General features: G+C 34.4%; 47 protein-coding genes, 3 tRNA genes and 6 pseudogenes (1 of these 56 only partly in view). 32 read left to right on the forward strand and 24 right to left on the reverse strand.

The genetic code is table 11. The annotated features are described in order from the left end of the window. Together BBB02_RS05690 and BBB02_RS05695 are read right to left on the reverse strand one after the other, a co-directional pair. On the reverse strand, positions 1-651 hold a 651-nt coding region (locus tag BBB02_RS05690; RefSeq protein WP_127464318.1), incomplete at its 3' end, for an Rpn family recombination-promoting nuclease/putative transposase. Beyond that, positions 648-1,382 (reverse strand): group II intron maturase-specific domain-containing protein, encoded by a 735-nt coding sequence (locus BBB02_RS05695; RefSeq protein WP_245970066.1) that lies wholly within the window; start codon positions 1,380-1,382, stop codon positions 648-650. The genes BBB02_RS05695 and BBB02_RS05690, both read right to left, overlap by 4 nt. Positions 1,383-1,524: 142 nt before the next feature. Here BBB02_RS05695 and BBB02_RS05700 point away from each other — a divergent pair. Continuing rightward, positions 1,525-2,190: pseudogene (locus tag BBB02_RS05700) on the forward strand (potassium transporter TrkG); the annotation flags it as partial. A 71-nt stretch (positions 2,191-2,261) separates the two neighbouring features. Then, positions 2,262-2,819 (forward strand): dCTP deaminase, encoded by a 558-nt coding sequence (dcd, locus tag BBB02_RS05705; protein WP_006012513.1) that lies wholly within the window; start codon positions 2,262-2,264, stop codon positions 2,817-2,819. Between the two features lie 155 nt (positions 2,820-2,974). On the opposite strand, the pseudogene BBB02_RS06580 reads toward dcd, so the two are convergent. Both BBB02_RS06580 and BBB02_RS05710 read right to left on the reverse strand, forming a co-directional pair. Next, positions 2,975-3,315, reverse strand: a pseudogene (locus BBB02_RS06580) (transposase); the annotation flags it as partial. Between the two features lie 15 nt (positions 3,316-3,330). Further along, complete coding sequence (locus BBB02_RS05710) at positions 3,331-4,566, reverse strand: metallophosphoesterase family protein (RefSeq protein ID WP_017532543.1); 1,236 nt, start codon at positions 4,564-4,566, stop codon at positions 3,331-3,333. Positions 4,567-4,756: 190 nt separating this feature from the next. Here BBB02_RS05710 and BBB02_RS05715 point away from each other — a divergent pair. The 8 genes and pseudogenes from BBB02_RS05715 to BBB02_RS05750 all read left to right on the forward strand — a co-directional run bounded on the left by BBB02_RS05715 (position 4,757) and on the right by BBB02_RS05750 (position 13,021). After that, positions 4,757-4,844, forward strand: a tRNA-Leu gene (locus tag BBB02_RS05715). A gap of 20 nt (positions 4,845-4,864) precedes the next feature. Further along, positions 4,865-5,950, forward strand: a complete 1,086-nt coding sequence (locus BBB02_RS05720; protein WP_127464237.1) for a GTP cyclohydrolase II — start codon at positions 4,865-4,867, stop codon at positions 5,948-5,950. Between the two features lie 72 nt (positions 5,951-6,022). Next, the gene (locus BBB02_RS05725; protein WP_007302609.1) at positions 6,023-6,703 is read left to right on the forward strand and encodes a VirB8 family type IV secretion system protein; all 681 of its coding nucleotides are present in this window, start codon (positions 6,023-6,025) and stop codon (positions 6,701-6,703) included. After that, a pseudogene (virB9, locus tag BBB02_RS05730) lies at positions 6,690-7,480 on the forward strand (P-type conjugative transfer protein VirB9). The gene BBB02_RS05725 and the pseudogene virB9 overlap by 14 nt, the downstream one beginning before the upstream one ends. A 16-nt stretch (positions 7,481-7,496) precedes the next feature. Next, on the forward strand, positions 7,497-9,008 hold the full coding sequence (locus BBB02_RS05735; protein ID WP_127464238.1) for a TrbI/VirB10 family protein: 1,512 nt from the start codon (positions 7,497-7,499) through the stop codon (positions 9,006-9,008). Between the two features lies 1 nt (position 9,009). Next, positions 9,010-10,005: a P-type DNA transfer ATPase VirB11 gene (gene virB11, locus BBB02_RS05740; protein WP_127464239.1), complete on the forward strand. Its 996-nt coding sequence runs from the start codon at positions 9,010-9,012 to the stop codon at positions 10,003-10,005. A gap of 30 nt (positions 10,006-10,035) precedes the next feature. Continuing rightward, complete coding sequence (locus BBB02_RS05745; protein WP_127464240.1) at positions 10,036-12,108, forward strand: type IV secretory system conjugative DNA transfer family protein; 2,073 nt, start codon at positions 10,036-10,038, stop codon at positions 12,106-12,108. Positions 12,109-12,208: 100 nt separating this feature from the next. Beyond that, positions 12,209-13,021 carry a P44/Msp2 family outer membrane protein gene (locus BBB02_RS05750; protein ID WP_127464241.1) on the forward strand — a complete coding sequence of 271 codons (813 nt, stop codon included), beginning with the start codon at positions 12,209-12,211 and terminating at the stop codon, positions 13,019-13,021. 37 nt (positions 13,022-13,058) lie between these two features. Here the strand turns inward: BBB02_RS05750 and BBB02_RS06660 are convergent, their stop codons facing one another. Continuing rightward, positions 13,059-13,181, reverse strand: a complete 123-nt coding sequence (locus BBB02_RS06660) for a hypothetical protein (protein ID WP_006012551.1) — start codon at positions 13,179-13,181, stop codon at positions 13,059-13,061. A gap of 24 nt (positions 13,182-13,205) precedes the next feature. Continuing rightward, complete coding sequence (gene topA / locus BBB02_RS05755; protein ID WP_127464242.1) at positions 13,206-15,656, reverse strand: type I DNA topoisomerase; 2,451 nt, start codon at positions 15,654-15,656, stop codon at positions 13,206-13,208. A gap of 739 nt (positions 15,657-16,395) precedes the next feature. Here topA and BBB02_RS05765 point away from each other — a divergent pair. Both BBB02_RS05765 and radA read left to right on the forward strand, forming a co-directional pair. Beyond that, a complete protein-coding gene (locus BBB02_RS05765; protein ID WP_127464244.1) occupies positions 16,396-17,667 on the forward strand; it encodes an MFS transporter in 1,272 nt (423 codons plus the stop codon). Positions 17,668-17,733: 66 nt separating this feature from the next. Beyond that, a complete protein-coding gene (gene radA / locus BBB02_RS05770; protein ID WP_010404970.1) occupies positions 17,734-19,077 on the forward strand; it encodes a DNA repair protein RadA in 1,344 nt (447 codons plus the stop codon). A 1,027-nt stretch (positions 19,078-20,104) separates the two neighbouring features. Here radA and ftsY read toward each other — a convergent pair. After that, the gene (gene ftsY / locus BBB02_RS05775) at positions 20,105-21,016 is read right to left on the reverse strand and encodes a signal recognition particle-docking protein FtsY (protein ID WP_127464245.1); all 912 of its coding nucleotides are present in this window, start codon (positions 21,014-21,016) and stop codon (positions 20,105-20,107) included. A gap of 177 nt (positions 21,017-21,193) precedes the next feature. On the opposite strand from ftsY, the gene iscU reads away from it, so the two are divergent. Genes iscU through BBB02_RS05795 form a run of 4 tightly spaced genes read left to right on the forward strand, consistent with a single transcriptional unit; the run spans position 21,194 to position 24,332 of the window. Then, positions 21,194-21,577 carry a Fe-S cluster assembly scaffold IscU gene (gene iscU, locus BBB02_RS05780; protein ID WP_007302620.1) on the forward strand — a complete coding sequence of 128 codons (384 nt, stop codon included), beginning with the start codon at positions 21,194-21,196 and terminating at the stop codon, positions 21,575-21,577. Positions 21,578-21,582: 5 nt separating this feature from the next. Beyond that, positions 21,583-21,969 carry a HesB/IscA family protein gene (locus tag BBB02_RS05785; protein WP_006012614.1) on the forward strand — a complete coding sequence of 129 codons (387 nt, stop codon included), beginning with the start codon at positions 21,583-21,585 and terminating at the stop codon, positions 21,967-21,969. Further along, entirely contained in the window at positions 21,962-22,420 is a 459-nt protein-coding gene (gene hscB, locus BBB02_RS05790; RefSeq protein WP_127464246.1) for a Fe-S protein assembly co-chaperone HscB, read from the forward strand. The genes BBB02_RS05785 and hscB overlap by 8 nt, the downstream gene beginning before the upstream one ends. Further along, a complete protein-coding gene (locus BBB02_RS05795) occupies positions 22,398-24,332 on the forward strand; it encodes an Hsp70 family protein (protein WP_127464247.1) in 1,935 nt (644 codons plus the stop codon). The genes hscB and BBB02_RS05795 overlap by 23 nt, the downstream gene beginning before the upstream one ends. Positions 24,333-24,335: 3 nt before the next feature. Here BBB02_RS05795 and lepB read toward each other — a convergent pair whose 3' ends face one another. Beyond that, positions 24,336-25,121 (reverse strand): signal peptidase I, encoded by a 786-nt coding sequence (gene lepB, locus BBB02_RS05800; protein ID WP_127464248.1) that lies wholly within the window; start codon positions 25,119-25,121, stop codon positions 24,336-24,338. 199 nt (positions 25,122-25,320) lie between these two features. Here lepB and BBB02_RS05805 point away from each other — a divergent pair, with 199 nt between their 5' ends. Then, positions 25,321-25,677, forward strand: coding sequence for a TrbC/VirB2 family protein (locus BBB02_RS05805; protein WP_127464249.1), 357 nt, complete (start codon positions 25,321-25,323; stop codon positions 25,675-25,677). Positions 25,678-25,679: 2 nt separating this feature from the next. On the opposite strand, the gene BBB02_RS05810 is transcribed toward BBB02_RS05805, so the two are convergent. Next, positions 25,680-26,678, reverse strand: coding sequence for a pyruvate dehydrogenase complex E1 component subunit beta (locus BBB02_RS05810; protein WP_127464250.1), 999 nt, complete (start codon positions 26,676-26,678; stop codon positions 25,680-25,682). A 61-nt stretch (positions 26,679-26,739) separates the two neighbouring features. After that, complete coding sequence (locus BBB02_RS05815; RefSeq protein ID WP_127464251.1) at positions 26,740-28,224, reverse strand: ankyrin repeat domain-containing protein; 1,485 nt, start codon at positions 28,222-28,224, stop codon at positions 26,740-26,742. 325 nt (positions 28,225-28,549) lie between these two features. On the opposite strand from BBB02_RS05815, the pseudogene uvrA reads away from it, so the two are divergent. Together uvrA and BBB02_RS05825 are read left to right on the forward strand one after the other, a co-directional pair. Next, a pseudogene (gene uvrA, locus BBB02_RS05820) lies at positions 28,550-31,369 on the forward strand (excinuclease ABC subunit UvrA). A gap of 47 nt (positions 31,370-31,416) precedes the next feature. Then, entirely contained in the window at positions 31,417-32,121 is a 705-nt protein-coding gene (locus tag BBB02_RS05825; RefSeq protein WP_127464252.1) for a ComF family protein, read from the forward strand. A 115-nt stretch (positions 32,122-32,236) separates the two neighbouring features. On the opposite strand, the pseudogene BBB02_RS06585 reads toward BBB02_RS05825, so the two are convergent. Next, positions 32,237-32,518, reverse strand: a pseudogene (locus BBB02_RS06585) (transposase); the annotation flags it as partial. Positions 32,519-33,001: 483 nt separating this feature from the next. Between BBB02_RS06585 and BBB02_RS05835 the strand changes: the two are divergent. From BBB02_RS05835 to BBB02_RS05865, 10 genes and pseudogenes are all read left to right on the forward strand, one after another. Next, on the forward strand, positions 33,002-33,961 hold the full coding sequence (locus BBB02_RS05835; RefSeq protein WP_127464253.1) for an ankyrin repeat domain-containing protein: 960 nt from the start codon (positions 33,002-33,004) through the stop codon (positions 33,959-33,961). A 305-nt stretch (positions 33,962-34,266) separates the two neighbouring features. Further along, positions 34,267-35,605, forward strand: a pseudogene (locus BBB02_RS06805) (AAA family ATPase). 481 nt (positions 35,606-36,086) lie between these two features. Further along, positions 36,087-38,135, forward strand: a complete 2,049-nt coding sequence (locus BBB02_RS06600; protein ID WP_245970109.1) for a baseplate megatron protein TIM-barrel domain-containing protein — start codon at positions 36,087-36,089, stop codon at positions 38,133-38,135. Positions 38,136-38,266: 131 nt separating this feature from the next. Beyond that, the gene (locus BBB02_RS06605; protein ID WP_245970110.1) at positions 38,267-38,800 is read left to right on the forward strand and encodes a phage tail protein; all 534 of its coding nucleotides are present in this window, start codon (positions 38,267-38,269) and stop codon (positions 38,798-38,800) included. A 13-nt stretch (positions 38,801-38,813) separates the two neighbouring features. After that, positions 38,814-39,302: a GTA baseplate fiber-binding domain-containing protein gene (locus BBB02_RS06610; protein ID WP_245970111.1), complete on the forward strand. Its 489-nt coding sequence runs from the start codon at positions 38,814-38,816 to the stop codon at positions 39,300-39,302. A gap of 50 nt (positions 39,303-39,352) precedes the next feature. Continuing rightward, a complete protein-coding gene (locus BBB02_RS05850; RefSeq protein ID WP_245970112.1) occupies positions 39,353-40,351 on the forward strand; it encodes a hypothetical protein in 999 nt (332 codons plus the stop codon). Between the two features lie 302 nt (positions 40,352-40,653). After that, positions 40,654-41,010 carry a hypothetical protein gene (locus BBB02_RS06615; RefSeq protein WP_245970113.1) on the forward strand — a complete coding sequence of 119 codons (357 nt, stop codon included), beginning with the start codon at positions 40,654-40,656 and terminating at the stop codon, positions 41,008-41,010. Between the two features lie 9 nt (positions 41,011-41,019). Beyond that, positions 41,020-41,802 carry a hypothetical protein gene (locus BBB02_RS05855; RefSeq protein WP_245970114.1) on the forward strand — a complete coding sequence of 261 codons (783 nt, stop codon included), beginning with the start codon at positions 41,020-41,022 and terminating at the stop codon, positions 41,800-41,802. Between the two features lie 105 nt (positions 41,803-41,907). After that, positions 41,908-42,732, forward strand: a complete 825-nt coding sequence (locus BBB02_RS05860) for a hypothetical protein (protein WP_127464254.1) — start codon at positions 41,908-41,910, stop codon at positions 42,730-42,732. Positions 42,733-42,853: 121 nt separating this feature from the next. Next, on the forward strand, positions 42,854-43,681 hold the full coding sequence (locus BBB02_RS05865; protein WP_127464255.1) for a hypothetical protein: 828 nt from the start codon (positions 42,854-42,856) through the stop codon (positions 43,679-43,681). An 80-nt stretch (positions 43,682-43,761) separates the two neighbouring features. Here BBB02_RS05865 and dnaQ read toward each other — a convergent pair whose 3' ends face one another. From dnaQ to rpsD, 7 genes are all read right to left on the reverse strand, one after another. Beyond that, positions 43,762-44,412, reverse strand: a complete 651-nt coding sequence (gene dnaQ / locus BBB02_RS05870) for a DNA polymerase III subunit epsilon (protein WP_410543505.1) — start codon at positions 44,410-44,412, stop codon at positions 43,762-43,764. A gap of 1,349 nt (positions 44,413-45,761) precedes the next feature. Beyond that, positions 45,762-46,613: a lipoyl synthase gene (gene lipA, locus BBB02_RS05880; RefSeq protein ID WP_127464256.1), complete on the reverse strand. Its 852-nt coding sequence runs from the start codon at positions 46,611-46,613 to the stop codon at positions 45,762-45,764. Further along, complete coding sequence (rpmB, locus tag BBB02_RS05885; RefSeq protein WP_015588578.1) at positions 46,606-46,920, reverse strand: 50S ribosomal protein L28; 315 nt, start codon at positions 46,918-46,920, stop codon at positions 46,606-46,608. The genes lipA and rpmB overlap by 8 nt, the downstream gene beginning before the upstream one ends. 54 nt (positions 46,921-46,974) lie before the next feature. Then, positions 46,975-47,298 (reverse strand): DUF721 domain-containing protein, encoded by a 324-nt coding sequence (locus BBB02_RS05890; RefSeq protein WP_006012687.1) that lies wholly within the window; start codon positions 47,296-47,298, stop codon positions 46,975-46,977. 246 nt (positions 47,299-47,544) lie between these two features. Then, a complete protein-coding gene (iscX, locus tag BBB02_RS05895; RefSeq protein ID WP_127464257.1) occupies positions 47,545-47,739 on the reverse strand; it encodes a Fe-S cluster assembly protein IscX in 195 nt (64 codons plus the stop codon). A 20-nt stretch (positions 47,740-47,759) separates the two neighbouring features. After that, positions 47,760-47,846, reverse strand: a tRNA-Leu gene (locus BBB02_RS05900). 10 nt (positions 47,847-47,856) lie between these two features. Then, positions 47,857-48,471: a 30S ribosomal protein S4 gene (rpsD, locus tag BBB02_RS05905; RefSeq protein ID WP_006012690.1), complete on the reverse strand. Its 615-nt coding sequence runs from the start codon at positions 48,469-48,471 to the stop codon at positions 47,857-47,859. 113 nt (positions 48,472-48,584) lie between these two features. On the opposite strand from rpsD, the gene tkt reads away from it, so the two are divergent. The 3 genes from tkt to gatC all read left to right on the forward strand — a co-directional run bounded on the left by tkt (position 48,585) and on the right by gatC (position 51,962). Further along, positions 48,585-50,513, forward strand: a complete 1,929-nt coding sequence (gene tkt / locus BBB02_RS05910) for a transketolase (RefSeq protein WP_127464258.1) — start codon at positions 48,585-48,587, stop codon at positions 50,511-50,513. 185 nt (positions 50,514-50,698) lie between these two features. Continuing rightward, positions 50,699-51,619: a ribose-phosphate diphosphokinase gene (locus tag BBB02_RS05915; protein WP_127464259.1), complete on the forward strand. Its 921-nt coding sequence runs from the start codon at positions 50,699-50,701 to the stop codon at positions 51,617-51,619. After that, positions 51,609-51,962, forward strand: coding sequence for an Asp-tRNA(Asn)/Glu-tRNA(Gln) amidotransferase subunit GatC (gene gatC, locus BBB02_RS05920; protein ID WP_127464260.1), 354 nt, complete (start codon positions 51,609-51,611; stop codon positions 51,960-51,962). The genes BBB02_RS05915 and gatC overlap by 11 nt, the downstream gene beginning before the upstream one ends. Before the next feature lie 38 nt (positions 51,963-52,000). Here the strand turns inward: gatC and BBB02_RS05925 are convergent, their stop codons facing one another. From BBB02_RS05925 to BBB02_RS05955, 6 genes are all read right to left on the reverse strand, one after another. Continuing rightward, on the reverse strand, positions 52,001-53,257 hold the full coding sequence (locus tag BBB02_RS05925; RefSeq protein WP_127464321.1) for a Tol-Pal system protein TolB: 1,257 nt from the start codon (positions 53,255-53,257) through the stop codon (positions 52,001-52,003). Positions 53,258-53,718: 461 nt separating this feature from the next. Continuing rightward, positions 53,719-55,353, reverse strand: coding sequence for a ribonuclease J (locus tag BBB02_RS05935; RefSeq protein ID WP_127464262.1), 1,635 nt, complete (start codon positions 55,351-55,353; stop codon positions 53,719-53,721). 169 nt (positions 55,354-55,522) lie between these two features. Continuing rightward, positions 55,523-56,641: a molecular chaperone DnaJ gene (gene dnaJ, locus BBB02_RS05940; protein WP_127464263.1), complete on the reverse strand. Its 1,119-nt coding sequence runs from the start codon at positions 56,639-56,641 to the stop codon at positions 55,523-55,525. An 82-nt stretch (positions 56,642-56,723) separates the two neighbouring features. After that, positions 56,724-56,801 (reverse strand) — tRNA-Arg (locus BBB02_RS05945). A gap of 262 nt (positions 56,802-57,063) precedes the next feature. Next, positions 57,064-57,576: a hypothetical protein gene (locus BBB02_RS05950; RefSeq protein WP_127464264.1), complete on the reverse strand. Its 513-nt coding sequence runs from the start codon at positions 57,574-57,576 to the stop codon at positions 57,064-57,066. A 77-nt stretch (positions 57,577-57,653) separates the two neighbouring features. After that, positions 57,654-57,671, reverse strand: partial view of a phosphoribosylformylglycinamidine synthase subunit PurL gene (locus tag BBB02_RS05955; RefSeq protein ID WP_127464265.1) — the 3' portion only. Its footprint extends 3,045 nt past the window's final position; 18 of the gene's 3,063 nt are visible here — the last part of the coding sequence; its start codon lies beyond the right edge, outside the window; its stop codon occupies positions 57,654-57,656.

Consider the following 57,671-nt stretch of genomic DNA (forward strand, 5'->3'; position numbering starts at 1 on the left):
ATGGCCGATTAGGATGCCTTCTTGTCTACCTTTATGAGTAGCATTATCGAGTTTTTGAGCAAGGACAGCCTGTTCATCACGAATACGTTTGATCTCTTGTTCGTAGGCTATAAATTCTTTTTCTGACCAGTTGAACCTATTTAGTTCTTCATATGCTCTTTCAATTATTAGATCACTTCCTATTATTCTCTCTAGCTCTTCTTCACTAGTTTCATCTGCATATCTAAAGAAGTAGACCCATTTTTCAACTATACTTGAAAGCTGATCTTCTTTGGTTTTTGGAAATTTAGGTAACTCAATAAATATAAAGTAAAAATCTTTTAGATCATGCTCATTAGTATCTTCATCGCGAATAGTATGCTTTGATTTGTACTCAGACTTATCAGGAAATAAAATACAGTCTGCTATAGCAATAAAGATAATTTCCTTAAGGTCATGATATTGATCGCCTTTATCAGCCTGTCTTGAATAGGCTTTAGCAGCATAGTATTGAGCACGTTTTTCAAAGCCCTTAGTTTTAGCGACCTGGTCAGGTAAGGAAGCAGTATTACTACTACCCCCTCCCTTAGAAACGCAGCATGCAGGTTTCCCCACACTACGCTTGAGCCCCTTATCTAAGTTCTTCTTTTCTAGAACCGGCTTGTCCTTCATGATTCCTCAGGAAACATCATTCTTAATGGTGACACCAACAGTAGAGAACCTTCTCTTGAGAAAGAGCTTGCTAACATTCTTGTTCGTTTCACTCTCTCATCAAAATACTTTTTCCATTTTAAGTCAAGGGGATTTGCATCCGCTCTGATTTTAACATGTCGTCTGATAGGTATATCAATCAGCTTAAGCAGTCTTAAATACCGTATCTCTTTTGGTTTGTTCTTGCATATGGGTGCAGCAAAGACCCATTGGCGTTGACCCATTACTTTGAAGTAACGATTCTTTATCCAACGTAATCCTTTACGAGGATGTCTTTTCTTTGCCCATTTCCATAAACTATGCCAAATTTCATTGTCGATTTTTCTAAACGCTTTTTTAGCACACACATGGTGATAGTAATTTCCCCATCCTCTCAGTAGAGAGTTAAGTGACTTAATTACTATAGCCTGAGTGTTTGCTATATTTGCTTTTATCAATGTACGTGCTTTATTAAGAAGTTTTTTAATACTTTCTTTAGAAGGTTTAATAATTAACTTCTTATTATATCTACGTACATTACAACCAAGAAAGTCAAACCCTGTTGTAATAAATGTAATCTTTGTCTTCTCTTCTGACAGAGCTAAACCTCTCTCATGAAGGAAAGATGATACTAATGGCTTAACTTCATTTTCCAGTAGTTCACATGTAAAACCTGAAATAATAAGGAGAGTAGACCAGCGGAACTTCCCCACCAGTCTCTCGCAGAACTGTACGGAAACCTCTCGGTTTATACAGCTCCCATTATTTAGCCCTTTGATCCTAACCCAAGTGTCCAATGATAGAAAATATTTGGAGACCTCTTTCTCACTTTTCCTAGAAATTGCTTTGCTAGTCTTCCATGATCTCGTCTCTTACTTTATTAAGATAGTTGTTATCTCATCTTTGCTTGCTTGTTTTTGGTTATATAAAAATTTTGACTTAGGAGTATTTTTATCATTTAGGTACAGCACATTCACCATTACCTCCTTTATCACATCAACTGGCTATGTAATGTGCAACTACTTGAATTGGAGCTTTATTTCAGTCTTAGCTTTCTTTTTAGCCTTTATTGGTGGATGTGGTGGTTCTGCTAGTGGTGGAATCAAAATCTTCCGTTTAGTCATTTTTCTAAAATCTATAAGGAATTACTTTAGCTCTTTATTAAATCCAAGTGAAAGCGATAGAGTAAAACTCAATGGTAAAATACTGGAAAATGATGAAGTTCAATCCGTCTTTACGTTTTTTGCGATTTACATGTTAACGTTCACTATATCATCAATAATGATGTCTTACTTGAGCAATGCGGACTTTATAACTAGCATCAGCTCTGTTTCTGCAATGCTTACAAATTCTGGCCCAGGATTTAGTAACCTAATAGGTCCTTCAGGTAATTATTCCTCCTTTAGTGGTGGAGTAAAGCTATTTCTATCGTTTTTGATGCTGCTTGGCAGGCTTGAAATATTGCCAATTTATTTTTGTATAGGTAGTTTATACTGGAAACTTTGCCATTCCAGAGTGTAACGCTAATTCAGGTTTACATTTAAATTCTATTACATATTATTATAAGTATTACAAAACTTTAAAGGACAATTATGGCAGTTATGCCAGATAAATGGATAAGGGAAAAGGCTGAAAACTCTAGAATGATAGAGCCTTTTGTGAATCATAAAAGCAGTAAGGGTGTTGTATCTTTCGGATTATCATCTTATGGCTATGATGCAAGAGTTAGTAATAAGTTTAAGATTTTTACTAATGTTAATTCAGCTATTGTAGACCCCAAGAATTTTTCTGAGAATAGTTTCATAGATAAGGAAACAGATGTATGTATAATTCCACCAAATAGTTTTGTACTTGCCAGCACAGTGGAGTATTTTCGTATACCAAGGAATGTACTGGTAATTTGTGTTGGTAAGTCAACTTATGCAAGGTGTGGTATTATAGTAAACGTTACTCCCTTAGAACCTGGATGGGAAGGTCACGTCACACTTGAATTCTCGAACACCACTCCACTTCCTGCAAAAATTTACGCTAATGAAGGCGCATGCCAATTTGTGTTTTTAAGCGGCGAAAGTGAATGCGAGAAATCATATGATGATATGAAAGGAAAATATATGAACCAACATGGTATCACTTTGCCGTTAGTTAAGTGATTACTTTAGATGCATTTCTTTATTAATTGATAGCCTTTCAAGCCGCTAATACTGATTGCATTTGCCTAGTTACAAAAATAATGTCTGTGCTAAAACATGCTCATATATAGCTCTTTTTCTAATAGTTCGAATAGCTGGATATTCTTTCTGGCTCAATTTTTTATAACAAACCAATGGTTTGATTAAAATCAGGAGAATGTGTAGGCAGATATATAACTTCAGCACCGACACTTTTAACAAATTCACTTTTTTTCTATGAAAAGTTGCATTATCCAAAATCACCCAGCAAAAAGTTTGAACTAGCTATTAAAAACGTCTGTATCGCAGTAGCCTTCAAAAATCATAGGCGCCATAATTTTTCCCTTATTCAAAGCTGCAATCATACTAATACGCTGACTTTTGTGTTATCAATTCCAGATTAGTCGATATATACAAGAATTTCAGTGTTTTTTGTTGCTATGAGTTTTTTAAGCTCAGCACGTTTTTTCTGCGTCCTTAAATAGTCCTAATTTTAATTTGTTTTAAGTTTAAAGTCTTTCGTTAGGTTTGCAGAATACATTTCCTTATTATCTTGGTTATAGAAAGTAAATTTGTGATCGTCTAAACCTAATATTGCAAAGCCAAAGCCGAAAAAGTTTCTAACTTCGTGTGCTAAGTAATTTCTACTATTTGGATAGTTAAATTCTACGTTTTGATAAACAGGTTCTTGATCTTGAGCGTGTAATAATGCACCGCCGTTTCCAACTATAATCTGATCTGGAACATTATCCATTAATAAAATCTGGGCTATATGAATGTGGCCAGAAACTATGGTAGTAACATTGCTTGGAAATTTATCTCCAAAAGCTTCAATTTGTGTAAGATTACCATGGCTTTTTAATGTCAAAAATTCTTTTTTTGGAGATCTCCAAAGTGGTTTATGAGTCAAAAACCACGTGGGCTTATCTTGTATCAATTTATCAAACTGCCTCTCAAAAGCATCAACTGTGCTTTGGGTTGTAAAAATTTCCTCACCGGATGAAGAGTCGAAGATAAAAAACTTCATCGGCCCAGCATCTAAGAACCAACTGGAAATAAGATCTTCACATTTTTGAGGGGAAAAGGGGTATGAATCTAAATATCTGAACCATCCTTCATAAGCTCTATTACAACTCTCATGATTTCCACGAACAAAAAGAAAAGGAGATTGTATTAAAATATCTTTTGCAGGCTCAAACCAATCAGCGTACCAAGCTTCTTTGCTATATCCATAAATATCGCCGCACTTTTTTGTGTTTCTACATTTTGTTTGTCTATAATGATAATCACCAACATGGATAATTAAATCTGGTTTATGAAAAGCGATTGAATCTAAATTTTTTTTCAAAGGCCAGCTATCTACAGAATTACATTCTTGCTGAAATAACATATTTATTCTACATCCTGTATCGCCAATGAAGGCAATTTTGCTGATCTTTTCCGCTAATACGGGAACTTTTATATTGTCAATACTAATGTTTTGAGCATTTGTTTCTACTATCAGTTCACAAACTGTTTCGGTATTGTTAATTGAGCTGCGACTTAGCATTTCTACTTCCTTATTATCGACGTAAGCAATGGGACACATGTTATTGTCTATAATCGCACGTATGCTTAATTTATTTTCTGGAATGATTTGAGACCATGTGTACAATATTTGTGCATGAGTGGAGTGAAAGCTAATTGTAAGAGATAGAATTAAAAAAATGAAGATATTAGCTACTTTCATTTGTATAAAGACCTAAATTAAGAATTAGTATTAAGATTATCTTAAATGATTAAAGTTTGTAACCATAAAATTCATAGTTAAATTATACAGGCATTTCCTAAATTATCCTAGTATCAGATTGACACTTTAGATGAAAAACCCTAAAATGATTAAGTAATTTAAAGTAATTATATATAAACTAGAATAAAGTGCGGTCGTGGTGGAATTGGTAGACACGCAGCGTTGAGGTCGCTGTGGCTCACAAAGCCTTGGAAGTTCAAGTCTTCTCGACCGCACCAAGTTGTTTGGTGTAGGTGAAATGTTTATAGGAAATCAAAGTAGAAATAAAGTAGAAAGGGCCATCAGTGAAGTCAGGCGTGGTCTTCCAATTTTAATATATGATGATGAAAATAACTATCTATTGCTTGCTGCTGCTGAAACTTTAGAAAAAAATTTATTTAGTCAATATAAGCTTATATCAGGTAATGTGTATGTTACTTTGACTGCAAGTAAGGTAAAATACATATGTCAGAGTAAAGAACATAGTAGCAAACGTCTGTTGATAAGCAATTTTGATGAACTGCTCCATTTAATAAACTGTTCAAAGGAAGGTAGCATAAAAGAGTTGCAATGCTCAAAGACAATAGATGCGTATGCTGTTGCCTTGCTTAAGTTCTCAGAATTATTGCCATACGCGTTAGTGGCTGATATGACGTTTGAGAATAAACATGAAATGCGAAATTGGTGTGAAGAAAATGACATTATTGTACTAAATACGTTACTTGTGAATGATTTTCAACAAAATCATAGTGTGTATGAAGTGTGCAAAACATCATTATTTTTAAAACAGACTCAAGAAGTAGATATCATATCTTATAGAACCAAAAGTGGCGGAAGAGAACATTATGCAATTATCATTGGCAATCCAGATAAAGATAATGAGCCATTAGTGAGAATTCATTCTGCATGCTATACAGGAGACTTATTAGACAGCTTATCATGTGATTGCAGAAGCCAGTTACATCAAGCGATTCAAATAATGACCGACTTTGGGAATGGCATTATATTATACTTGATGCAAGATGGGAGAGGCATTGGTTTAACTAATAAGTTAAGAGCATACAGTATGCAAAGAAAATATAATCTTGATACTGTTGATGCAAATAGAGTATTGGGTTTTGAAGATGATGAAAGGAGCTTTGCTGTTGCAGCTAAAATACTTAAGAAATTGAACATTAACAAAATACAATTACTTACAAACAATGGTAGAAAGTTATCAGAGTTGAAAAATAACGGTATAGAAGTTACAAAGTGTGTACCACTTATTATGGAACGCAATGAATATAATGATTCATATATGGAAACAAAATTTGGCAAGTTAGGCCATGGATTAAGGGTTTATTAGCTTTTTTGTTATAACTACTTTGTTAGCTTGCTATGTTAATTAATATAAGTTAAGATTTTTAAGAATATTGAGATGCTGAAATTTTTAAAACAAGAAAAAAGTAATGAGTCATTGGATAAGGATATAAATTGGAATTCAAGTCGCTATAGCACAGTTGTTGCTCAGAGAAATACTTTACTTTTATTTACATTAATATTACTAGTTGCAATTTCTATAAGCATATTAGCTATATTTAAAATTAGCACAAGTAGCACTATTGAGCCATTCGTTATAGAAATTGATAAAAAGTCAGGCATAGTGCAATTGGTTGATCCTGTTACAGTAAAACAATATTCTGCAAATGAAACGCTGAACGATTATTTTATTTCAGAGTATATAAAAGCAAGGGAGGTTTTTGACCCATATAATTATAATTATAATTATTATACAAAAGTAAGGTTGTTTTCTTCGCCTAGTGTATATAGTGAATTTAGCAATTATATAAAATCGCAGAATATGAATGACCTTTTTAATTTATATTCAGATGCTAAAGGTGAGTTGAAAATTCGTTCAATTCAAAAATTAGGTAATGATGCTCTTCAAGTGAGATTTTCTATAGAATTTACACGAAAAGATGGAAATTCCTCAAGGAAAAATAAGATAGTTGTGATGTCGTATAAATATGCATCGCTTGAAATGAATGATCAGCAAAGATATATTAACCCGTTAGGGTTTCAAGTTATTTCATATAGAGTAGATGATGAATATGTGTAGGATATTGTTAGTTTTAGCTTTACTAATAAGTGGCAACTTAAATGCATCTATTAATAATAAACCTATTTCTGTAGATAGTAGAATAAAGACTTTTGTATATAGCCCTAATGAGGTGTTTACAGTAATTTTTAGTCAAGGTTACTATTCTTATATTGAGTTTGCAGAAGGGGAAAAAGTCAAAAATATTGCTGTTGGTGATGCATCAAGTTGGAAAATTAATCCTTATGATAATAAACTGCTTGTCATGCCATTTGAAGTCAGTAGTCGCACTAACATGATTATTACGACAACTAAAAAGAGAAATTACATTTTTGATCTAATTTCAAGACCAAATTACGATAAATACCCAGATACTGATGCTAAAAAAGTGGATCATGATTATTCCGTTGAAAAGGATATATCTTACGTAATACGTTTTTATTATCCTCAAGAAGAAGATGAATTTGATGTTGATTTAGATGAGGTTTCTTTACCTACTCAAATGCAATACATTACAGAAAATCCAGAAAAAATAATACAAGAAAATAATACGAGGTACAACTATACATATATTGATGAAGGTGGTAACGTAGATATAGTTCCAATTGAGTTATTCGATGATGGTTATTTAACCTATTTAAAGTTTAGAAATAGTAATAAAATTCCTCAGATTTTTATAGAAGAGAATCCTGTAAAAGGCTGTTATTTGATGATTATGTTGTAATAAAAGGAGTACATAAAAAGCTATTAATGCGTTATGAAGGTAGTGAAGTTGAAGTTATAAATAGGTCACTTTAGTTGTGGTACATATAATATGAGTAAAGAAAGGCATAATAGTGTAGAAGATGAATCAGAGATAGAAAGCAAGGTAGTAACAGTTGGCTCTAATCAAGGTTATAAGGCATTGATGATAGTTATGGTGGCGCTCTTAGTTGGTGGAGTGTACTATCTTTATTTTAGTCCTTCTAATAAAGAGGGTCCAGAGATTGTTAAAAAAGAGGAAACAAAGCAAAACATTCAAGAATTGAAAGGAAAGTTAGAACAAGTTCCAGATAATGTAGTAGTTTCCGAGAGGATAGCAACTGATCTCTTGCCACCCTTACCTCCTCTTCCTATTCCACAAGTCATACCAGAAGTAAAACAAATCAAAAAAGAGGAAGTGACAAAAAAAGAAGAGCAACTAAAAGAAATTCCCTTGTCAAATATACCTGTTTTACCAAAGCAAAATTTTCCTTCTGGTAATGTTATTAGCAATTTGCCTACTTCATTTCCTACAATAGGGGGTGGCGGTTATCCTAGAGAAAGACGTAGTGCACAAATGTTAGCAATTTCAGGTAGTAGCGGGAAAGATAAAGCTACAGATGCTGTTTTATCCAATACCTCAGCACAATCGAGCAAAGCTACCAAAGCTGGAAAGCTTGGTTTAATGATTATTCAAGGTAAAGTTATTGACGCTATTCTTGAAACTGCAATAAGTTCTGACTTACAAGGAATGCTCCGTGCTGTTGTTAGTAGAGACGTTTATGCAGAAACTGGTGATACAATTTTAATACCAAAAGGTTCAAGGTTAATAGGTGGTTATTCATTCGACTCAAATGTTGCAAAAGCCCGCGTGAACATAAATTGGAATAGGATCATTCTTCCTCATGGTATAGATGTTGCTATTGCATCATCTGGTACCGATGAGCTTGGAAGGGCAGGGATAGCTGGAATAGTTGATAATAAAATAGCAAGTGCATTATTCTCTTCAGTGGCACTTGCTGGTGTTTCGATTGGTTCAGCTGTTGTAGGACAAAAAGCCTCTAATCTTATCGATGCGCTAACTGCCATGGATGCAGTGAAGTCTATTACTGCAACTGAAATAGATATTTCTTCTCTCAAAGGGGCTATTGTTGAGAGATTGGAGAATTCTATCAAAACTGAAGTTGGGAAGGTAGGAGACGAAAAATGGAAATTGGGTATTAGGGCTATTGAAAAAATTCGAAATGCTAAAAGTGATCAGGATTTGCTGAGAATAATAAAGGAAGAAATAGTAAGTGTGATAAAAAGTTCTGGAGCTAGTGGAGTTGATACAATTACTAGTGATAATATCGGTATAACTTTAGGCGATGTACGTCAACTGTTGAGGCAAACTCAGGAAAAAAGCAAATCTGTTTATGATGAAGCAATTGGGAAGTCAATCAATGATTTTTCCAAAGACATGCGAGATATAGTTGATAGGAGTGTAGATAAAAAACCAACTATTTATGTTAATCAAGGAACTGCATTGAAAGTATTTGTTAACCAAGATATAGTATTTCCTCCACAGTCAATATTAAATAACTGAAATGAACTATGCTGCACTTGATACATACTTGGAGCCATTACAAGGGATATTTCAAGAGGAAGGTGTAAATGAAATATCAATAAATAAACCGAAGGAAGTATGGATTGAAAATCGCGGTGAAATAAGATGCGAAAAGTTAGAAATATTTGATCTTAATCATTTAAAATCTCTTAGCAGGTTGATTGCTCAAGCTACAGAACAAAAACTGAGCGAAGAGACACCGCTGCTTTCAGCTACATTACCAAATGGTTATCGTATACAGATAGTGTTTCCTCCAGCATGTGAGCCTGATAAAGTAGTCATTTCAATTCGTAAACCTTCTTCTATGCAATTGGCATTGGATGATTATGAAAAAATGGGGGCTTTTTCTAACACTGTTATAGGAGTGACCGATAATCCAGTAGATCGTCACCTAGATTTGCTACTGAAACAAAAAAAAATAAAAGAGTTTTTAGAATATGCTGTAATAAGTAAGAAAAATATCATAATTAGTGGTGGAACTTCCACTGGTAAAACCACTTTTACTAATGCTACTTTGCGTGCTATTCCATCTGAAGAAAGAATTATTACTGTTGAAGATGCAAGAGAGATAGTTTTGAATGATCATCCGAATAAAGTCCATTTAATTGCTTCTAAAGGAGGAGGTCAGGGTAGGGCAAAAGTGACCACTCAGGATCTGATAGAGGCATGTTTACGTTTAAGACCAGATAGAATAATAGTTGGTGAGCTGCGTGGAGCAGAAGCTTTTAGTTTTCTTAGAGCAATAAACACTGGCCACCCAGGGTCAATATCAACTCTTCATGCGGATAGTCCGGCAATGGCTCTTGAGCAAATAAAACTTATGGTTATGCAAGCAAATCTTGGCATTCCCCCAGATCAGATCATACCATACATTAGAAATGTAATTGACATTGTTATTCAACTCAAAAGGACCATTGGTGGAAAAAGAAGCATTTCTGAAATATTATTTACTAGATCTTCAAATGAAAATACTTAAATTTATACGTAAGTTAAGAAAAAGTAGTTTATGAGTAATGGAAATCACCTACGCAATATTCTCATAGGAGGTGTAGTATCTTTTAGCATACTTGAATTTTGCTTCTATTTGTCTGGTATATTATTCTACCTGTTTGTTGACGGTCCAGATGGTGTAGATTTTAGAGCAATTAATCCTAGCTTGACACCTTTTCCTCAAGCTCTCTGGCCGACAATTTTTGATCATATACAATATTGTTGGCATCATCCAGAGTTATATAGCTTTGAGCTCAAAATTAAATTAGTTGTATCTTCTGTACTGCCTCAAATTGTTTTGATGATTATTTTGTGGAATGTGAGAGAAAGACTAATTGAGTGGCGGCCATTTAAAAAGAAAGAATCACTTCATGGAGATTCACAGTGGGCATCAGAGAAAGACATACGAAAAGCGGGATTAAGAAGCAAAAAAGGTCTATTGCTTGGTAAAGATAAAAGAGGATATTTTATTGCTGATGGGTTTCAGCATGCATTGCTCTTTGCACCTACAGGCTCTGGTAAAGGTGTTGGTTTTGTAATTCCTAATTTGTTATTTTGGAATGATTCGGTAATTGTGCATGATATAAAATTAGAAAACTATGAAATAACAAGTGGTTGGCGAGAGCGACAAGGACAAAAAGTATATGTATGGAACCCAGCTCAGCCAGATGGGGTAAGCCATTGTTATAATCCACTGGAATGGATTAGTGAAAAACCTGGACAGATGGTTGACGATGTGCAAAAAATAGCTAACCTAATCATGCCTGAACAAGATTTTTGGCAAAACGAAGCAAGAAGCTTATTTGTTGGGGTGGTACTATATTTACTTGCTGCACCAGAGAAAGTTAAATCTTTTGGTGAGGTTGTGCGTACGATGCGTAGCGATGACGTAGTTTACAATCTTGCTGTAGTTTTGGACACAATGGGTAAAATAATACATCCGGTAGCGTATATGAACATTGCAGCTTTTTTGCAAAAGGCTGACAAAGAAAGATCAGGTGTTGTGTCAACTATGAACTCATCGCTTGAATTGTGGGCAAACCCATTGATCGATACTGCAACTACATCAAGTGATTTTAATATTTTGGATTTTAAAAAGAAGAAAACTACAGTTTATGTTGGTTTAACTCCTGATAACTTAACTAGGCTCAGGCCTTTAATGCAGGTTTTTTACCAACAGGCAACTGAGTTTTTATGTAGAAAATTGCCATCAGATGATGAGCCTTACGGCGTATTATTTTTAATGGATGAGTTTCCAACACTTGGAAAAATGGAGCAATTTCAAACGGGCATAGCATACTTTCGTGGCTATCGAGTAAGGTTATTTTTAATTGTTCAAGATACTGAACAGCTTAAAGGAATATATGAAGAAGCAGGAATGAACTCCTTTTTATCAAACTCAACCTATAGAATAACTTTTGCAGCCAATAATATTGAAACGGCTAATTTGATATCTCAGCTTATAGGAAACAAAACTGTACAACAAGAATCATTAAACAAACCTAAATTTTTAGACTTGAATCCTGCATCAAGATCATTGCATATCTCTGAAACACAGAGAGCATTGCTCTTACCTCAAGAAATTATTATGCTGCCACGTGATGATCAGATAATTTTGATAGAATCGACTTATCCAATTAAGTCAAAGAAAATTTTGTACTATAGTGATAGCACATTCACAAGAAGGCTGATTAAACCAACACGTGTGCCTACACAAGAGCCATATGATCCAAACAAGGTCTTTTCTGCTGCTAACAAAGATAAGATTAGTAATGAAGAAGAGAGTAATGCTATTGAAGCTGCTGATTATCCTGTTGAAGCTAAAACTGAAGATGCAATATACGATGAGCCAGAGATTGAAGATGGATTTGAAGACGAGGATATTGATGATAAGTTTGAAGGTGGTGATGGGTTTGATGATGAGGAAGACGATGATGGGTTTGATGATGAAGACAGTAAGGATGAATTTTACGATGATGATGAATGTGACGATGATGATGAATTTGAAGATGATGATGAATTTGAAGAGGATGATGAATTTGAAGATGCGGACAAACTAGACGGCAATAAAATCGAGGATAGAGGTTAATTTTACCTATTTTTTAGCTTAGAAAATAATTAGTTTTTTCATATTAAATCATTTTTAATTAATTAGTACTAGATTAGCTATTTTAACTAGAGGAATAGTCATGATGAGTAAAAAAACATTAGCAGTTACAGCACTTGCTTTATTGTTGTCACAACAATCTTTTGCAAGTGAAACAGAAGGATTTTACTTTGGTGGTGGATATTACGGTCAATATTTGAACTTGGGTAAGTTGAAAGCAAAAATTGGAGATAAAGATGCTAAAGATGATAACCGTGTATCTATAAATGACATAGACGCTCAGAGAACAGAAGGTCAGTTAATAAGTAAGTATAAAGGAGATTATAACCCACCTTTTGCTGCAAATGTAGCACTTGGTTATACAGGAGAACTAGGCAATAATAGCTATAGAGCTGAATTAGAAGGAATGTATTCTTCTGTGAAAGTAGATAATGTTGGTTTAACAAGCGGCCAGATGACAATATCGTACACAGAAGGTGGCAATCGATATGGATCAATTATTAACCATGACAAAATTGAGAACATATCTGTAATGGCAAATGTTTATCATCATTGGAAAAGTGAGAGTTTCTCTTTTTCTCCTTATGTTGGTATTGGAGTTGGTGCAACAAGAACGACAATGTTTGAAGAATCGTCAATAAGACCTGCAGGTCAATTAAAGGCTGGCTTTGATTATCATATAAATGAAGATGTAAATATGCATATTGGATATAGAGGTTTTGGTGTTATTGGTAGCAGTGAATACAAACCGGAAACTTTAAAGTTGGATGCTAAAACAAACAAAATGGCTCAACAAACAGGTGATAATAAAATGACTACTACCATACAGAACAGCTTTTTTCACACACATGGTATAGAAGCTGGACTCACTTTTCATTTTGCCAGCAAAGCTTAACTCTGATAGAGACTATTTTCCTGGTAGCACGTCTGCGTTACACGACTGTAGCTGCTAACCAGGTGACAACTTTCTCGTTATCTGAATATTTTCTTTCTTGTAATTCAGGCTCTTTTTTTTCAGTTCCAGCGTGTAGCGCTGGAACAACAATAAAGAACATATAAAGAATGGTTATGCAAGAAGTCTACTTTTTATTCTTAATTAACTCTAAAACCTTCTTCAGATCTATACTTTCAATATCTGCATTCTTGCCCAACGCAACGTTTGTTTTACCGCATTTTATATAGAATCCGTACCTACCGTTGCAGATAAAAACTTCTTTTCCCTCTTCATTAAAACCAAGAGATTTTAGCTCTTTGCGTGGGCTGCTCTCAATAATTTGTATAGCTTCGTTTAATGGTGTGTCTAATACCTCCTTAGAGCTTTTTTTAAGAGAAAAGTATCGACCATCATAGAGAATATAGTACCCAAATCGTCCAAGACCTATTTTTACTTCTTTTCCAGTTTCAGGGTGCTCTCCGATTATTTTCGGCAGGGAAAGTAATCGAGTGGCGGTATTTAGATCAATATCATTAACATTTATATCTTTTGGTACAGAAATCTTTTTTTTCTTTTCTGACTCACTATTAAACTCCAGATAAAGTCCAAAAGGACCTTTTTTGATCATTACCTCTTGGCCTGTCACATCATCTATACCCAAACTTTTTGGATATTCTGAATTGTCATTACTGCCCGTAATTTCTTTTGTATGATTGCATGCAGGATAGTTAGAACATCCAAGAAACACACCGGCTTTTCCAAAATTTAATTTCAATATACCACCAGAGCAATTAGGACATTTTTTACCTATTTCTTCCTTTCCTTCCTCTGAGCAAAACCAATTGACTACCAAATCATGAATACCACTAAAAATCTCATCATGTGTCATTTGCTTAACAGAATTTACATGATTAAAAAATGGCACCCAAAAATAGCCTAGTTCTTTTTTCCAATCTGCATGTCCATTTGAGATTGAATCAAGCCTTTCTTCCATTTGTGCTGTAAAGTCATACTCTACACAACGCTGAAAAAAAGTTTCTAAAAATATAGTAACGATTTTACCTCGGCTGCTTGGAATAAATCTTTTGTTATCCAATGAAACATACTCACGATCTTGTAATACCGAAATAATTGTTGCATAAGTTGACGGGCGACCTATACCGACTTCTTCCATTTTTTTTACTATACTCGCTTCACTATAACGAGGTGGCGGTTGAGTAAAATGCTGTTTTGGCTCAACTGAAATCAGCTTACATGCTTCCCCTTCCTTCATGGCAGGTAGCAGGCCTTCATTTTCGGCTTCCATGTTATCTTGATAGACTTTATAAAAACCATCAAAGAATATACTTGATCCACTTGCCCGCAGAATCACTTTCTGGTCAATAGAACTAATTTCAACTACCACTTGATCAAGAATCGCCGATTCCATTTGACTTGCAATGGTTCTTTTCCAGATTAAATCGTACAATTTAAATTGCTCTGGCGTTAAGTAATCCTTAATACTACCCGGCGTTCTATTAATATCAGTTGGCCGGATTGCTTCATGTGCTTCTTGAGCATTTTTGACCTTTTTTACATATTTACGAGGAGACTGCGGTAAATATTTATCACCATATAACGACTTAATTGACCCTCTAATTGAGTTTATAGCCTCATCTGCAATATGAAACCCATCTGTACGCATGTAAGTTATCAACCCTACGATTTCACCACCAATATTGATACCTTCATATAAATTTTGCGCTACTCGCATAACATTTTTCACATTAAAATACAGTTTATTCACTGCATCTTGCTGAAGACTTGAGGTGATAAATGGAGGAAGCGGGTTTCTCTTAACTTGCTTGCGTTCTACTGTGCTTACAGCATACTGCCTTGACTCGATCTCCCTGACTAAGTTCTTTGCCTCTTCTTCATTTTTAATATCAAATTTTTCTAGCTTCTTATTGTCATAGTGACTCAGCATAGCAAAAAAAGCCTCATATTTGCTATTTTGCATTTCTGCCTTTATGCTCCAATACTCCTGTGTTATAAACTTACTGATTTCATCCTCTCGTTCGCATATAAGCTTTAATGCAACAGACTGCACTCGCCCTGCAGATTTGCTTCCCGACAATTTTATCCACAGCAGCGGTGACAAGCTAAATCCAACTAGATAATCCAAAGCTCTGCGTGCTTGCTGTGCACGCACTAAGTCCATATTAATTTCACGTGGATTTTTTATAGCTTCTTGCACTGCTCTTTTTGTTATTTCGTTAAAGACTACTCTATGAATGTTGCTTTCATCATTGATTGCTTTTCTTTCCTTTAGTGCCTCTATCACATTCCAAGCTATTGCTTCCCCTTCTCTGTCTGGATCTGTTGCAAGGTATATATCTGATGTTTTACTAGCTTCCTTGACTAACTCTTTTACATACTTTTCTGCTTTTTCAATAATCTCATACTTCATGGCAAAGTCATTATCAGGATCAACAGAACCATTCTTCGCTGGCAGATCTCTGACGTGGCCAAAGGATGCAGCCACTTTAAATTCTTTACTCAAATATTTACCTATCGTCTTTGCCTTTGCTGGCGACTCAACTATTAATAATGCCATAATTATTAGTACTTAAAGGTAATATGTTGAAATATATAGAATAAAAAGTAAAAAAATATTTTAATGGTCTTCTCAGTTTTTCTAAGTAATTGTTTTAATGTTAGCAAAAAACCTAATGAAAGAGCCTACTTTACAAATTTTTTCAACTTCTTTACTATGAAAGCAAGGGTATTTATCCTTATTTTTCTCTTTATTGTTATCCACGTGTTGTAATATGTAGTACTCTGCTATTTTTATGTTCTATAGTTCAGGAAAGGACATTGTTTGGTATTCTATTCTTTAATATATTAAAAATTATCTTGAATATATTAAAAATTATTTTGACTAAATAACTATATTAATATATTATTTAACTAAATATTAATGGTAATTTTTTTCTATTTAGTAAATTTCTTGATATTTGTAGCTAAAGTAATTTAAGAGAGGTGTCATCCCAGTGCTCCGACACTGGGATCCATTTTTCCATCATCAGAAACGTTGATTACTTTTATACTCGTAAATTTAACTGGATCCCAGTGTCGGAGCACTGGGATGACAAGAAAAGGAGTACTGGAATGACAAGAAGGACATTCCACCATGTCATTCCAGCGGATGACCAGATTTTTTTATTTGATCCCAGACTGGCTGGTTATGCAAGTTCCAATTTTAATAATATTTACATATAAGCCATACGCTTGAGTTGCAAAGTTCTAAAAAGCAGCCAAAATAAAAATAAGTAGACATTTACAAATTAAACTAAGTGTACAATCAACAAACAAGAGTATTGATTGCAACAATACTCTGTAGAATCGCAATATGGTATGACCATATGCTCTTTATTGATCTGGTTAATATAATTAGTAGAGAATTTTGTTATGCAAAAGATATCTACTATAGCATCCTTCAATTGTTTGGAATTGCAGGACTGGGCGCTATGGTAAGACCACTTGGTGCATCTGTATTTGGTCACATTGGTGATAGGTATGGAAGGAGAATGGCGTTAACGATTGCTATCTTGCTAATATCGATTCCTTCTAGTCTCGTTGCGTTTATTCCAAGTTATAGCAAAATAGGAATAACCTCTACTATGTTGCTTCTTACAATCCATCTGATACAAGGGGTTGCACTTGGCGCTGAGCAAGGAGGTAGCTCTGTTTATCTCATAGAGCATTTACCTAATAAGAAAAAACTAGGAATGTTTTTTGGAATAATAAGTTTTGGTCGCTCCATTGGCATATTGCTCTCTGTGGTTGCAGTGATCATCTGTAAAAAAACCACTGATTTTAACGCTTGGGGTTGGAGGCTACCGTTTATTTTTTCAGCCATTTTAGGATTAATAAGCGCATATAGTATATATACACTAGGAGAAACTCCAGCGTATGAAAAAAATCGAGAACAAAGAAATTTACCTAATGTACCAATAATAGAGCTTACAAAACGCTATAAAAGAGCCCTGATACTTGCCATTTTAATATCTGTACCTGTTAATGTTGCTGTTGGATTTACCATATTTCTTAGAACAATTGCAAAAGAAATAGTGTCTGTTGAAACTTATGTCACAACGTATGTCAACGAAGTTGTACTCATTATAACCAGTATATTAATGCCGATATCTTCAATAGTGCTTGGAATTTTAGCTGATAAAACAGGAAGAGAACGCACTGCAATCTTATTTATAGTGATAACAATAGTAATATGTTGTCCTATGTTATCTATTGCATATTACTATAAAAGCTACCTAATAATTATGTTGAGTGTGATGGCTCTTTCTATAATCGAGAGGGGTATTAATCCTATAGGGATAGTTACTGCTGAGCTTTTTCCTACTAATGTTAGATTTAGTGGTGTGAGTTTATCACGTAACATTTCTTATGCCCTGCATGGTGGATTTACTCCTATGATATGCACTTGGTTTACTATAATGTTTCCTAAAATAGACTTTGCTGCTGGGCTTTATGTAATTTTTTGCTTATTAGTCAGCTTAGTAGCAATATTGCAAATAAAACCACAAGATAAAAAGTGTGATTGGTAATTTTCTCTATTTAAATTTATTTCACTTATTTAGCTAATTTTTATTATAATTATAATTTTGGCTTTTATGAAAACTGCATACGTATGTCAATTCTGCGGTCATAGCACTGGAAGGTGGGTAGGAAGGTGTATTGCATGTGACAGTTGGGATACGGTTGTCGAAGAAATAGTACTAAAAACAGAAACGAGAAGTACATCTGCACCAATTTCAATAAAAGCGTTATCAGATAGTGAAATTATTACCCCCGATCGTTTTTTAACAGGAATAGAAGAGTTAGATAGAGTTTTTGGTGGAGGTATCGTTCAAGGTGCTAGCATTTTAATTGGTGGTGAACCTGGAATTGGAAAATCTACTCTTTTGCTTAGGATTGCAGCTAATGTTGTACAACTTTCCTCTTTTGAATGTCTTTATGTATCTGGCGAGGAATCTTTAGAGCAAGTGAGCCTCAGAGCAAAGCGTCTTAAAATAAATGAACCTAAAATTAAGCTTTTATCTACAGTATCTTTAACTGATGTAGTAGCAACAATAAGAAAAAATAAGAGTATTAAGTTCTTGATAATTGATTCTATACAAACAATGTATGATAGCAAAGTCACATCAGCACCAGGAACTGTAACTCAAGTCCGTACCTGCGCTCATGAATTGACTGTTCTTGCAAAGCAATATGGTGTTTCTCTCTTAATAGTTGGCCATATAACGAAAGATGGACAAATAGCGGGACCTAAAACCCTGGAGCATATGGTAGATACAGTACTATATTTTGAGGGTGAAAATAGTAATCAATATCGCATTTTACGTACTATTAAAAATAGATTTGGCCCTGCAAATGAAATTGGTGTTTTTGAGATGTCTAAAGCAGGACTCATGCCTGTTGATAATCCATCATCATTATTCTTGACCGTACATGATAGAGAAGTAGTTGGCAGCGCCGTATTTGCAGGAGTTGAAGGCTCAAGACCAATCTTAATGGAAGTGCAAGCATTAATAGCAAGGACTAATATGGCAACTCCAAGAAGAGCAGTAGTTGGTTGGGATATTAATAGATTAGCTATGATAATCGCGGTTCTAAGTGCTCGTTGTAAAATGTTTTTGCATGATAAAGAAGTATACCTAAACATTGCAGGAGGACTCAAAATACAGGAACCATCAGCTGATCTTGCTGTTGCTGCTTCTCTTATTTCAAGTTTAGTAAATTTACCGCTACCAACTTCTTCAATAATCTGCGGTGAAGTTGCACTTTCAGGAGAAATTAGGAATGTTTCACATGCTGATCTCAGACTAAGGGAAGCACAAAAATTAGGATTTAAAAAAGCGATTATGCCTAAAAATGGCAATTATTCTTCTCATGATATTGAGATAATTAAGCTTGGTCATATAAAAGAGTTAAAAGAGATCTTCAATCACAATTAAATATTATCTGCATGAACATTTTGCTTGTGAGAAGGATGTTATCCCAGCTTCCATAATGTCATTCAAGTAGCTGACACTGGCTTCTTTTTTTCTGGATTCCAGGCTTGGTCATATAAAAGAGTTAAAAGAGATCTTCAATCACAATTAAATATTATCTGCATGAACATTTTGCTTGTGAGAAGGATGTTATCCCAGCTTCCATAATGTCATTCAAGTAGCTGACACTGGCTTCTTTTTTTTCTGGATTCCAGACTGGAATGACACTATCTGCTATTTTTCCTTGCCTGAACGAATACGAAAACTTAGTTTTAAGTATAGAGGTAATCGTATAAAAAAAAGAAGATGTAGAATATCTTCTTTTTTGTGATTAAAGATACATTAAATCTTGATTGTGTATTTCCTCTGCTATAAGCAATAATTTTTCGCTCTCATCAAAGAGACTTTTTGCGCTAGCTGCTAATTTCTCACTAATTTGTGGTAGACATTGTCATAATATACTCCTTAAATTTTTAAAATATATTTATGTTGGTATACAAGTATCAATATTACATTAATATAGTAACTTTTTAGGCATGAGTGACAAGCTGAAGTGGTTTTTAATTACTCAAAAAACAGAAACGTTTCTATTTCCTACACTTTCTAAAACCATAGGTACCAGTTGGTTTTTAGCTAAAGTAAAGGTCAAGTATCTGGAATTCTGGACATAAAATCCTCCTGTGTAAAAAAGAGTTAGAAAAAAAATGCAGTGCACATACGACAGATATACACTGAAGAATACATTTTTTAATAAGTTTGATTAAAAAGTCTGCAGACAAAGATAGATTTTGAGCTCTTAAAATATCTCTAATTGTAATTATAATGAGGTTAGAAATATGCGGAAGTGATTTTTATATGTTAGCTATCTATAATCACATTTAAACAGCGCTTCAGCAAACTCTTTGCCAGTAAATTCCCTCAGGTCTTCTATACTTTCACCAATTCCTATAGCGTGTAATTTCACCTTATAAGCTTCTGCAAGCCCAAATCTTCAATCACATTTAAACAGCGCTTCAGCAAACTCTTTGCCAGTAAATTCCCTCAGGTCTTCTATACTTTCACCAATTCCTATAGCGTGTAATTTCACCTTATAAGCTTCTGCAAGCCCAATCACTACTCCACCTTTGGCAGTACCATCTAGCTTTGTTACAATTAACCCGGTAACACCAACCATTTTACTAAACGCCTCTAACTGGCTATAAGCATTTTGACCGGTAGTTCCATCAAGAACTAAAATAACATCATGAGGAGCAGTATCATCCAATTTCTTTATCGTTCTATGTATTTTTGACAGCTCTTGCATGAGATTTACATTGTTTTGTAGCCTTCCTGCTGTATCAATTAAAACAACATCAACGCTATCTTTTATCGCTTGACTTACAGCTCTATATGCCACACTTGCAGAATCGCTACCGTGCTCTCCAGTAACAATAGAGCAATCAGAACGTTCTGCCCAAATATTTAATTGCTCACTCGCAGCAGCTCTGAATGTATCGCATGCAACAAGCATAACGGATTTCCCTTTTTCCTTATATTTATAGGCAAGTTTACCTATAGTTGTGGTTTTTCCATTACCATTCACTCCGCACACCATTATTATGTGTGGTTTTTTATTCAAAATGAGCGGCTGCACAACAGGGTTTAATATCGACTCTATTTCGCTCATTAACTGCTGTGTGATAACGCTATGCTCAACTTCTGATTCAAATTTGATACTTGCGAGCTTATCAATAAGCAATCTAGAAGTTTTATGACCTATATCCATGCTAATCAGCAGCTCTTCCAGATCATCTAAAAGCGACTGATCTAATTTTTTTTTGCCAGAAAAAATATTTTTTACTCCATCACTAAAACGGGAGGAGGTTTTTAATAGTCCTTGATAAAGATTACTGAATAAACTCAAGAAATACTCCTTTCAAAATTACCATATAAAGAATGACATGCACTATATGTATTTGTAAAGTAAATACACTCGTAACCTATATATTTTGTGAGTAAAATGTACTGCTTGCTAGTGTATTTTACTTTAGTTTTTAACCTAAATATGTTATAATGTAAGTAATGGTTTACGGGTAGATCTATGAGTTATAATGAGAAAATTTTAGATCATTACGAAAATCCAAGGAATGTTGGCTCTCTGGATAAAAATGATCCAAATGTTGGTACTGGTTTAGTTGGTGCACCATCATGCGGAGATGTAATGAAACTGCAAATAAAGGTCAACGATAAAGGTGTTATTGAAGACGCAAAATTTAAAACTTTTGGTTGTGGTTCTGCTATAGCTTCAAGTTCTTTGCTTACAGAAATGATCAAAGGAAAAACTATTGAGAATGTAACAAAGATAAAGAATACTCAAATAGTGGAAGAATTGTCTTTGCCGCCAGTAAAGATACACTGTTCAGTACTTGCTGAGGATGCTATAAAAGCTGCTATTCATGATTATCAAAATAAACAAAAACATTGAGGAATATGAGTGAATTTCAAGGAGTAAATTCTGTTAAAAAACCTATCACTCTAACTGCAAATGCAGTAGAGAGGGTAAGGTTTTTATTGGACAAAAAGAAGCATGCTAACCTTGAAGAAGCAATAGGAATAAGAGTTCTAATTAAGCAAAAAGGATGCTCTGGTTTAAAATATGATATTGAGTATGCATATGATGTTCGTCCTTTGGAGTCGGTAATTGAAGAAAGCTGCAGTGATGATCAAAAAGTCAAGGTGCTGATCGATCCAAAATCTATCATGTTTATCCTTGGCTCTGAAATGGATTATGTAGAGGAAAAATTCTCATCAGGTTTTATTTTCAAAAATCCTAATGAGAAAGGAAAATGTGGTTGTGGAGAGAGTTTTCATGTCTAGCAACCATTTCACATTGTTTGGAATTGAAACGGCTTTTAACATCAGCTTTGATGAGCTGGAGAAAAAATATATTGAGCTAAGCAAAACTGATATAAATGAAAGAGAGTCCAAAAATATGGAAAATATCAACAAAGCTTATCAGGTACTGAAGTCACCGCTAAAGCGTGCCGAACATTTGTTGGATCTTTTTGACGTAAAAAGCAAAAAAGAGCATCTTGATCCTGAAATATTAAATGAATCAATGGAAATAAGAGAATACTTTCTAGACTGCGATGATTTACAATTTGCAAGTAGGATGATTGATGAAAAGGTAAAAGATTGTACTAAAAACCTAATTAATGCTTTTGCTACAAAAAATTTTGATGAAGCTGCTACGCAAGTTTTTAGATTGAGATATTTATATAAGTTATTTGAGGAGATGAAGGAAAATGCGGCCAGTTCAAATTTCTGAACCAGGTTCAAATGAGGTAGTTTTTGGTATAGATCTTGGAACTACTAACTCTTTAATTGCCATGGTAAATAAAGCTGGCAACGTAGAAATATTTAAAGATGAGCAAGGTCGTGAACTATTACCTTCTGTCATTTCATATGAAAAGGATGTACTAAAAGTAGGCTACGATGTTAGCAAAAATGCTATCTGCTCTATAAAACGCTTAATGGGTAAAAGTGTTAAAGACTTGCATAAAGAAGGTATCAATTGTGAAATAGATAACGAAAGTGAAAAAGTTATTAGGGTAAAATGCTCAGAAGAAAAGTATCTCACTCCTATTGAGATCTCTGCTGAGATACTAAAAACTCTATGCAAGAGGGTAAAAAAATTCACAGGGATGAAAGTTAACAAAGCAGTGATTACTGTACCAGCTTATTTTGATGATTCAGCACGTAACGCAACCAAATATGCAGCAAAATTAGCTGGCATAGATGTTCTTCGCCTCATTAATGAACCAACCGCTGCAGCACTTTCTTACTCCATTGAAAAGAACAATAACAGTGGCATATATGCAGTTTATGACCTCGGTGGTGGAACATTTGACATTTCAATATTAAAATTACATCAAGGAGTGTTTCAAGTTCTTGCAGTTGGTGGTGATACTAAACTTGGTGGTGATGATTTTGATCATCTACTTAGTTTAATCGTGCTTGAAAAGTATAGAAAACAGGTAGGTTTAAATAAAAAATGCTCTAGTGTCATCCCAGTGCTCCGACACTGGGATCCAGAAAGTGTCATCCCAGTGCCCCGACACTGGGATCCAGAAAGTTTAATTGCAAGTGAGCACACCTTGCAACCGCGTAATAAGAACTGGATTCCAGTGTCAAGCACTGCACCATCTGATACAACTACCTACAAATTACAACATTCATACACTAAAACTGGTATCTGCAATATACGTGCTATAAAAGAGTACCTAAGTGAAGATACCTCTGGCACTTTTGAATTCAGCATCAATGGTGAATTATTTGAATGTGAAATTACCAAAGAAGAATTCGAGCAAGCAATCAGTCCTTTGGTTAATAAGACTATAAATATAGTTACTCGTACTATAAGCAACATAGATCTTAAAATCGATGATATAAAAGGGGTAATTTTAGTTGGTGGCGCAACTAGAGTGCCATTAGTGCAAAATTCACTAATCAAACTCTTTGGCAATAAAGTGCTGAATGATGTGGATCCGGACAAAGCAGTTGCCAATGGGGCAGCTTTGCAGGCTCATTATTTAACTTCAAACTCAAAAGATAGGAATATTCTCCTTGATGTGCTGCCTTTATCACTTGGCATAGAAACTATGGGGGGAATAGTTGAAAAAATTATACCAAGAAATACACCACTACCAGTTTCAGAAATAAAAGAGTTTACAACTTACGCTAACGGGCAAACAGCAATGAAAATTCACGTTTGTCAAGGAGAACGTGAAATGATAAAAGATAATAAATCTCTAGCGCGATTTGAACTCAAAGGTATACCACAATTGCCTGCAGGTTCTGCAAAAGTTGAAATAGGATTTACAGTTAGCATTGATGGAATATTGACTGTCACTGCAAGAGAAAAAACTACTGGAGTCGAACAGACAGTTGAAATAAATTCAAGCTCTGGCTTAAATGAAGAAGATATTCAAGATATGGTCAATCAGTCAGTAACCAACTTTGACGAAGATATGAAGGAGGCTCGTTCCCTTGCAGAGGCTAAAATTAACGGTAACAAGCTCATACATCTAGTTGAAAATGTTTCCACTGAGCAAAAGTTAAAAATTTTACTACAGAACGCAAAGGAAGCTTTACAGGGAAATGACTTAGACAACATTAATAATGCTATCGCTGAGTTAGAAAATTCTGCTTTAGAATTATGCGAATCATCAGACAGATAGAATTTACACAACTTTGTGCAGTATCCTGTCAAATCTCAGGGCAATAGGTAATCTAAAGTTAAATGGTAACCAATCAACTTTGCCTAATTTAAATGATAAACCAACCATGTTCACGCGTCCAATTATATTTTCCGCTGGTATGAACCCAATTTCAGGAAATCTACTATCAAAAGAATTATTTCTATTGTCTCCCATCACAAAAAATTGATCATCAGGTACATAATAAACTGGAGTATTGTATGATAACTTATTAGAAAGATTATCTATTAGAATTTCATGCTCCTTGCCGCTCGGGAGTGTTTCGATGTATCTTGCTATATTACGCTTTGACTCATAATCAAAAAAATTTTCAATTTGTCTTCGCTTTACTTTCTGATCATTTAAATATAACTCCCCCTCTATCATTTGCACTTTATCGCCCGGTATTCCTATTACCCGCTTAACAAATCTAATGCTGTCATTTCTTGTAGGCTTGAAAACTATTATATCACCACGCTCCGGAGGGGTATAAAAGATTCTACCGCTAAAGATGTTTGGAGAAAATGGAAAAGAGTGTTTACTATAACCATATGAATATTTACTAGTAAAAATATAATCTCCCTCAAGTAGAGTGCTTTTCATTGAACCAGAAGGAATATGAAATGGCTCAAATAAAAAACTACGTATTGATAGCGCAATTAGTAGCAAAAAAAACAGTGAAGATAAAAACTTTCTCGTTCTTGCTATCCGGTTCTCTCTCAATTCTTTCAATTTTATTTTCTTTGTAAATTTAAGCTTATCATAACACATAAAAGTGGTAATGTGAAATTTTACTCATGGGTGTTATTGCTCTTTTTCGAAAGTCGAAATAAGCTCTCAAGTAATTGACAGTGATTGATAACCAATAGACATCATTTGCTATGCAATATTGTATAAATCACAATGCTAGTTTTACTGAAAATTATACTATTTTGGATATAATTATAATATTTAAACTTAAGGTATAGGGATGAACCCTACAATTAGAAAGGTTTTTTGCATTCTACTTATAGTATTATTTATTTCTTTTTCTCACACTGGAAGTGCTGCTAACTCTAATGACGATATAACTGCTCAAGTAATATGTAATATTATTGACTACGTTTGGGGAATAGGTGGACCGCTTATGACCATAGTGATAATAGGAGCAGCTTTACTTGCAATATTTGGTAGAATGCCGTGGCCTGCTCTTTTCGCCCTCGGTGTATTTTGCGCTGTGTTTTTTGGCGCTAAAACTATTGTCATAAAAGTAATGGGTGGTATAAACTCTACAAATGCCTCTTTTATGGAAGAATGTGGAACGAGAGATAAAAAAAAGAGTCAATAGTACTATTTATTTCTAAAGCAGACTTGGAGCACAGCTTCAACTATATCTTCCACTTGTGGTAATGCTTTCTTTTCTAGGTTTGCAGCATAAGGTAAGGGGACATCCTTGCCGGTTACACGTGCAACCGGAGCGTCAAGGTAGTCAAATCCTTGTTCCATAACCATGGCTGAGAGTTCTGCTCCTATTCCTGCAAATGGCCAACCCTCTTCTATGCTTACTAATCTATTGGTCTTCTTAATAGAGTTAATAACTGTTTCAGTGTCAAGTGGTCTTAAGGTTCTGAGGTCGATAACTTCAGCTTCTATTCCTTCACTAGAGAGTAAATCTGCTGCATTTAATGCATCCATTAATTTCAATGAGAAAGCAGTGATAGTTACATCTTTTCCTTCCCGTATAATAGCGGCTTTGCCTATCTCAAGTAGATAATCTTTATTTGATAGCTCAGAATCAGGAATCTCATGCTCATGTCCGTAAGCAATCTCATTTTCTAGAAATATTACTGGATTTGGATCACGAATTGCAGCTTTAAGCAGACCTCTGCAATCAGAGGCAAAGTAAGGTGCTATTACTTTCAAACCTGGAACATGCGAATACCAAGATGCAAAGCACTGAGAATGTTGTGCGGCAACTCTTGCCGCAGCTCCATTTGGTCCACGAAACACTATAGGGCATCCAAGTTGTCCACCTGACATATAATTTGTTTTTGTTGCGGAATTCACAATTTGGTCAATAGCTTGCATAGAAAAATTAAAAGTCATAAACTCAACAATAGGTTTGAGCCCAGCAAACGCTGCTCCAACAGCAAGACCAGCAAATCCATGTTCGGTAATAGGTGTATCAACTACCCTATTTTCTCCGAACTCTTTCAGTAATCCTTTTGTTACTTTATAAGCACCATCATACTCTGCAACTTCTTCACCCATGATAAATATATCATGGTCATTTTGCATTTCTTCTCTGATTGCCGTGCATAACGCTTCTCTTACACTTAAGCTTGCCATTTGTAAATCTGTAAATTTCAACTGAAGTAACTATATCAAAATTACCAGGAAGTGCACAAGTTTAAGTTTTACAAACATCATGTTGCATCAAGCCTTGAATACTTACTTCTTTTAATTCACTAGGTTTCGTTGATATTACATATGTAACTCCACTGACTATTAATGAAGACATCATAGAAGTTGCAATCATCAATAGAATTGGTAATTGGAAAGCTATACTAAAGGCAACACCTACTGTCAACATAGTTACAAAATTTACAGAAGCAATTTTTAAGAAAGACAGTTGTCCTTTTTCTGTTTTTTTTAGTAATACTTTATTTGCTTTGGTTTTACTTAATTCACTATTAAGTGTTGTATTCTCGTTTTCCATATCTTTTATTTTTTGCTTTAGTGATTGATTCTCTTTGTTGAGCTTGCTAAGTTCTTTCAACTTAATCTTATGTTCATTTAAATCATTAGAGTGCTGACCTTTTACTTTTTCTAATTCACTATTAAGAATTGTATTTTTACTTTTTAGATCTTGTATTTGTTGTTTTAGTGATTGATTCTCTTCACTGAGCTTATCAAGTATTTCTAACCGAGTCTCATGTTCAGCTACGTCACTCTTTAATTTTTCTGATTCTTTCTCAACATGTTTTAATTCTTTACATGACTTTTCTAACTTCCGAATTTGGCTATCTTCTAACTGAACTTGAGTTTGCAGACTTTCTAAAATTTGGTCATCAACTTCATTAGCTGCTCCGTCTTGATTTATTTCGGAGTAGGAAGAAGTATCAAATGTAGCCTCAGACTCTAGAGCGCTGTCGTCACTACTAACACTTTCACCAGTAATAGAATGGGAAGCGATTTGCTCACTCTGAATATTATCATTATTCTCTTTCCTTCTTTCATTCCACATTTGTATTTCCACTGCTATTGATTTTTCTCTATCATTTCCTAATTCAGTAATTCCATTCACAAATGAACTGACTCGAGTTATATTATCATTCTGAGATGAGTGGTCACAACTTCCTTCTCCAACTTGGATGTGAAAGCCTTTTATCTTCTTTCGCGAATGATTTTCTTCTGCTTCCTCTAACATTTGTACTATCGCTTCCTTATTTTCTGTATTACCTACCACCTCCCTTGGAGTCTTGTTTTTACTTTTTAATGAAGGATTCACTCGATCATCACTTAGTAGTTGTTTTACCATGCTTTCATGTCCACAAGAAGTAGCAATATGCAAAGCAGTTAGCCCATCATTTTTAGAACCATCTTTTACTCGAGCGCTAACACTTACTTTCTTTTTTAGTAAAAGTTCCACTATTAACATATTGTTGCATGCTGTAGCAAGATGTAACAACGTCCAATCTTCTGCAGCTTCTTCTGAAATTTTTATACTAAATTGATGTTCTTTACTAAAATTTCTACTAAACTTGTTGTACTCTCCTGCATCTTTTCCTTTTAACTCATTCTTTATTTTTTCAAGTAAATTATCTTCATCCAAATCGCTACTTTCACCTACCTCATTTATTATTTCAAAAAACTTCTCCTTCTCTATTGCCATAACCTTTCCCTCTAAATTTATTTTTATCGCTGCATGATCTCACAAAAAAGTTAAATTTATCAAAATTCTATATTTTATATAAAATAAAATTTGCTGTTTCCAAGAATTGGTAAGCATGTTTTTGATGAGATTGTAGAAAACATACTTTTATGACACCATTTGTTGTACGAACTAACTTGGCGAAAACAGATGTTTATATAGTTGTGTGGCAAAATGTTTTGCACTAGTTGTGCTATCTCGTTTTCCGTAATAGTTGAAAAAATTAGTAGAAAGTTGTTGTAAGTTTATGTATTTTGAGGCTGTAATGGTCAAAGGTACATGAAGTATGATCAGAGTTAAAGGTGCAAGAGAGCATAATTTGCAGGGTATTGATGTCGATATACCAAAAAATAAGTTAGTTGTTATAACTGGACTAAGTGGTTCTGGTAAGTCTAGCCTCGCATTCGATACGATTTATGCAGAAGGCCAACGCCGATACGTCGAAAGTCTATCGGCTTATGCACGTCAATTTCTTAATATTCAAGATAAACCAGATGTTGAGTCAATCACAGGCCTCTCTCCTGCAATATCAATTAATCAAAAGTCGATCTCAAAAAATCCAAGATCAACTGTTGGAACCGTTACTGAAATTTACGATTATGTACGTTTGATATATGCACGAGTGGGAATACCTTATTCGCCTGTAACTGGGTTGCCAATAACGAAACAGGCTGTATCTCAAATTGTAGATACTATTATAGCATTACCTTTAGAAACTAAAATATATATACTTGCTCCTATTGTGCGTGGCAGAAAAGGAGAGCACTTCAAAGAGATATTGGAAATTAAAAAGCAGGGTTACGTGAGACTAAAAATAGATGGTGAAACATACAATATAGATGACTTGCCTAAACTCGATAAAAACAAGAAACATGATATTTTTGTTATTGCAGATAGAATCTCCATATCAGATGATATAGGAAATCGACTACCAAGCAGTGTAGAATCAGCATTGAGGCTAGGCCATGGCTTAATGTATGCAGAAATAGTGAACTTACCTGATAACCACAATTCCGAGTATAAAAATGGTCAAACTTTAACTTTCTCAGAGAATTTTGCATGTCCTGAGTCTGGCTTTACTCTTGAAGAAATAGAGCCAAGATTGTTTTCTTTTAACAGCCCCTACGGTGCATGCAGTTCATGCAATGGGCTCGGTAAAAAACTAAGTGTTGATGCAAAGCTAATAGTGCCAGACGAAACGCTCTCGATATCTGAAGGTGCTTTAAAGCCAATTGGATCAATATTCCGTCAAGTGCATACAAACTATGGATTGCTAAAAAATGCAATTCTATCACTGGCTGAAAATTGCAAATTTAGCCTTGATGTTCCGTGGAAGGATATAGACCAAAAAGTGAAGGATTTAATACTTTTTGGCTCTAGAGAAATGAAATTTCAAGGTTTGGTCAGTATCCTAGAACGCCAGATGGATTACGATTCATCACTTATTGATAGGTATTGTTCTGTTACTGACTGCAAAGAATGTGCTGGCTATAGATTGAGAAAAGAAGCACTTACAGTGAAAATTGACGAAAAACATATAGGTGAAATATCAAGGCTCAGCATCGATGAATCCCTTGATTGGTTTGGAAATTTATCAGACAAACTTACAGAACAACAAAGGCAAATTTCAAATAAAATATTAAACGAAATAATCAAAAGGCTGACATTTTTAAAGAATGTAGGGCTAAATTACCTTACACTTGACCGTGAATCTAGCACTCTCTCTGGTGGTGAAAGCCAGAGGATCAGGCTTGCTTCGCAAATTGGCTCTGGTTTAACAGGAGTGCTATACGTGCTTGATGAGCCCTCAATTGGCCTTCATCAATGTGATAATGATCGATTAATTACCACACTTAAAAATCTGAGAGACATGGGTAATACTGTGATTGTTGTTGAACATGATGAAGATACAATAATGGCTGCTGATTATGTGATTGATATTGGTCCTGGAGCTGGCGTGAATGGAGGAAAAGTTGTTGCAGAAGGAACACCAGATCAGGTACAAAAAAATTCAGAAAGCATAACAGGACAGTATTTAAGTGGAAAGAAGGAAATTTCAATTTCAAAAAGAAGAAAGCAAACAACTCAGTTCATAAAGGTAGTTAACGCGTGTGAGAACAACTTAAAAAATATAAATGTTGAATTTCCTATAGGGAATTTTATTTGTGTTACTGGAATATCAGGAGGAGGGAAATCAAGTTTAGTGATAGAAACATTATATAAATAATACTCAGCACAGAAGATAAATCATTCATCTGCAAAGCATGGTAAATGCGATAAAATAGAAGGCCTTGAGTATATAGATAAAATTATAGAAGTTGATCAGTCACCAATTGGTAGGACCCCAGCATCAAATCCAGCAACATATGTTGGTATGTTTACTCACATCAGAAATTGGTTTGCAGGTCTCCCAGAGTCGAAGGCACGAGGTTACAATATAGGCCGATTTTCATTTAATACCAAGGGAGGAAGATGTGAAGCTTGTAAAGGTGATGGGCATTTAAAGATCGAGATGCATTTCCTACCGGACGTTTATGTGAAATGTGAGCAATGTGGAGGACAGAGGTATAACCGAGAAACATTGGAAGTTACTTACAAGGGAAAATCAATTTCTGATGTGCTTGATATGACAATAGATCAAGCATGTGACTTTTTTGAAAATCTTCCAATGATAAAGGAAAAGTTGATTTCTTTACAGGAAGTAGGGCTTGGCTATATAACGCTTGGACAGTCGTCAACAACGTTGTCCGGGGGTGAAGCACAACGAATAAAGCTGTCTAAGGAACTATCAAAGCGATTTACCGGGAAAACATTGTATGTTCTCGATGAGCCAACAACTGGGTTACATTTTGAAGATGTAAATAATTTACTGAAAATACTTCATAGGCTAGTTGATTTAGGAAATACTGTTATAGTTATTGAGCACAATTTACATGTTATAAAAACTGCTGATTACATAATAGATATTGGTCCAGAGGGTGGAGTAAAAGGTGGCGAAGTGGTTGCTGTAGGAACTCCAGAAAAAGTTGCACAGACTCCAAAAAGCGTTACAGGAGGCAAGTATCTCAAAACGTATTTGTTAGATCAAGTATCTCTTAATCACTAGGTTATTAGGAGCATTTTTTTAAAAGGTATACCTAACATATTTAATTCATGAATCTTCTCTTATTAAAAAAAGCTACAGATTTCATATTTCCAAACGTATGCGTAAGTTGTGAACGTATAATTGATAAAAGTTATGATTTATGTAGTGAATGCAATAAAAAAATCAATTTTTTAACTAAGCATTACTGTAATGTTTGTGGTGTAGTAATTCCAGATAACATTGATACATGTGGTAAATGCATCAGTAACCCTTCACCATTTAAAGTATTAAGATCAGTTTTTGCTTATGATGAACATAGCAAAAATATGATTATAAATTTTAAATTTTTTGATAATTTAAATTATGTGAAAGTCTATGCAAAGTGGATGTACAAAACTAACAAAGACATATTTCAAAATGCAGAGGTCATAGTTCCCATACCGCTACATAAAATACGCTTATTTAAACGTAAATATAATCAAGCAGCGTTGCTCGCGAAGGAATTAAGTAAGTTATCTAATTTATCTTATACACCATTTGCAATAAAACGTATTCGTCACACCAAACCTCAAGCTGGTCTTTCACTTAAACAGCGTGAAAAAAATTTGAAAAATACTTTTAAAGTAAGTAACAGCGAAATTATCAAAAACAAAATCGTGATATTGGTTGATGATGTAGTAACAACTGGCGCAACCGCAAGGTCTTGCTCTCAGGAAATTTTAAACTCTGGTGCAAGAGAAGTGAGAGTGCTATCGCTTGCAAGAACTGTATGAAAATCAGCTTTAAGGTATAATTTTCATTTTTGAAAACTGTTTAGTGTCTTAGTACTAACTTCTGTATCATTCCTCTTAAAAAAAAGTCTAGTTATAGTGTATACGGAGTCTATAATTATAGCTCTTTTTCTAATAGTTCGAATAGCTGAATATTCTTTCTGGCTAAATTTTTTATAACAAACCAATGGTTTGATTAAAATCAGGAGAATATGGAGGCAGATATATAACTTCAGCACCGACACTTTTAACAAATTCACTTATTTTCTATGAAAAGTTGCATTATCCAAAATCACCCAGCAAAAAGCTTGAACTAGCTATTAAAAACGTCTGTATCGCAATAGCCTTCAAAAATCATAGGCGCCATAATTTTTCCCTTATTCAAAGCTGCAATCATATTTTTGAATACTCACTGCATTCAGAAAAAAATAGGTACATGCTAGTGTAATAGCACTGGATATAATAATTGGAACAAGTAAAAAAGCCTCTATTAGTTTTCTTATAGAGCTGGCTGGTTTAATGCTGTTATTATTCAATGATGCAAAATAATTTTCACTAAGGTTGGCCATCCATTTTGCGCCAGATAGGACCCTCTCACTATTTTTTTTAGATAAGTTGACTTGTATTTGCTTTCCCATGTTTATAATCATGCTAATAATAAATATGATAAGATCAATATAAATTTTTTACTTCCGTGTTTTTTCTGTTGTTGTTTATAATGGCTATAATTACATCACATATTTCTTCCAATTAAATGTATCAGTTATTTATTGTAAATTACTGACTTTTTCAGTGGTTTCTTTTTTTAAATAATTCCTAAAAATGTGTTTACTTTTGTTTGTAATTGTGTAGTAACTGCATCGTAAAGTTATAGGAGGTAAAGATGAATTTTGAAAATCTGAAAAAGATATTAAGTGCAATTGATAAAGATGCAAGTGTAAATAAAGATAACGTAATTAATAAAATAAAAGAGGTATTGCGAAGGGAAGATACAATAGCGTATCAAGAGTGGGAAAATAAAAATTTTAGTATAAATCATACATTCATCCAAAGTGATCCTGATGCCGAATTTACATTATTAATTGCAGCTGCAGCAGCTGGCTGTAAGGATTTAGTGAATGTTTTATTAGATAGGCATGCGGATGTTCATGTAGAAGGTGAAAATAGAGAGACTGCTTTGCATCATGCTGTTTATAGTCGATGTGTAGGTGTAGTAAATGTTCTACTAACAAAAGGTGCGGATGTTAATGTAAAAGACAGAAGTTGTAGTACTCCTTTGCATTATGCTACTATATATGAACTCATAGATGTAGTAAATGCTCTACTAAAGAGAGGTGCGGATGTTAATGTAAAAGACAGAAGTGGTAGTACTCCTTTGCATTATGCTGCTAAAAATGGCTATTTAGAGATAGTAGATGCTCTACTAGACAGAGGTGCAGATGTTTATGAAAAAGATAGTTTGCAGAAAACTCCTTTGTATTATGCCATTATAAATCACCAAGAAGATACGGTAGAGAGTATAAAAGGGTTTTTAAAAAATAAAGTAGTTCAAGGTAGTGTAGTTGTTGGTGGCTTAGTTGCCATGTTAGGGAATTTTGTAACATCGACGCTTTTTATAACCGAGACAATGGAAATTACATTAACGTCTGTTATGGTAGCAATAGCTGTATCTGCATCAACAGCATTAACATCTGGTTATGCTAAATATCTAATGTCAAAATTCGATAACGAAATAAAAGAAATAAAAGAGCGACAAGACGTAATGGAAGGGAGACAAAGCTTAACAGAAGGGTGGCAAAATGTAGGTCTACAAAGCATACGTATACATAATGCTCTTTTGTAACTTTTTACTTCCGCACTTCTTTAGTGTTGCTTATAATAACTATAGATTTAGATCTTAATTAGAAGCTTTAATTACCTACTTTAAGTTATTGAATTTCTTATCATAGCATCTGTCATTCCAGTACCCTGGAATGACAGAAAAAGAACACTGAATTAAAAATACAACATACCATCTTATATCTTAATACTGCATAATACCTCGATCATAGATTGATTAAGGATCTCTTAAGTTAGTCTTGCTTTACTATGAAAAGCTTGTACTTTTTAAATGTATTATTTATAAATTAACTGTTTATAAGCTAAAATATGTCTAGTAGAGCTAATATACCTTTTTTTATAGCTGGTGCTATTGCTTCTCTTACATTAATTACATCTGGAGTTTTTGCTGTAGCTCCTTACGTTGCATTTTTATCTTCAGTTGCAGCTTTAAATATAGCTCCCCCTGTTATTTTTATTTTATTTGCGCTTTCTGCAGTAGTAATTGTGTTTTCATATAAAATGATTAAACAAAGTAAAAAATCTCAAGAAAACTCGAAAGCTGAAGTCGAAGAGCTAAATAAAGAGTTAATAAGGAAAGAAGAAAATAAGCTAACTCCAATTAAAGAAGAATTAGAAGATGGAAAGGATAAAGAAAATAAATACGGGTTTAGTGGTCTAGAAGAAAAAGTTCATAGAATTTTAGAGAATTTTGCAACGAAAGATGAAATGAAGGGGTTAAAAAAAGAGGTTAGTGATCTTTCTGCAAAGTTAATTAATAGTCCTGCAACAAAAAATGAAGTAGAAGCAAATCTGAATATGGAATTTTACGCAAAAGGTGAAGCAAGAGGATGGAATACAACATTTGATAATATTATATTACCAAGTGACATAAGAGAAAAGTTGAGAGGAATTTTGTAAGTCAAAAAGCGGAGGATATCTCTTGTACGGTCCACCAGGAACTGGTAAGACTAGTATTAGTAAGGCAATTGCAAATCAAACTAAATCTCTGTTTGCGTTTATATCTGTTTCTGCGTTTTGCTTGTCTAGTCAAAGGAATATAGATCAAGTTTTTGAGAAAGCAGAGACAAACAGTCCTTGTATGATTTTTATAGATGAGATTGACGGGGTTGGTAAAAAGCGAACTGTTCATGAGGATGCAGGGCCTTTAACTTATTTACTCACTAAATTGGATAAAGAGTTTTTATCCTCAAAAAATATAACGGTGATTGCTGCAACTAATCATAAGAATCATTTAGATCCTGCGCTTATTAGGGGTGGTCGTTTGGAGTGCATTGAGGTTCCTGGGATGGATAAAGAAAGTACACGTAGGGGAATGCTAAAAGAATATCTCAAAGAATTAAGCACTACAAATATTGGAATTATTGTAAACCATACTAATGGTTTTTCACCAGCAAATCTGATGGGTTTAGCCAATTATATACGAGGGGAGAAAAGTCAAGGCAAAAGCACTCCTATTTTCACTTTATGTGAAAGATTTAATGAGGAACATAAAATTGAAGGTAAGAAGAATAAGAAACATAGTAACGGAAAAACTAAAAACAAGGATACAAGGCTATCATCTGGAAGCTTATCTAGAAGTTCATCAGTAAGCTCTTCATTGAGTGATGTATCTTCTCGAGGAAGTAATCGGCAAATTGAGGAATAAGGAGAATTACTACATAGTCTGGGATGATGCCATGCAAGTCGAATCATGTCATTCCAGTGCTTGACAATAGTTTTTATCCAGAAGGAACTTCTAAAAGGGTGTCATTCCAGTACTGGAATCCAGGAATTTTTTGAGCACGCAAGTTATGCTAAGTTTTTTGTTGGTAAGAAAGGCTGGATCCCAGTACTGGGATGACAGGAAGAGGGCTACTCGGGTGACATCGAAGGGGCTGCTTGCATAACTCAAATTCAAAGAAAAATCATTTAATGTCATTCCAGCGCGTGACGCTGGAATTCAGAAATAAAGAACAATGGATCCCAGTGTTAGCTACTCATATGACAGGAAAAGGGCTGCTCGGATGACATCCTTTTTTTTCCTGGATACCAGTTGCATGACACTACTATACAGTAGGTCCCAATTTCATCCCAGTCTGGGATCTTCTTTCAAAAATTCAAAACAATCTATCAAAAAGGAGAATATTATGTCTACAATAATTTTATCATCAATTTTAAGTAAAGCGGGCAGTATTTTTGGTCCAATTGGCCAGATTGTCGGCTCAGGACTCGGTGCTCTGCTTGGTGCAAAGCTTGATAATGCAATATTTGGTCTTGATGCCGACCAAAAGATAACGCATGGGGCGAGGCTGAAAAATCTGCAAGTTCAAACCTCAACTTATGGCAAAGCAATTCCAATTATCTATGGTACTGCTCGCATTGCTGGAAACATTATTTGGTCACAGCCAATAAAAGAGGAGGCGATAACCACTCAAAATAAAACAGGAAGAGGTATAAATATTACATATAACTACTATGCAACACTCGCAATTGCAATTTGCAAGGGGAAAGTAGAAAAATTAAATAGAATCTGGGCGGATATAAAATCGCTTAGTTTTGATGAAATAGATTATACTTTTTACCACGGCAGAGAAGACCAAAACCCTGATCCGTTTATGTTATCAATCGAAGGTGAGAAGAATGTACCAGCTTATAGAGGAATATCTTACATAGTCATCAAAAATTTTCCTTTGGCAGACTATAGTAATCGTGTTCCGGTGTTTACATTTGAAGTGCAAACTGCGCTGAAGCTCAGTGGATTCTCAGTAGCAGAAAACATTAAAAATATCAATATCATACCAGGTTCAGGGGAGTTTGTGTATGATACGAAAATACAGAAGAAAATTGCACGAGAAAAAATAAGCAGTAGTCAATATATTCCCTATGGACCGGCACAAAGAGTAAATCACAATAATCACACAAAAAAGAGCGATGCTATGCTTTCTTTCGACCAATTGAAGGAAAGTTTACCAAATGTTGAATGGGCATCGGTAGTGGTTAATTGGTTTGCAAGCAGTTTGAATATCAAAGATTGTAAAATATATCCTGCAGTTGAATTTCAAGACGATTCTGCTATAGTGCCTGATGATTGGCAAGTAGGAAATATAACCAGAGATAATGCTCAGCTAATTTCAAAAGATGAAGGTGGAAACCCAAGATATGGTGGTACAGTTAGTGATTTAGCGCTAATAAGATATATAAAAGAGCTACACAGCAGAGGCTACAAGGTGATGCTCTATCCAATGCTCTTGCTTGACACAGAAAATAAAGAGTGGCGAGGAAAATTGAGCGGTACTCTTCAGGATATAAGCGACTTTTTTGAGAATCAGTATAGCAAATTCATAGAGCATTACACGAGTATTGCCAAACAAACTAAAGTGGAAGGGTTTATTATTGGTTCTGAGTTTGCTCAGCTTACCAGAGTAAAAGATGTAGAGGGTAACTATCCTGCAGTAGCAGAACTAGTTAAAGTTGCAAAGCAAGTAAAGCTTCAGCTTGGAAAAGAAGTAAACGTAACTTACGCTGCCGATTGGAGTGAGTATCATTCATATGATGGTTGGTATAATATGGATGAACTTTGGTCTTCACAGTTCATCGATGTTATTGGCATAGATGCTTATTTTCCACTCACCGATGGCCCAGAACCTCCTTTTGGCTATTCCGCGAAAGATGTAGCGGGTGGTTGGAGCAGTGGGGTAGGGTATGATTATTTTTACGATTACTCAAAAAGTGATCCTGAGAAAATAAAGTATAATGATAGCGAATATGCATGGAAAAATATTGAGAAATGGTGGAGTGAAGTTCATGTAAATCCTGACGACAGTCAAACAACATGGCAACCAAAAATGAAGAAAATATGGTTTACCGAATATGGATTTCCCAGTATGAACGGCTGCACTAATGAGCCCAATGTGTTTGTTGATAAAGGTAGTATAGAGAGTAAATATCCACGATACTCAAACGGAGAGGTGAGCTTTCTTTCGCAGAAAATTGCAATCGAAGGAACATTAAAAAAGTGGCAAAGCTCAGAAATGGTGGAGAAAATGTTTCTCTGGGCGTGGGATGCAAGGCCATTTCCTTACTTTCCCAATTTATGTGATATGTGGGCTGACTGCCATAACTGGCAGACCGGGCATTGGATTCAGGGAAAAATTTCACAACTTAATGTTTCCGATGTTTTGTCTGATCTGTTGTAAAAGGTAGGTCTCAAAGGCGATCAGTTTGATACAAGTGATGTTAAAGGATTACTATCTGGGTATGTAATAAATGATGACCAGCAACCCGTACGTTCAATTATTAAAATGCTGCGAAGTTGCTATTTTTTGATGTGGTTGAACAGAACTCAAAACTGAAATTTATTCAAAAGGGCAGGGGAGTGAAAACTGAAATACCAATTGGCGAGATGGTTACCAATAACGTTGCAAAACTTGTTAATATTAGTCAGCTAGATTTAAATAGTAAAGTCAATGTTGTCTATTTTAACCGCAATTTTGGCTATCCAATTGATGTGAAATATGCTGAACTGCCAAAGCAGGGCAATGCTGCAACAGTTCCAATACCGCTCATTATGGAGGAAGGGGAGGCGCAAAATATAGCTGAAGTTTTACTTTATTCTTCGTGGCAAGAGAGAAATGTATACAACTTTAAGCTCCCGATAAAATATGCATGGCTTTTACCAAGTGATGTCATAGCAATTTCAGATGGCGAGAAAAGACATACGATGAGAATTATAAAAACAAAGTTTGAAAGCATGTCCATTCAAGTAATGGGAGTTGGTTATGATCCCTCTATATACAAGCTCTCCTTTCCTTCAACAAGATCACTTATGCTTAAAGAATACCCTCCCTTCTCACGTCAGTAAATCTATCGTGGAAATGATAGATTTACCGCATATTAAAGGTAATATCGCAAGTTTTACTTTAATTAGTGAAGAGGAAGGTTGGAAAGGAGCAACGCTTTTTATTTCGTATGATGATAAAAATTATAAGCCCATCGCGAGCGCAAATATACAATCTACTTACGGATATGTAATCGAATTTACCGATGACGAGATTGTAGTGGTATTACGCTTTGGCCAGTTGGATGTCATTAATTCAACTGCGTTAGCATTGATTGGCAAAGAGGTAATACAATTCCAAGATACCAAGCTTATAGATAAGAATAAATACAAATTGAGCAATCTAATTAGAGGGCAAGAAAGTACTAAGAGATATGAACACACCACAGGTGAAAAATTCGTTCTGCTTGATGATTCAATAATTTCTTTTGAAGTGCAAAAGGGAAAAAAGCTTTATCTCAAAGCAGTCACTTATGGTGATTCATTAGATAATACGGAGACAAAAGTTCTTACAGTTGACAATTAACGCAGTATATGTTAATATTATATACATATAAAGTAATTATAAAGCTTATTATGTCAAGGAAAATAGTTAATACATTAAAATCTCAAGTAAAAGAGCTCAAATATGCTGATTTAGGAGCTAAAGGATTAAGCTCAAGTGGTTGGTATGACATTTACTCTGGCAATGTAACATATAAAGATCTCAATAGATGCAGTGATATCACTATTAATGGACAAAAAGTAACTAATGAGTTTATTAGAGAACTATACTCAAAGCATGAAAGCCTGCTTATAAGAGATGAAAATAAGGGAGACAACTATCGTCCATTTCTTAAAGCAGTTTTTACAGAAATGTTTGAACACGCTGGTGCAATAGTTCCAAATGATTCTATTATTGAGGAGTTAATAACTAATTATAATCAGGCTGGATATACTAAGTTTTTTGTTAATTATAATTTAACGGAAATGTCTGAACTCGGTTTGCATCTAAGTTATAATGATGGAAGAGCCTTTTGTATAGACTGCTATGACCCTGATTGTTTAGAATTTAGCTTTCATATGGAAAGCATTCCTGTAAGTAATACTATAGAATATTTTAATACTGGAGGTAATTGTCTTCTTTATCGGGTATGTGATCTATCCAGTTCAGTAGAATTTAATCTGAAATGTAAGGGCGAAAATGTGACATACGAAGATGGTAAAGTATTACTTACAATTCCTAAAGAGTTAAAAGACTACAAAGCTGGTAATGACAGTCTGCTCGATAAGCTTACTGATATTATTAATAATCTTGTTGAATACTTTAAAAAGCTCTGCGAGAAATTGGGCTTTAAGTTTGATACAAGGATAGAGTATGATTCTGAGCATAATATAAAAATGGAGCATAGCCTTGGTAAACCACTGAAGGTGATAGATAAGCCAGATATATCTACTTTTTTTCTTGAATATCGAAAGGAATTTCGTGCTTTTATGGAAAAATGTGAAGAGAAAGATTTAAACAATCTTGGCGCCGAACCACTGGAGGTAACCAGTATATCTACCGTCAATGGCTTGAAGCGCAAAGCACAATAAAAGTATTTGTTTAGGGGAATGAGGACTCCCTTTATTGTCATTCAAGTAGCTAACACTGAGGTCCAGAGCAGGCAATAAGAACTGGTCACGTGCTGGAATGACAAGGAAGGAAGTGCTGGTTTGAAATTAAATTTTCTGGATTTTAGTGTCATGCATTGACCCTATAGTTTTCTTTTCTCGTCTAACTCACTCTGCTGAACGGATGCCAATAAAATTGTCTTCTTTTAAAAGAATGTGAAAGCAATTGGTTGAATTTTTTTTACTAATGTTTTATTATGCCGTGAATGTTGTGAGGTAAAACAATGATCGGTAATATAAAAAAATTATCAAATAAAGCACCAATAATACTAACTTGGGTGCCAAGAGTACGTGGTGCATCTCTGCCAGATGGTAAGAACAGCAACCTTAATTACTTAGATATAATAAAAAATCATAAATTAATAAATAAAGAAGAGAGGGATATATATTTGATTATCAACGGTCCTGGATTTGAAGAAAATCAAATAGATGATTTAAAGCGTGAACTGAAAGGAATGGAAGGAGTGCATGTTGTAGATTTACACCAATACGACTGGAGCGAAATAGATCAAGGATGGAAGATAGATGGTGAAGACATTAGCATAAAGGATTTCTTTAAGAATATGTATAATATGTCATAGGAGCAAAGGGTGTATTTTGCTGTTGAAATAGATACCTTTAGATTGATTGCTCTTGCTCTTTCAGGAAAAATGACAGGAGAGAAAGGTGCAATATATATAGACTTTGATTCTTTAAAAGCCATTGACACTCATATAGGAAAAGACATAACGATTTCTAAGGGAATTTTGTTAGGGCAAGTTACTGTACATGTTAATCAAGAGAGCGGCAAAATTATTAAAACGGATTTAAATAATGACTTGATTGCAGTAAGTTGTCCAAGTATGGCGATTAATATTTTAGCTCAATATAAAAGAGAAATACTGAGTCAAGAAAAAATGTGCTATGAGTTGGCAGAACGTTTATCTCGGTTTATGCAAAGAGAAGAATCACAAATTTTTACCACATGTAAAAGATTGGAAGAAGAACAGCTGTGGGATTATGAGACGAAGAGATTAGTGAGAGTTATTAAATACGGATTAAAGAAGATAGAGTGTACAATAGGTGATCTCAAAAATGGTGAGATAAGAAAATTATATGAGCCACGGGTGTTAAGGTATATGCAACATTGTGAAGTAAGTATGAATTTGGGTCAATTTTATACTGTAGAAGTAATTCGTAGTGAATTAATTGGTCAAGACGAAAGTAAACTGAAGCTGTTTTGCTTCGAAGAGAACAATGGCAATTACGTTTATATAATAGATAGTGACCTATCTTGGGCGAGAAGAGCAAACTTATACCATAAGCAGGTAAAAAGTGAGTTAGAAAAAGTACAAGTAGATCAGATGGAATTGGAAAATCTATCGTTAGAGTAATCAAGTGCAAACCGGAAAGTAACTCAGGTTACAGTTGATAGTCTATATTATTAAAAGTTTAATAATTATATATGTATTATAGTATAAGAGCTATTAATAGTATATATGTCAAAAAAAATGATTAATGAGTTGAAAGCTAAGGTGAAGGAGAGAGGATATGCTCATTTGAAGTCTACAAAAAGTTCTGATTATAGAACATATAAGGATTTGGATATGGACTTCAATAGTGAATATGAATTTGCTTGTGATCTTGTTATTAATGGGAAGACAATAACTAATGATTTCATTAAAAATTTATATTTAAAACATGAAAATCTCATTACAGAAGATAAGGACAAAAAAGGGAGTTATCGTCTGTTTCTTAAGAAAATCTTCACGGAAGTATTTGTACACGCCGGTGCAGCAGTTCCAAATGACTCTATTATGGAAGAATTGATAACTTATTATAACAGGTCTGGGTACAAGCAATTCTTTTCTTCTCAAAGTCAAGCACTTCGTTCTTTTGGATTGTGCATATATTCATTCCACTATTTAATTCCTTCTTACAGAGAAAGGACCTATATAAGTTGTGAAGATCCAAATTGTCTGAAGTTTAGTTTTAGCGTAAATGATGGCATATATAACGATAATAAAACTTTAATATGTGATTTACAAAACTCAGTGGAGTTTAAACTAAAATGTGAAGGTGAAAATGTGAAGTATGAAGAAGGTAGGGTGTCTCTTACTATTCCTAAGGAGCTGAAAAACTACAAAGCAAATGATAAGAATTTGTTTGACGTTATTATTGAGTATTTTCAGAAATTTTGCGAAAAATTTGGATTTCACTTTTTTGAGGAAAAATTTGAGCATAATCTGGATAAGCCACTTGGAGTATTAAGTGATATAAATACATCCCAAGATAAGAATCTAAACTTGAAGAGTTTAAAATAAGATATTGAAATCTCTGCTTTTTTTTAATAAGGTGGGTATAATAAAAAGTAAATCAAGTTTTACAGAAAACCTTTACTTATGATGAAAAGTATGTAATACGTATATAATATAAGATTGTGATATGTCAAAAAAAATAGTTAATGCATTGAAATCTGAAGTGGAAAAGCTCAAGTATGCTGATTTAAAATCTGTGCCAATAAAATCAGATTGTTGGAACTCTGGTTACAACACATATATTGACCTTGGTAGATCACACAACCTTACTATTAATGAGAAAGAAGTGCCTAATGAGCTTATTGAGAAGCTATATTCAAAACATAAAGATCTCATTTTAGAAGATGAGAATGGAAGAAAGAACTATAGTCCATTTCTTAAGCAAATTTTCATAAAAATATTTGAATATGCTGGTGCAGAAGTTCCGAGTGACTCTATCATGGAAGAATTGATAACTAACTATCATCAAGAAGGGTATAATCATTTTCTGTTTCTTCATATATTAAAGGCTCTTTCTCCATTTGGCTTGCTTGTGTTAGATTCTAGCATAACAATAACTTATAGTATGGATTGCCGTGACTCCAATTGTCTAAAATTTAATTTTAGCATGGATTGTATAAAGGTGTGCAGCAGTGATCTTGTTAATGATATTAAAACACCAGGTTTTTGCAGTTCAGTAGAATTTAAACTAAAATGTAAGGGTCGAAATGTAACATATGAAGATGGTAAAGTGCTTATTACTATTCCGAAAGAGCTGAAAAATCATAAAGCAAGTGGTAGAAATTTTTTTGATATTGTTACTGAACGTTTTCAAGAATTTTGTGAGAATTTAGGATGTAATTTTGAGACAAAAGTGGAACATAGCCTAGATAAACCACTTACAGTATTAAAAGATGCAAATACATCCCATGATAAGAATTTAAGCTTGAACCAACAGTTAAGTAATTCAAGATAAGATATTGAGATTCGCATTTTTAAAGCTAGAAAACATATTCATTGAGAGAATAATTTCGCTACTGAAAGCAAAAGGCGTTTTTACAATCTTCTATCTACTACTCCCTCATGAACAGATACGTTAATCTTATCTAACTGCTCACTAACTTCTTCATTACTTGGCAAGTGTCCTCTAAAACGTACTGTATGCTGACATCGATCCAAAGGAGTTTGTAATCGCTCAACATATACTTTTGCTAGCAACTCAGCGTCAATTAGCGCTCCATGTAACTCCCTACTCTCTAGTGATATACCAAAACGCTCACACAATGCACTTAAAGAAGCTGGTGGTCCAAATTTCTTTCTTGCAAGCGGTAATGTATCTAACACTCTGTCTGAAGAGATTAATTTGGCATTCAGTTTACCAAGTTCCATGTTCAAAAATTTAATGTCAAATCCAGCATTGTGAATTACCAAAGTATCGCTAGATATAAAATTAAGAAATTCAGATGCAATCTCTGAAAATAATGGCTTATCCTTTAGAAATTCTTCGCTGATACCGTGAACTTTAAATGCACCTTTGTCTATGCTCCTTTCTGGGTTGATGTATCGATGGAATACTTTGCCTGTTGGAATATGATTAATTAGTTCCACACATCCTATTTCGATAATTCGATGGCTATTGACATCAAGACCTGTAGTTTCAGTGTCAAGTACTATTTCACGCAGCCCATCTTGTTTGGAAAGTTCTATACTTAACCTACTACTAGGATCTGACTGACTATTGGCAGCTTGTATCGTTTTTTTTCTTTTAGCTACTAATTTTTTTGTAGCACCTTCACCATCTTTTACTCTAGAGTGTCCAGGCGCTTCGGTTATTGAGCTTTTTTTTATACTATCAAGGATAACTTCTTTATCATTTAAGAATTTTTTACCGTTACCTTCTACATAAAGTGAGGTGAGATTTTTGAGTGCTATATCTCCTCCATAGTGGTGGCGCCACACTCCAACAATGTTGTTGTTTTCTACATTTAATAAAGTAAGATTTGGGAGACGTTTGCTGCCAATCAAAAATGCAAAACCTCTGTCTCCAATATTGTTATTACTTATTTCAAGTAAAGTAAGGTTTTTTAGATTGCCTTGACCTATATATCCTGCACCTTCAAAACCGAGTTTATTGTTCCTTAGAGTGAGCGAAGTAAGATGTGTAAGTTTACTTAACTCTTTTACATCTTTACTATCAATCTCTACATTTATTAAATTAAGCTCGTTAATGCCTTTTTTACTCTGTAGAAAGTTTGCTAGCTCTCTTATATCAATTTTAGCACTTACATCTGATATTGTTAAAGCTTTATCATGTACATATCCACTAAAACCCACCTTACCCTCTGTTAATATACTATGTAAATATTTTAACTGGCATCTCAGTAGCTGTCAATTGCTTATATAAGATCTTAAACAGCTGGTTTAGGTGCTGTAAAATTCATACTTTTTGTGATCAGCTAAGTAAAAAGTCAAGCCTAGGGCAACTCACTAAGCTTTTCTGATTTATTGTGATACAGTTCTTGAGTTTTTTTCTTCCTTTACAAAAGAATCTGTTACTAAATCCTTTAAAGTTTTACCAGGCTTTTCTAGCAATTCAGGTTTAAGTAAATACTCAAGTTCATATATTGCTGCTGTAATTGCTATAGCAGCTAAAGCTGCAATTAAAAATGGTTCTTCTGTTATGAGTGTTAAAGTTATTAAACCTCCTAGCAGCCCAATTACTGGTGGAACAATAATTGCTGCACCTCTCTTCCATAATTGTGGTTTTTTATTGAGCTCATGTTTTTGTTTCTCTTTCTTTTCTTTGTATCGTTTACATGCTCCTTTTTTTCCTTCGAGTGTAATTTCTTTAACTTGGACTTGCTGACAAAATGTGACCTTTTTTTTTGGCTTTATTTTGTCAGAAATAGAAGATTTTGATAACTCAGTGTAGTCAACTTTTTCGTTAGAATCGCCTATAACTTTTTCGCTTCATCAATACCTATATTAAATTATATTCTAAATAAAGTCAAGATATTAATTACTATATTAAACTGTACTCTGAAAAAATTAAGATATTAACTACAAGCCTTGAGCCTGTTAAAATCTTCTTCAGCATGGTACGATGACCGAGTCAATGGGCTTGATGCAACTACCAAAAAGCCTTTGGAATAAGCAATATATTTATAATGCTCAAACTCTTCTGGGGTAACATATCTGTCAACCTTTACATGCTTTGGAGTTGGTTGCAAATATTGACCAATTGTAATGAAGTCAACTTCGGCGCTACGTAAATGAAATATTTCTTCCTTTGTTTCTCCGAGACCAACCATAAGCCCTGACTTCGTGAAAAGTTTAGAATTAATCTGTTTCACCATCTTTAGCAAATATAGTGAATGAAAATAACGAGCTCTTGGTCTTATTTTTGCATACAGCCTTGGTACTGTTTCGATGTTGTGGTTATAAACATCAGGTGATGCAATAGCTATTGCTTCAAACGCTCCTTTCTTATTTAAAAAATCAGGAGTAAGAATCTCTATTGTTGTTTCCGAAGTTATCTTTCTAATTTCTTCTATACACCTTATAAACTGATTTGCACCACCATCTGCTAAATCATCGCGGTCAACAGAGGTAATGACAACATGCTTTAAATTTAACTTTTTTATCGCTTTTGCTAAATTTTCTGGTTCATGAGGATCGAGCTTATCAGGAATGCCAGTTGCAACGTTGCAAAACGCACAAGCACGAGTACAAACAGAACCGAGAATCATCACAGTAGCATGACGTTTATTCCAACATTCACCAATATTTGGACACGCAGCTTCTTCGCATACTGTATGTAAGTTATGTAGCTTAACAGTGTTTAAGGTTTCATTGAATATTTTACCAGCTGGAGCTTTTGCTCTGAGCCATATAGGCTTACTATGCATCTGAAACAGCTAATTCTACCTCTTGTTTTGCTAAAACTTTCTTTAATCTTCTTTTTATCTTTTGTGCTTCTTTACTTAGTTTAATTGTTTTTGTATTGAGCAAGAAAGCATCAAGATCACCTTTATAGTCTATAGTTCTTAAAGTTCTTGTTGCTATACGAAAGCTAAACTTTTTGTCTAATATATTACTCGTCAATGTAACTTTATGTAAATTTAAGAGAAAGGTACGCTTTGTTTTACGATTTGAATGCGATACCTTATTACCAAAAGACTTTTTTCTATTTGTTAACTCACAAATTCTACTCACTTCAATATACCAATTTATCCTATGTAACTAGGTTAACCTGATATAGTTAAATAGTCAACTCCCTTGCTTGATTTTTATACCGTATACTGCTTTATAGCCAAAAAACACTGTAATTTTTTCTATTACAAGAGAAACCATATGCTGCATTTCTAATGCTTTACTGCCATTTGTTACTAATAGATGCAGAACACCAGAATTTACGTTTTGTGCGTATGAGATCTTTTGTGGTTTTGTACATTCTGCTAATTCCTCTCCAACTATACTTTTCCAGTTTAAAATAAGACGTATTTCATTTTTGCTGATCTTATTTTTCATGCATTTTAATGCATAGTTTTCTATTATAGATTTTAATTTCTTTGGCCCGCTATATTTAAACATCTTTCCAGTGCTTAAAATTAAATTATATTACAACTTTCTTATACAAAAAACTAACTTATTGTTTTCATGACCCTCGGCCTCACACATAAAAAGCAGTATTTGTATATTGTTGCCTAACTTGTAATCATTTTTAATTGTAATTTATTAAATTATTATGAAACTAAGTAAAATTCGAGTAAAGTATAGTATTTCCAAGAAGATTATCTTTTTACTGTATGCCGTAATTTTCTTATAGCTATCTGTTTTTTAAGATCTTTCTGCAATCCAAGCTGCTTGAATGGCCTCTAATATTTTTTCATTACAATACTTTTCATCATCATCAAACTCTTCTAAATCCAAGACTTTTCTTTTAAGTTCAGTGAATCTAATACTAATTATATCTTCATTTGGAAATTTCTCTTCTAGAGCTTCTGCAATATCTTCTATATCAAGCGATTTCATACTTTTTTAATAAATTAAACTGGTGCCCATGGGGAGACTTGAACTCCCAAGGTCGCAAAACCCACGGATTTTAAGTCCGCTGCGTCTACCGATTCCGCCACACGGGCCTTATGTTGTTTATCTAGAGTAAAATTCTACTACTAAATTGACTTCCATGTCTGCTGAATATGGGACTTCGGAATATTGAGGTGCTCTCAAATACTTCACTGAAAGTGCTTTGCTGTCTGCCTCTAAATAATCTGGAGCCTTACGTTCTTGTTTTTGTTCAGCCTCTATTAATATAGGAATTTTTGCTGCTCTTTCCCTTATTTTTACTATATCACCAGGCTTCACTCTATAACTTGATATGTTAACCACCTTATCATTAACTGTAACATGTTTATGAGATATAAGCTGTTTTGCCGAGTAAATTGTTGGCACAAAACCAGAGTGATATAAAACAGAACTTAACCTTGATTCTAAGGCACCAATAAAATTATCAGCCGTATAACCTTTTCTTTTGTAGGCATCTAAGAATGTACGTCTAAGCTGTTTACTTGAAATTGCATAGTAGAACTTAAATTTCTTATGTGCAGCAAACTGCTTACCAAAATCAGATAACTTCTTAAATCCAAGAATACCATGCTGACCTGGAGGGTATTTTCTTTTATTGACCGAATCTTTTGCTCTACCCCATAAGTTTACACCAAGCCTGCGACTGATTCTATACTTTCTATTGATAACAGTTGTCATACAAAAATTCTCACAATCTAACTATAAATTATTAATGATTTTAACATTAAGTGTCAACTTGTTTTTGCCGCTATGATATAGTATACTTCACTTTTAAGTTTTCCTATTAATACATGAATCATCTACTACTAAAATCCATGGCAAATGCTGTCCGCTTTTTATCAATTGATGCAGTACAAAAAGCAAATTCTGGACATCCAGGTATGCCACTTGGCATGGCAGATGTTGCCACTGTATTATTTGCTAAATATCTAAACCATAACCCTGATGATTCTCAATGGATCAGTAGAGATCGTTTCGTCCTATCAAATGGTCACGGTTCAATATTGCAATACTCTATATTATATCTGACAGGCTACATTAGTATAGATGAACTAAAAAACTTCAGGCAACTTACATCAAAAACTCCAGGTCACCCAGAATTTGGCTTAACTTCCGGTATAGAAGCAACAACAGGCCCGCTTGGTCAGGGATTTGCCATTGCTGTTGGCATGGCACTTGCTGAATCGATTCTTGAAAAGCAGTTTGAAATCAGTCACTACACTTATGTAATGCTAGGAGATGGTTGTCTTATGGAAGGTATAAGCCATGAAGCAGCGTCCCTTGCTGGGCATCTTAAATTAAATAAGCTGATAGCATTTTTTGACGACAATGACATCTCTATAGACGGCTCTACTAGCCTCTCTTGCTCTGATGATGTAGAAAAGCGTTTTTCAGCGTATGGATGGAATGTTGACAAAATCGATGGGCATGACTTTGATGCTATATCCCTTGCAATAGAGCAGGCGCAAAAGTCTGATAAACCTACACTAATCTGTTGCAAAACTATTATCGGAAAATTTTCAAGCCGTGCTGGCACATCTTCTGCTCATAGTGGTGCCTTTACAGAGGAAGATGTAAAACAGATGAGAGAAAAATTAAATTGGGACTATGAACCATTTCATGTACCAGAAGATGTGAGAAACGCTTGGATAGAAACAGTTAAGAGGGCAAAGCAAAACTATACATCCTTGATCAATAAAGAACTACAAAGAAGACTTGAGAAACGTTTGCCGAATAATATCGAGAGTGATTTGGCTGATCTGAAGAAACAAATATGTAAGCTAATGCCAAACGAAGCTACTAGATCTTCTTTCGGCAGAGTAATGGAACTATTAACTAAGTCTATGCCAGAACTAATTGGTGGCTCTGCTGATCTTACCGGTTCAAATTGTACTAAATATAAGCATATGCAGGCAATAGATAGTAATAATTATGATGGTTCTTATGTCCATTATGGAGTGAGAGAGCACGCTATGGCAGCTTGTATGAATGGTATGGCTCTTCATGGTGGAATTATTCCTTATGGTGGAACTTTTTTAGTATTTTCCGATTACTGCCGCCCTGCTATACGTCTTTCAGCTTTGATGAAACAGCAGGTTATATATGTAATGACTCATGACTCGATTGGAGTAGGGGAGGATGGTCCAACTCACCAGCCAATAGAGCATTTAGCTTCTCTGAGAGCTATACCAAATCTGTATGTTTTTAGGCCAGCAGATGCAATTGAAACTTTGGAGTGCATTAGCATTGCATTGGAAAAAAAAGAATCTCCATCGTTATTTGCACTTTCAAGGCAAAATATTAATTACATGCACTCTTATACTGACCAATTGGCCAACCTATCAAAATTTGGTGCATATATACTATGCGAATATTCAGGAAAGCTAGAAGTGACGATATTTGCTACCGGATCTGAAGTTGAAATTGCAGTTGAGGCAAGAGAAAAATTACAGGAAAAAGGTGTAGGTACAAGGGTCATTTCTATGCCGTGTTGGAGGCTTTTTGACGAGCAAAGTGATGAATATAAAGGGGTAGTATTAAATAATGACAGTATTAAAGTTGCAATTGAAGCGGGAAGTGAAGTGGGTTGGCATAAATATATAGGCTCAAACGGTATATTTATTGGCATGAAAAATTTTGGAGAATCAGCACCTTATGAAGCTCTTTATAAGCATTTTAATATTAGCGCTGATTATGTAGTAAAATGTGTTTGTGAATAACACTTTTTGTCATTCCGCTGCGCATAAAATTACTTAATGAACTCAGCCAGTGCCGTTATTATGATAAGAAACATCGGTGAAATGTTTCGAGTAACTTTTTCGTTTCTATGATCCACTTGGCGGCAAGAATAAAGTTTTAATCATTCTATGGTTTCTGTATAATTTTCAAAACTTAATTGATATATATGAAGGTAATAATAGGTAGCGCTAGTAAACAATTAGGAGATTCAATAGCAAGTGGGCTAAATGCTCAGCTATTCCCCAATCAGGTGTCAAGATTTGCCGATGGTGAGGTAAATGTAGAAGTAGCAAATGATCTACGTAATCAAGAAGTATATATAGTACAATCTCTTTCTTCCCCTGTAAATGATAACCTTATGGAGCTTCTGCTTACAATTGATGCAGCAAAGAGATCTGGAGCCAAGAGAATAACAGCTATTATTCCTTATTACGGATACAGTAGGCAGGATAGGGTTATTAAAAACAATAATATGCAATCTGCTTTAAGTGCTAAATTAACTACAAATCTTATTCAAACAGCTGGTGCAAACAGTGTTGCTGCTATTGATTTGCATTCAAGTCAAATTGAAGGTTTTTTTGATATACCAGTTACTAATTTGAGCTGTTTTGAAGTATTTGTTGACTCTATATACAAGGAGGATTTGGCAATAGTTGCGCCTGATGTTGGAGCAATTGGCAGGGCTCGTGCTTTTGCAAAGATTTTAGAGGAAAAACACAAGTTGGATAATGATATTGTTGTAGTAGATAAATATAGAGAAAAAGCAGGTACATCTGAGGTAATGAATGTAATCGGAGAAGTTGCAAACAAAAATTGCGTCATTGTTGATGATATAGTTGACTCTGGCGGAACATTATGTAATGCAGCTCTTGCTTTAAAAAACCGAGGAGCAAAGTCTGTAGTTTCGTGCATTACACATGGAATACTTTCAGGAAATGCAGTTGAGAAAATCTCTTCCTCTTCTCTGGATAAATTAGTAATTACGGACACCGTATTTCACAAATTTGAAAAAAATGATAAGATAGAGGTTGTTTCAATTGCAAATATTTTAATTTGCTTTATGCAAGGAGGTAAAAGTGCCAGCTAGATCAACAGAAGATGTTATCACTTCGTTAATAGAATTTGCAAATAAGAGAAAAATAACAATTACTAAGGAAGAAATGCTTAAAACTGCACAGCTTGTGAGGATTAAGTTATCCGATGATGAGATTCAATACTACTCAAAAGAATTGACAATGCTGGATTGGATACATGATACTTTGTTGAAAGTTAATACTGAAGGTGTTTCTCCTATGCGTTATGGAACTATAGATAAGGATGCCCATGTACGCGATGATGTTGTAAATTCTCAAAACATTAAAGAAGAAATATTATCCAATACAAAATCGGAGTATGGGTATTTCGTAGTACCAAAGGTTATAAACGATTAAGATAAAGCAAGATTTATACCGATTTTATAGATCTACTTTCAAAAATAAGACCAATCTGGTAAAGAAGCATTCGTTGGAGTAAAAACCATTTTTTGATTTTTCTTTACTAAATCTACTAAATATAATTTAGAGTTGCTTGGTGATTCTGCGTTAGTAAAGATAATTTCTCTGCCATTTGGTAGCCATGCCGGAGATTCAATTTTATGTCCCTCTGAAAGCAAGCGCTCTTCTTTGCCATCTGGCTTCATAACTCCTATGTAAAATTTTCCTGACTGAATTTTTGTAAAAGCTATCAGATTTCCTTTTGGCGACCAAACAGGTGTAGCATATCTTCCATTTCCAAAACTAATTCTCTTGGGTTTTTTGCTTTTTTTAGTGAAATCTATGATATATAGTTGCTGACTTCCACTTATATCAGAACTAAAAACCATGTACTTTTGATCTGGAGACAAAGAGGGAGAAGTACTTATAGCTGAACCTTTAGTAATTTTTTTTGTTCGTTTACTGCTTAAGTCTAGAGATAATATATTTGTTTCACCACTCAATGAGTGGGAAATAAAAAGAGATTTACCATCAGGAGAAAATCTTGGTGCAGAAATAACTCCTTCAAATGCGCTGATTATTGATTCAGTGTTATCTTTTAAATTTTTTAATATTATATAACTTTTACCATTTGTGTATGAGATATAAACAATACCCTTTCCATTTGGTGAAAATCTTGGTGTTGACACAAATTTCTCACCATTTGTTAAGTACTTTATATTACTTCCATCTTGATTCATCACAGCAATTTTACGGACGGATTTGTAATTGCTATCTTTTTCTTCAGCGATATATGTAATTTTTGTATTGAAATGCCCTTTCTCACCAATCAATCTATCATGTATCACATCTGAAATAAGATGACTAATTTTCCTCCAGTCTTTTGCTAAAAAAACAACCGACTGAGTAAGTAATTCTCTGTTTGTAAAGCTGTCAGATAAACGAAAAGATAGCTCTAAATTTCTGTTTAATACTTCACTTAAACTTACTGTGACTACAGTATCGCTTTTCCAAGACTCAACTTTCGTGTTACGTTTCACATTAAATAAGCCACAATTAGATAGATTTGTTTCAATTACTTTTGTGATGCTTTCACTTAGCTCACTTTCCACTTCTGTCTTGCATGCACATTTAGATACAACAAGATCAATATTACCAATATTGCTTTTTTTTATATCAACATATAAAACAGCTTTTGTGGAATAAGGAATAAATAACGAAATAAATAACACCAGTTGAACGAATAGCTTCATTAGATCTCTTGCATTACCTCCTGTCATCTCAGCAAATAGCTTACTTTTGAAGTTAAACTGCATGACAGTAGAGTAAATCAATTTCTGCAGTACTTGACACTGGAATCCAGAAATTTGACTGCAAGTAAGTGCACTGAGGTGGCAAGCATAAAAGTAGCTGTTTTATTCTAAAATAAACGTCTTTGACAAGGTTGCATGAAAAACTGGATTCCAGTGCTCTGACACTGGGATGACAACACTCTAATGGTGGAGATTGCTCTAAAACTACAATGTTCATACAATTGTATGCCTGGGCGTTGAGATGGCACCCTTCTGGTAGATTCAAATCACAATGTTTGTATAGTTGTGTGATCTGACACTGATTTTTTTTTACGGATTCCAGTATTGCATGCTGAAATAACATCAAAGAATACATTGTTAACTTCTTACTCAAATAATGGTTAATAAAAAGAGGTATATTTCTATACCTGTTCTATTTGGACTTCAATTATAGGTCTTTTTAGTAAATATTCTTTTAAGGTACTAAATATTGAACTTTCAATCTTATTTCTTATTTTTTTTATTGGTTGTGGACTAAATGCTGACTCAACCTTCTCTATGATCTTTTGCATAATGGCTGCATCTTCTTGCGCTTCGAAAACACCAGGTGCAAATACTTTTGGCTTAGCGAGCAATTTGTTTTTCTTATTCACAATTGCTGTTACTACAATAACCCCAGCATCTCTCATTCTCTCACGCATCTTTATAACGCTGCATTCTGGATGGCGTAGCAACGTACCATCAATACCAAAGTAGTCAACATCAATTGAACTAACTTTTTCTCCATTCTCCAAATTAACAATATCACCTGGTGCAATCATTATTGCTTTTTTCACACCGCACTCTTTAGCGAACTTTACATGTGCATCCGTATGAATATACTCACCATGAACTGGAATAGCTACCTTAGGTTTTATCAAAGAATACATTTCTCTTAGCTCTGCTTTTACTGGATGTCCGGAAGCATGAACATTCTCTGTTTTTTCAGTAATAACTTCCACTCCCACCTCAATAAAGGCATTGAGCATGTTATGTGCACGAGTTTCATTGCCAGGAATGATTTTTGATGAAAAGATCATGGTATCACCTTGCTGCATTTTAAATGCTTGATGACTCTTATTAGCAAGCCTTGAGGTTGCTGCCAGTGGCTCACCTTGACAACCTGTGCAAAGTAGCACCAGCTTTTCCCTTGGAAGATTTACTGCCTCCTTTGCTTCTAGAAACTCAGGAGAATCAGTTAAATAACCACTATCCTGAGCAACTTTCACTATTCTCCATAAAGATCTGCCAAGTAAAACCACTTTTCTATTTAGTGCTTGTGCAGCTTTAGCGATAGTCTCAATTCGCGCCACATTTGAGGCAAATAGCGATACAGCAATCAATTTTTTAGACCGCTTTATTATATTGTAAATATTATCATAAATTTCACTTTCTGATTCAGGGTCGTGTTTGCTCAGTATGTTTGTTGAATCACAAATTGCTGCAAGTAGATCACCTTTATCGCCAATTTCTTTTAAACGCTCTATATTAGAAATTAATCCAACAACAGGTTTTGGGTCAAATTTCCAGTCTCCGGTATGGAGTGTACTACCCATTTCAGTGCTAATTAATATTGAATTTGCTTCAGGAATTGAATGAGTTACATTTATAAACTCAACGGTAAAAGGACCCAAATTTATGCTGCCATTTATGTCCACCTCTTTCAAAGGCACTATACCTTCCAATCGAAATTCTTTCAATTTTTCTTTGAGAAAGTTAACCGTAAACTTTGTTGTATATATGGGACATTCTAACTCTTCCCACAGATGAGGCACTGCACCACAGTGATCTTCATGTGCATGTGTAATTATTATTCCAAGCAAATCTTTTTTTCTTTGAGCAATAAAATCTACATCAGCAATGAGTAGCTCAACACCTGGCATAGTTTCATCTGCAAAACCGATACCAAGGTCGATCATAATCCACTTGCCTTGATAATGATATAGGCTAACGTTCATCCCAATTCTTCCTACTCCTCCAAGAGGAAGAAATAAAAACTCATTTTTGTTTATGTTCATTAATTTTAAATTATTAAAATGCGAGGATAGCAAAACTTCGACCTTAAATAAAGGAATTTATCACTTTTGCATAACTTAAAAAAATCTTTTCACTAAAAGAGAAGGCTTTCAAATTGGTAAAAAGAATTAAGTGTAGACAGCTACCTCTTTATATCATTTAGCAAATTTCTCATTTTTTTTTTACTTTTCCAAAGAATCCTTCAGATTTCTGCTCTACACTTTCATGTTCCCCTTCCTCAAGCGCTTTTAATAGCTCAATCTGCTTTTGGGTTAAATTCTTTGGATTTAAAGTCTCAACTATTACCTGTACGTATAAATCACCACGAGCATGTGAGTTCATATATGGCATACCCTTTTCCCTACAACGTAGTTTGGTACCAGTTTGAGTGCCTTCAGGGACCTTTACTTTTATTTTAGCTCCATCAATTGATTGAATATCGATTTCACCACCAAGTACTGCTAGTGTCATTCTTATAGGCACTTTACAGTGTAAATCTGCTCTATTGCGAGTGAAGATCTGATGAGTAGCTATTTTCACACATACGTATAAATCTCCGCTTTTTCCACCTCTTGCTCCAGCTTCTCCTTTACCACTGACCCTTACCTTAGCTCCTTCTTCTATGCCTTTTGGAATTGAAACGGAGATATTTACTTCATCTCTTTTACGTCCACTTCCACCGCATTTCTTACATTTATTTTGTATTATTTCTCCTTCCCCATAGCATGTAGTACACGTTCTTTCAATGGTAAAAAAGCCCTGTTGAGTTCTAATTCTACCGCTTCCCTGGCATGTGTTGCACTGAACTGGTTTGATTGCTCCTTCGCTACCTGTGCCTTGGCATGTATTACATTTTATATTTGTCACATAATGTATAGGTGCTTGTATTCCTTTAAATGCATCTTCCAAGGTAATTTTAAGGTCGTAGCGCAGATCTGCTCCAGATACTCCTATTGTACTTCTTTTTGTTCTTGACTTACTTGTACTGCCGCCGAATCCTCCACCAAAAAAATCGTTAAATATATCGCTAAAATCCCCTCCAGCTTGGCTGAAATCAAATCCACCGGAAGCACCATCGTGACCATAACGATCATAACCTGCTCTTTTTTCAGAGTCAGATAGAACTTCATATGCAGCTGTTACTTCTTTAAATTTTTCCTCTGCTTCCTTATTACCAGGATTTCTGTCAGGATGATATTTTAATGCTAGTTTTTTATATGCTTTTTTTATCTCGTCAGTACTAGCATTTCTGCTCACTTCTAGCAGGTCATAGTAGTCTTTTTTGTTCATATATAATAGCTCAGTATTTTACCTTTAAAGATAGGTATTACATATATGAATTTCAAGTATGACCTCTGTTTACTATAAAATATGGTGCACCCTGAGCGACTTGAACGCCCGACCTTTTGATCCGTAGTCAAATGCTCTAATCCAACTGAGCTAAGGGTGCTTGCACAAAGCTGACTTTAACAGATTTTATAGCTTATTTCAATTGGTTTAGCTAAAAATAAAACTCTTATCATGTATGAAACCTGTAAGAAATTGTACTAGCTCTCTTAAAGGATAACTTAAGTTAACAGTTTCCAATTACTTTGATTTTAGAACCGCTATCCGAATAAGAGCTTTTCACATTATACTGCCAAGCTGCTAACAAATAGCGGAATGACGGTTATAGTTAAATCTAAACTATTTTGGCTATATCAGAAGACGGGTTATGCAGAAACCTTAAAATACTTCTTGCTTGCCAAGGAGAATAAATACATTCCTACAAACAAGCAGATGCTCAATATCGATGCATAGGAAAACTTGAAAATTAAATCTTTAATATATATTGATAAGCATTTACCTGCAGAAATTTTGTATAGTAGTCCAACACAAATAATCGTACTATCAATGACCGATGCTATAATTAAAGTGATGAAATTTGCCATATGAAAATTCAATTTGGACTTTAATTCTTCAAAAACAACTATGCTTGAGAGAAGAGAGATTAAAATTGCAGTATATAGAACCGGTATCATAAAACTAAAATTTTGCAATTTAAAAAGACAGCATATCACTGTACACACTATTAAGCTGTAAGTAGCTTTGCTTCTACCATAAAACTCAACCATTGAGTTTACAACTAAAGTAGCTCCCACAAATAAGGCAGCAAATATCATTAATTTATTTGAAGTGTTAAGTAAAGAAAGACTGATAAGCAAGAGTATTGATAAAATGGACATAATCACCTACCCAAATTTAATAATATGCATTTATTTTAATCAGACATTACACATAATGAAAAATTTGTCTAGCGTAATCAAAAGTTATTTAAACT

Origin of the sequence: Wolbachia endosymbiont of Bemisia tabaci (assembly GCF_003999585.1) — a bacterium.
In the GTDB taxonomy this organism is placed as follows: Bacteria; Pseudomonadota; Alphaproteobacteria; order Rickettsiales; family Anaplasmataceae; genus Wolbachia.

What these genes read in the sequence shown, in the direction of transcription:
- rpsD (WP_006012690.1), bottom strand. Translation starts at nt 48,471, where the DNA reads ATGACAACTGTTATCAATAGAAAGTATAGAATCAGTCGCAGGCTTGGT.
- iscU (WP_007302620.1), top strand. Translation starts at nt 21,194, where the DNA reads ATGAGTTATAATGAGAAAATTTTAGATCATTACGAAAATCCAAGGAAT.
- BBB02_RS05725 (WP_007302609.1), top strand. Translation starts at nt 6,023, where the DNA reads ATGCTGAAATTTTTAAAACAAGAAAAAAGTAATGAGTCATTGGATAAG.
- BBB02_RS05925 (WP_127464321.1), bottom strand. Translation starts at nt 53,257, where the DNA reads ATGAAGCTATTCGTTCAACTGGTGTTATTTATTTCGTTATTTATTCCT.
- BBB02_RS05750 (WP_127464241.1), top strand. Translation starts at nt 12,209, where the DNA reads ATGATGAGTAAAAAAACATTAGCAGTTACAGCACTTGCTTTATTGTTG.
- BBB02_RS05835 (WP_127464253.1), top strand. Translation starts at nt 33,002, where the DNA reads ATGAATTTTGAAAATCTGAAAAAGATATTAAGTGCAATTGATAAAGAT.
- dcd (WP_006012513.1), top strand. Translation starts at nt 2,262, where the DNA reads ATGGCAGTTATGCCAGATAAATGGATAAGGGAAAAGGCTGAAAACTCT.
- BBB02_RS05915 (WP_127464259.1), top strand. Translation starts at nt 50,699, where the DNA reads ATGAAGGTAATAATAGGTAGCGCTAGTAAACAATTAGGAGATTCAATA.
- topA (WP_127464242.1), bottom strand. Translation starts at nt 15,656, where the DNA reads ATGGCATTATTAATAGTTGAGTCGCCAGCAAAGGCAAAGACGATAGGT.
- BBB02_RS05850 (WP_245970112.1), top strand. Translation starts at nt 39,353, where the DNA reads ATGTCAAGGAAAATAGTTAATACATTAAAATCTCAAGTAAAAGAGCTC.
- tkt (WP_127464258.1), top strand. Translation starts at nt 48,585, where the DNA reads ATGAATCATCTACTACTAAAATCCATGGCAAATGCTGTCCGCTTTTTA.
- lipA (WP_127464256.1), bottom strand. Translation starts at nt 46,613, where the DNA reads ATGCATAGTAAGCCTATATGGCTCAGAGCAAAAGCTCCAGCTGGTAAA.
- virB11 (WP_127464239.1), top strand. Translation starts at nt 9,010, where the DNA reads ATGAACTATGCTGCACTTGATACATACTTGGAGCCATTACAAGGGATA.
- BBB02_RS06610 (WP_245970111.1), top strand. Translation starts at nt 38,814, where the DNA reads ATGATAGATTTACCGCATATTAAAGGTAATATCGCAAGTTTTACTTTA.
- BBB02_RS05735 (WP_127464238.1), top strand. Translation starts at nt 7,497, where the DNA reads ATGAGTAAAGAAAGGCATAATAGTGTAGAAGATGAATCAGAGATAGAA.
- BBB02_RS06615 (WP_245970113.1), top strand. Translation starts at nt 40,654, where the DNA reads ATGATCGGTAATATAAAAAAATTATCAAATAAAGCACCAATAATACTA.
- lepB (WP_127464248.1), bottom strand. Translation starts at nt 25,121, where the DNA reads ATGTGTTATGATAAGCTTAAATTTACAAAGAAAATAAAATTGAAAGAA.
- radA (WP_010404970.1), top strand. Translation starts at nt 17,734, where the DNA reads ATGAAAACTGCATACGTATGTCAATTCTGCGGTCATAGCACTGGAAGG.
- BBB02_RS05825 (WP_127464252.1), top strand. Translation starts at nt 31,417, where the DNA reads ATGAATCTTCTCTTATTAAAAAAAGCTACAGATTTCATATTTCCAAAC.
- BBB02_RS06600 (WP_245970109.1), top strand. Translation starts at nt 36,087, where the DNA reads ATGTCTACAATAATTTTATCATCAATTTTAAGTAAAGCGGGCAGTATT.
- BBB02_RS05815 (WP_127464251.1), bottom strand. Translation starts at nt 28,224, where the DNA reads ATGGCAATAGAGAAGGAGAAGTTTTTTGAAATAATAAATGAGGTAGGT.
- BBB02_RS05795 (WP_127464247.1), top strand. Translation starts at nt 22,398, where the DNA reads ATGCGGCCAGTTCAAATTTCTGAACCAGGTTCAAATGAGGTAGTTTTT.
- BBB02_RS05810 (WP_127464250.1), bottom strand. Translation starts at nt 26,678, where the DNA reads ATGGCAAGCTTAAGTGTAAGAGAAGCGTTATGCACGGCAATCAGAGAA.
- iscX (WP_127464257.1), bottom strand. Translation starts at nt 47,739, where the DNA reads ATGAAATCGCTTGATATAGAAGATATTGCAGAAGCTCTAGAAGAGAAA.
- BBB02_RS05860 (WP_127464254.1), top strand. Translation starts at nt 41,908, where the DNA reads ATGTCAAAAAAAATGATTAATGAGTTGAAAGCTAAGGTGAAGGAGAGA.
- BBB02_RS05745 (WP_127464240.1), top strand. Translation starts at nt 10,036, where the DNA reads ATGAGTAATGGAAATCACCTACGCAATATTCTCATAGGAGGTGTAGTA.
- hscB (WP_127464246.1), top strand. Translation starts at nt 21,962, where the DNA reads ATGTCTAGCAACCATTTCACATTGTTTGGAATTGAAACGGCTTTTAAC.
- BBB02_RS05805 (WP_127464249.1), top strand. Translation starts at nt 25,321, where the DNA reads ATGAACCCTACAATTAGAAAGGTTTTTTGCATTCTACTTATAGTATTA.
- BBB02_RS05935 (WP_127464262.1), bottom strand. Translation starts at nt 55,353, where the DNA reads ATGAACATAAACAAAAATGAGTTTTTATTTCTTCCTCTTGGAGGAGTA.
- BBB02_RS06660 (WP_006012551.1), bottom strand. Translation starts at nt 13,181, where the DNA reads ATGTTCTTTATTGTTGTTCCAGCGCTACACGCTGGAACTGAAAAAAAA.
- BBB02_RS05890 (WP_006012687.1), bottom strand. Translation starts at nt 47,298, where the DNA reads ATGTTTAAATATAGCGGGCCAAAGAAATTAAAATCTATAATAGAAAAC.
- BBB02_RS05785 (WP_006012614.1), top strand. Translation starts at nt 21,583, where the DNA reads ATGAGTGAATTTCAAGGAGTAAATTCTGTTAAAAAACCTATCACTCTA.
- BBB02_RS05865 (WP_127464255.1), top strand. Translation starts at nt 42,854, where the DNA reads ATGTCAAAAAAAATAGTTAATGCATTGAAATCTGAAGTGGAAAAGCTC.
- BBB02_RS05950 (WP_127464264.1), bottom strand. Translation starts at nt 57,576, where the DNA reads ATGTCCATTTTATCAATACTCTTGCTTATCAGTCTTTCTTTACTTAAC.
- BBB02_RS05720 (WP_127464237.1), top strand. Translation starts at nt 4,865, where the DNA reads ATGTTTATAGGAAATCAAAGTAGAAATAAAGTAGAAAGGGCCATCAGT.
- BBB02_RS05710 (WP_017532543.1), bottom strand. Translation starts at nt 4,566, where the DNA reads ATGAAAGTAGCTAATATCTTCATTTTTTTAATTCTATCTCTTACAATT.
- dnaJ (WP_127464263.1), bottom strand. Translation starts at nt 56,641, where the DNA reads ATGAACAAAAAAGACTACTATGACCTGCTAGAAGTGAGCAGAAATGCT.